General features: G+C 71.2%; 42 protein-coding genes and 3 pseudogenes (1 of these 45 running past the window's edge). 10 read left to right on the plus strand and 35 right to left on the minus strand.

Translation table 11 applies throughout. The features are described 5' to 3' along the window. The 8 genes and pseudogenes from H343_RS32855 to H343_RS0125520 all read right to left on the minus strand — a co-directional run. A pseudogene (locus H343_RS32855) lies at positions 1-179 on the minus strand (ATP-binding protein); the annotation flags it as partial. After that, positions 160-831, minus strand: coding sequence for a DUF742 domain-containing protein (locus H343_RS0125490; protein ID WP_028433431.1), 672 nt, complete (start codon positions 829-831; stop codon positions 160-162). The pseudogene H343_RS32855 and the gene H343_RS0125490, both read right to left, overlap by 20 nt. Positions 832-962: 131 nt before the next feature. Further along, the gene (locus tag H343_RS0125495; RefSeq protein WP_028433432.1) at positions 963-1,376 is read right to left on the minus strand and encodes a roadblock/LC7 domain-containing protein; all 414 of its coding nucleotides are present in this window, start codon (positions 1,374-1,376) and stop codon (positions 963-965) included. A 10-nt stretch (positions 1,377-1,386) separates the two neighbouring features. Then, on the minus strand, positions 1,387-4,503 hold the full coding sequence (locus H343_RS0125500; protein WP_028433433.1) for a nitrate- and nitrite sensing domain-containing protein: 3,117 nt from the start codon (positions 4,501-4,503) through the stop codon (positions 1,387-1,389). A gap of 372 nt (positions 4,504-4,875) precedes the next feature. Next, on the minus strand, positions 4,876-5,451 hold the full coding sequence (locus H343_RS0125505; RefSeq protein ID WP_028433434.1) for an ATP/GTP-binding protein: 576 nt from the start codon (positions 5,449-5,451) through the stop codon (positions 4,876-4,878). A gap of 19 nt (positions 5,452-5,470) precedes the next feature. Continuing rightward, the gene (locus tag H343_RS0125510) at positions 5,471-5,884 is read right to left on the minus strand and encodes a DUF742 domain-containing protein (RefSeq protein WP_028433435.1); all 414 of its coding nucleotides are present in this window, start codon (positions 5,882-5,884) and stop codon (positions 5,471-5,473) included. Positions 5,885-5,957: 73 nt separating this feature from the next. Then, positions 5,958-6,371, minus strand: a complete 414-nt coding sequence (locus H343_RS0125515) for a roadblock/LC7 domain-containing protein (protein WP_028433436.1) — start codon at positions 6,369-6,371, stop codon at positions 5,958-5,960. Positions 6,372-6,380: 9 nt separating this feature from the next. Beyond that, entirely contained in the window at positions 6,381-9,959 is a 3,579-nt protein-coding gene (locus H343_RS0125520) for a nitrate- and nitrite sensing domain-containing protein (RefSeq protein ID WP_028433437.1), read from the minus strand. Between the two features lie 546 nt (positions 9,960-10,505). Here H343_RS0125520 and H343_RS0125525 point away from each other — a divergent pair. Then, on the plus strand, positions 10,506-10,688 hold the full coding sequence (locus H343_RS0125525; RefSeq protein ID WP_028433438.1) for a hypothetical protein: 183 nt from the start codon (positions 10,506-10,508) through the stop codon (positions 10,686-10,688). A 186-nt stretch (positions 10,689-10,874) separates the two neighbouring features. Here H343_RS0125525 and H343_RS0125530 read toward each other — a convergent pair whose 3' ends face one another. The 3 genes from H343_RS0125530 to H343_RS0125540 form a co-directional block, all read right to left on the minus strand. Beyond that, positions 10,875-11,099 (minus strand): acyl-CoA carboxylase epsilon subunit, encoded by a 225-nt coding sequence (locus H343_RS0125530; protein WP_028433439.1) that lies wholly within the window; start codon positions 11,097-11,099, stop codon positions 10,875-10,877. Positions 11,100-11,121: 22 nt separating this feature from the next. Further along, positions 11,122-12,747, minus strand: a complete 1,626-nt coding sequence (locus H343_RS0125535) for an acyl-CoA carboxylase subunit beta (RefSeq protein ID WP_078506103.1) — start codon at positions 12,745-12,747, stop codon at positions 11,122-11,124. Positions 12,748-12,987: 240 nt separating this feature from the next. Beyond that, positions 12,988-15,393, minus strand: a complete 2,406-nt coding sequence (locus tag H343_RS0125540; protein WP_037905117.1) for a polysaccharide lyase 8 family protein — start codon at positions 15,391-15,393, stop codon at positions 12,988-12,990. Between the two features lie 424 nt (positions 15,394-15,817). Here H343_RS0125540 and H343_RS0125545 point away from each other — a divergent pair, with 424 nt between their 5' ends. Beyond that, positions 15,818-17,041 carry a cytochrome P450 gene (locus H343_RS0125545; RefSeq protein ID WP_028433442.1) on the plus strand — a complete coding sequence of 408 codons (1,224 nt, stop codon included), beginning with the start codon at positions 15,818-15,820 and terminating at the stop codon, positions 17,039-17,041. A gap of 136 nt (positions 17,042-17,177) precedes the next feature. On the opposite strand, the gene cimA is transcribed toward H343_RS0125545, so the two are convergent. From cimA to H343_RS0125585, 7 genes and pseudogenes are all read right to left on the minus strand, one after another. Continuing rightward, positions 17,178-18,779 carry a citramalate synthase gene (cimA, locus tag H343_RS0125550; protein WP_028433443.1) on the minus strand — a complete coding sequence of 534 codons (1,602 nt, stop codon included), beginning with the start codon at positions 18,777-18,779 and terminating at the stop codon, positions 17,178-17,180. A gap of 369 nt (positions 18,780-19,148) precedes the next feature. Continuing rightward, positions 19,149-20,252: a branched-chain amino acid aminotransferase gene (locus H343_RS0125555; protein ID WP_028433444.1), complete on the minus strand. Its 1,104-nt coding sequence runs from the start codon at positions 20,250-20,252 to the stop codon at positions 19,149-19,151. Between the two features lie 389 nt (positions 20,253-20,641). Continuing rightward, a pseudogene (locus H343_RS34575) lies at positions 20,642-21,501 on the minus strand (IS5 family transposase). Positions 21,502-21,523: 22 nt separating this feature from the next. After that, positions 21,524-22,561, minus strand: a complete 1,038-nt coding sequence (locus H343_RS0125570) for a 3-isopropylmalate dehydrogenase (protein WP_028433447.1) — start codon at positions 22,559-22,561, stop codon at positions 21,524-21,526. Positions 22,562-22,702: 141 nt separating this feature from the next. Next, positions 22,703-22,834 carry a hypothetical protein gene (locus H343_RS36150; RefSeq protein ID WP_486587044.1) on the minus strand — a complete coding sequence of 44 codons (132 nt, stop codon included), beginning with the start codon at positions 22,832-22,834 and terminating at the stop codon, positions 22,703-22,705. 390 nt (positions 22,835-23,224) lie between these two features. Beyond that, positions 23,225-24,856, minus strand: a complete 1,632-nt coding sequence (gene pruA, locus H343_RS0125580) for an L-glutamate gamma-semialdehyde dehydrogenase (RefSeq protein ID WP_028433448.1) — start codon at positions 24,854-24,856, stop codon at positions 23,225-23,227. Positions 24,857-24,890: 34 nt separating this feature from the next. After that, positions 24,891-25,817 (minus strand): proline dehydrogenase family protein, encoded by a 927-nt coding sequence (locus H343_RS0125585; RefSeq protein WP_028433449.1) that lies wholly within the window; start codon positions 25,815-25,817, stop codon positions 24,891-24,893. A 346-nt stretch (positions 25,818-26,163) separates the two neighbouring features. Here H343_RS0125585 and H343_RS0125590 point away from each other — a divergent pair, with 346 nt between their 5' ends. Then, a complete protein-coding gene (locus tag H343_RS0125590) occupies positions 26,164-27,552 on the plus strand; it encodes a helix-turn-helix domain-containing protein (RefSeq protein WP_028433450.1) in 1,389 nt (462 codons plus the stop codon). 154 nt (positions 27,553-27,706) lie between these two features. On the opposite strand, the gene H343_RS32860 is transcribed toward H343_RS0125590, so the two are convergent. Continuing rightward, complete coding sequence (locus H343_RS32860) at positions 27,707-28,990, minus strand: MFS transporter (protein WP_051266029.1); 1,284 nt, start codon at positions 28,988-28,990, stop codon at positions 27,707-27,709. Between the two features lie 409 nt (positions 28,991-29,399). Here H343_RS32860 and H343_RS0125600 point away from each other — a divergent pair, with 409 nt between their 5' ends. The 3 genes from H343_RS0125600 (at position 29,400) to H343_RS0125610 (ending at position 31,708) form a co-directional block, all read left to right on the plus strand. Then, on the plus strand, positions 29,400-30,305 hold the full coding sequence (locus tag H343_RS0125600) for a universal stress protein (protein WP_037905240.1): 906 nt from the start codon (positions 29,400-29,402) through the stop codon (positions 30,303-30,305). Between the two features lie 246 nt (positions 30,306-30,551). Further along, on the plus strand, positions 30,552-31,223 hold the full coding sequence (locus tag H343_RS0125605; RefSeq protein ID WP_028433452.1) for a CBS domain-containing protein: 672 nt from the start codon (positions 30,552-30,554) through the stop codon (positions 31,221-31,223). Between the two features lie 20 nt (positions 31,224-31,243). Continuing rightward, positions 31,244-31,708, plus strand: a complete 465-nt coding sequence (locus tag H343_RS0125610) for a cyclic nucleotide-binding domain-containing protein (RefSeq protein ID WP_028433453.1) — start codon at positions 31,244-31,246, stop codon at positions 31,706-31,708. 24 nt (positions 31,709-31,732) lie between these two features. Here the strand turns inward: H343_RS0125610 and H343_RS32865 are convergent. The 7 genes and pseudogenes from H343_RS32865 to H343_RS0125645 all read right to left on the minus strand — a co-directional run bounded on the left by H343_RS32865 (position 31,733) and on the right by H343_RS0125645 (position 42,964). Then, positions 31,733-32,240: pseudogene (locus H343_RS32865) on the minus strand (DinB family protein). A 116-nt stretch (positions 32,241-32,356) separates the two neighbouring features. Continuing rightward, positions 32,357-33,946 carry a phosphoglycerate dehydrogenase gene (gene serA / locus H343_RS0125620; RefSeq protein WP_028433454.1) on the minus strand — a complete coding sequence of 530 codons (1,590 nt, stop codon included), beginning with the start codon at positions 33,944-33,946 and terminating at the stop codon, positions 32,357-32,359. Between the two features lie 411 nt (positions 33,947-34,357). After that, complete coding sequence (gene ilvC, locus H343_RS0125625; protein WP_028433455.1) at positions 34,358-35,356, minus strand: ketol-acid reductoisomerase; 999 nt, start codon at positions 35,354-35,356, stop codon at positions 34,358-34,360. A 145-nt stretch (positions 35,357-35,501) separates the two neighbouring features. Further along, entirely contained in the window at positions 35,502-36,026 is a 525-nt protein-coding gene (gene ilvN / locus H343_RS0125630; RefSeq protein WP_028433456.1) for an acetolactate synthase small subunit, read from the minus strand. 30 nt (positions 36,027-36,056) lie between these two features. Next, complete coding sequence (gene ilvB, locus H343_RS0125635; RefSeq protein ID WP_028433457.1) at positions 36,057-37,976, minus strand: biosynthetic-type acetolactate synthase large subunit; 1,920 nt, start codon at positions 37,974-37,976, stop codon at positions 36,057-36,059. A gap of 239 nt (positions 37,977-38,215) precedes the next feature. After that, positions 38,216-41,443, minus strand: coding sequence for a putative bifunctional diguanylate cyclase/phosphodiesterase (locus tag H343_RS32870; protein ID WP_486587045.1), 3,228 nt, complete (start codon positions 41,441-41,443; stop codon positions 38,216-38,218). A 561-nt stretch (positions 41,444-42,004) separates the two neighbouring features. Next, the gene (locus tag H343_RS0125645) at positions 42,005-42,964 is read right to left on the minus strand and encodes a 2-hydroxyacid dehydrogenase (protein ID WP_028433458.1); all 960 of its coding nucleotides are present in this window, start codon (positions 42,962-42,964) and stop codon (positions 42,005-42,007) included. A 146-nt stretch (positions 42,965-43,110) separates the two neighbouring features. Between H343_RS0125645 and H343_RS0125650 the strand changes: the two genes are divergently transcribed. The 4 genes from H343_RS0125650 (at position 43,111) to H343_RS32880 (ending at position 45,835) form a co-directional block, all read left to right on the plus strand. After that, positions 43,111-44,106: an aldo/keto reductase gene (locus tag H343_RS0125650; RefSeq protein WP_028433459.1), complete on the plus strand. Its 996-nt coding sequence runs from the start codon at positions 43,111-43,113 to the stop codon at positions 44,104-44,106. 104 nt (positions 44,107-44,210) lie between these two features. Then, positions 44,211-45,380: a PQQ-dependent sugar dehydrogenase gene (locus H343_RS0125655; protein ID WP_028433460.1), complete on the plus strand. Its 1,170-nt coding sequence runs from the start codon at positions 44,211-44,213 to the stop codon at positions 45,378-45,380. 18 nt (positions 45,381-45,398) lie between these two features. Then, positions 45,399-45,596 carry a DUF6191 domain-containing protein gene (locus H343_RS32875; protein WP_037905123.1) on the plus strand — a complete coding sequence of 66 codons (198 nt, stop codon included), beginning with the start codon at positions 45,399-45,401 and terminating at the stop codon, positions 45,594-45,596. Then, on the plus strand, positions 45,596-45,835 hold the full coding sequence (locus tag H343_RS32880) for a DUF6191 domain-containing protein (protein WP_037905126.1): 240 nt from the start codon (positions 45,596-45,598) through the stop codon (positions 45,833-45,835). The genes H343_RS32875 and H343_RS32880 overlap by 1 nt, the downstream gene beginning before the upstream one ends. Before the next feature lie 17 nt (positions 45,836-45,852). Here H343_RS32880 and H343_RS32885 read toward each other — a convergent pair whose 3' ends face one another. The 9 genes from H343_RS32885 to H343_RS0125710 all read right to left on the minus strand — a co-directional run. Continuing rightward, positions 45,853-49,242, minus strand: coding sequence for a helix-turn-helix transcriptional regulator (locus H343_RS32885; protein ID WP_486587046.1), 3,390 nt, complete (start codon positions 49,240-49,242; stop codon positions 45,853-45,855). 113 nt (positions 49,243-49,355) lie between these two features. After that, a complete protein-coding gene (locus H343_RS0125675) occupies positions 49,356-49,526 on the minus strand; it encodes a hypothetical protein (RefSeq protein ID WP_158679618.1) in 171 nt (56 codons plus the stop codon). A gap of 351 nt (positions 49,527-49,877) precedes the next feature. Next, positions 49,878-50,465: a GHMP family kinase ATP-binding protein gene (locus H343_RS0125680; protein ID WP_028433462.1), complete on the minus strand. Its 588-nt coding sequence runs from the start codon at positions 50,463-50,465 to the stop codon at positions 49,878-49,880. Positions 50,466-50,471: 6 nt separating this feature from the next. Beyond that, a complete protein-coding gene (locus tag H343_RS32890) occupies positions 50,472-52,829 on the minus strand; it encodes an MMPL family transporter (RefSeq protein WP_078506105.1) in 2,358 nt (785 codons plus the stop codon). A 270-nt stretch (positions 52,830-53,099) separates the two neighbouring features. Beyond that, positions 53,100-54,608 (minus strand): Asp-tRNA(Asn)/Glu-tRNA(Gln) amidotransferase subunit GatB, encoded by a 1,509-nt coding sequence (gatB, locus tag H343_RS0125690; RefSeq protein WP_028433463.1) that lies wholly within the window; start codon positions 54,606-54,608, stop codon positions 53,100-53,102. 15 nt (positions 54,609-54,623) lie between these two features. After that, positions 54,624-54,860, minus strand: coding sequence for a hypothetical protein (locus H343_RS0125695; protein ID WP_028433464.1), 237 nt, complete (start codon positions 54,858-54,860; stop codon positions 54,624-54,626). Continuing rightward, positions 54,857-56,350, minus strand: a complete 1,494-nt coding sequence (gene gatA / locus H343_RS0125700) for an Asp-tRNA(Asn)/Glu-tRNA(Gln) amidotransferase subunit GatA (RefSeq protein WP_028433465.1) — start codon at positions 56,348-56,350, stop codon at positions 54,857-54,859. The genes H343_RS0125695 and gatA overlap by 4 nt, the downstream gene beginning before the upstream one ends. 5 nt (positions 56,351-56,355) lie before the next feature. Next, positions 56,356-56,652, minus strand: coding sequence for an Asp-tRNA(Asn)/Glu-tRNA(Gln) amidotransferase subunit GatC (gatC, locus tag H343_RS0125705; protein ID WP_028433466.1), 297 nt, complete (start codon positions 56,650-56,652; stop codon positions 56,356-56,358). A 417-nt stretch (positions 56,653-57,069) separates the two neighbouring features. Further along, positions 57,070-57,671: the final stretch of a putative bifunctional diguanylate cyclase/phosphodiesterase gene (locus H343_RS0125710; RefSeq protein WP_486587047.1), read on the minus strand. It continues 1,687 nt past the right edge of the window; 602 of the gene's 2,289 nt are visible here — the last part of the coding sequence; the start codon falls outside the window, past its right edge; its stop codon occupies positions 57,070-57,072.

Here is a 57,671-nt window from a genome sequence, read left to right on the forward strand (position 1 = left end):
GTCAGGTCGTCGATACCCGCCGACGCGGACGTCATCACAGCTTCCGTGCGCAGCGGATTGATCTCCGACACGGCACCCACGAAGGTCGTCTTGCCTACACCGAAACCACCGGCAACCACGATCTTCGCGGAGGTGGTGGAACGGGCAGCAGCGCCGCCGCTAGAGCTTCCGAAGTCCACTGAGCACCCTTTCGAGCAATGTCACGTCTGGCTGGCCGTCGTCGTTGGTGTCCGCGCCGCCGGGCTGATGTATGGCCACGAGCCCGGCTTCGGCCAGGTCGGCGACGAGGATACGGGCGACGCCGAGGGGAATGGTGAGAAGTGCAGAGATCTCAGCTACCGATTTGATCTCGTAACACAGCCGGCAGATCCGCTGGTGCTCGGGCAACTGGCCCTGAAGCTGCGACGGATCGGCCGAAGTGTGGACCAGCGCCTCGATGGCGAGCTGGTACCGGGGACGGGTCCGACCACCCGTCATGGCGTACGGGCGCACCAGCGGCTGCTGCTCGACGCGGCCGCCGTAGCCGCTGGTGTCGCCGCGGGGCGAGGGCTGGACGGTCTGGATGCGGGGCGGCGGCGACTGGTCGTAGCCGCGCCCGCCCTGCTGTCCGTGGTGCCGCTCGTGGTGTCCGTCGTCGAACTGCGAGGGCTGCTGGTGCCGTTGGGCGGGCCCTTGCGGAGGCGGCTGCTGCCGCGGAGGCCGCTGGGGCTCGTCCTCCGGCTGACGGGCGCCGACGTGCCTGCTGGGCGCTGAGGGGAAGTTGAACCGCTTCGGCCGAGCGTTCTCATGACCACTGCCGTACGACGACGGACCGCCTGGGGGCATTGTCATGTTTCCTCCTCCGACTCACGGACGTGCGGGCCACATCTTTCCGTCTACCTCAGCGCCGTCGACGAGCACCGCATCACCCGCACCTTATGGCGCGGAGCGGCAACGCGCACTGTCTGGCCCCCGGTTGGGGACTAGTTGAGCAGACTGCCTTGCAGTTCAGCACGGAGATCCGGGGTGAGGACCGTTCCCGCGCGATCGACGAGGAGTGCCATCTCGTAGCCGACGAGACCGATGTCGGCTTCGGGATGGGCGAGCACCGCCAGCGCGGAACCGTCGGAGACGGACATGATGAAGAGGAAACCCCTCTCCATCTCCACCACCGTCTGGTTCACGGGGCCGCCCTCGAAAATGCGGGAGGCACCGGCGGTGAGTGAGGTCAGCCCGGAGGCGACCGCCGCCAACTGGTCGGCGCGGTCCCGCGGGAAGCCCTCGGACATCGCGAGCAGAAGTCCGTCCGCGGAGACCACCACCGTGTGGGAAACACCTGGGGTGTTGTCCACGAAGTTGGTGATCAACCAGTTCAGGTTCTGCGCCGCCTGGCTCATCGGGCTCACACTAACGCTCCTGATCGTAGGTGCTGCCGGGGCCGTAGCCCTGTCGGTCATTCTGGGGGGCGTCACCCGCGTTGCGCCCTCTGCGGACGCCACGGTGCAGATTGCTCAGCCTGCCACGGACGTCCTCGGGCGCGCGGGAGACCGAGGCACCGCCCCGCGAGTTCGCTTCAGCGGTGCCCTCGACCAGGTTGGCCCTGGGCACCCGCCGGGGAAGGCCGGATTGGGTGGTTCCACCGGACTGCGGTTCACGCAGCCGGCCTGCCCGGCTCCAGCGCTCGTCGTTCGCCGAACGCCAGTCCTCGGAAGCCTCGGAAGATTCCGCTTGAGGCTGGTACTGCTGGTGTTGCGTCTCCGGTCCCGCCTCCGAAGAGGATCGCGCCCGCTCGCGGCGCGGGAGACCAGCGCCGGTCGTGGAGTGATGGTTACTCGGAGTGGGGACCGGACCTCCGAAGCCTACGCGGTTCCCGGTGTTCCCGTGAACGCCCTGTGCAGATTCCGCTTCTTCCTGCGGGCCACTGTACTGGCCGCCACCTGACGGATTTTGGGGCTGCTGGTGGGGAGCCTGCCGACCGTACGGAGGGAGCTGCCCGTAGGGCGTCTCCGGCTGCTCGTAAGGAGCCTGCCGGGGGCGCTGCTCCTGCCACGGAGAGGGCTGCTGCGGCAGCTGCCCCTGCTGCTGCGGCTGCTGGTACGGCGGCTGCTGCGGCGGCTGCTGGTGCTGGTGCTGCCCCTGCTGCTGCGACGGCCCCGGCTGCTGCTGCGGGCTCCTGCGCGGCAGTTCACCGCGCTGGTCCCGCTGCGGCTCCAGCGTCTCGCGGCGCCCGCCGTCCGTCAGCGGCCGGCCGGACGGATCGAGGGAGGAGACGTCGTCGGGGACCTCGTAGCGGGTGTCGTCGAAGCCGAGTTCGGCCGCGGAGCGGGGCGGGCCCGCCTGCCCGTACGAGATCTGCGGCGGGGCCGGCGGCTCGGGCTGCTCCGGCATGATCCGCGAGACGGTGAAGTCCTCGTACCCCTCCTCCTCGCCGCCACCGCCCCGCGTGATGGCCTCGGGAAGCATGACCAGGCACGTGGTGCCCGCCTGCTCGCCCGAGGGCCTCAGCTGTACGCGGATGCCGTGCCGGTCGGCGAGACGGCCGACCACGAACAGGCCCATGCGCCGGGCGAGAGCGGCGTCCACGGTCGGCGGCTGGGCCAGCTTGTGGTTGATGTCGGCGAAGTCCTCCGGGGTCAGGCCGATGCCCTTGTCGTGGATCTCGACCACCACACGCCCGTCGGGCAGCCGGGTGGCCGTGACGAACACCCTGCTCTGCGGCGAGGAGAAGGTCGTGGCGTTCTCCAGCAGCTCCGCCAGCAGGTGCACGAGGTCGTTGACGACCTGGCCGTGGATCTCGCTCTCCGGGACGCCCGAGAGCTCGATGCGCTCGTAGTGCTCCACCTCCGAGGAGGCGGCGCGCAGGACGTCGATCAGCGGCACCGGCTCGTTCCAGCTGCGCCCCGGCTCCTCACCCGCGAGGACGAGCAGATTCTCGCCGTTGCGGCGCATGCGGGTGGCCAGGTGGTCGAGCCGGAAGAGGTTCTCCAGCTGGTCGGGGTCCGCCTCGTTGTTCTCCAGGTCGGAGATCAGGCCGAGTTGGCGCTCGATGAGGCCCTGGTTGCGGCTGGAGAGGTTGGTGAAGATCGCATTGACGTTTCCGCGCAGCAGCGCCTGTTCGGCGGCGAGCCGAACGGCCTCGCGGTGAACCTGGTCGAAGGCACGCGCGACCTCGCCGATCTCGTCCGTGCTGTCGATCGGGATGGGCGCGACACGGGTGTCGACCCGGCCCGGATCCGTACGGGAGAGCTGGTCGACGAGCGACGGCAGCCGCTGCTCGGCCACGTCGAAGGCGGCGGTGCGCAGATTGCGCATGCTGCGGCTCATGGAGCGGGCCATCATCGCCGCGACGAAGAAGGCCAGCAGCAGCGCGACGACCACGATGGCACCGTTGATCACCGCGTCGCGCCTGGCGTCGGAGGAGATCTGCGCGGTCTCCTTGACCGCCTGGTCCGTGAGGTCCTTCTCCACGGCGCGGTAGGCGTCGAACTTTCCGGTGCTCACCGCGAACCAGCTCTCAGGCGTGATGCCCTTCGCCCTCAGCTCCTCCTTGTCCGCGCCGGAGACGATGGCGGGGATCGCCTTCTCCACCGACGGCGGAGGGACGTACCGCTCCCCCTCGGCCTCCGCCTCCGCCCTGGCCGCGGCCGCACGCTCCTTGCCCTTCGCCTCCGCCTTGGCGCTCTCGCGCTTCAGCAGGGCGACGTCCTCCGGGCGGCCACCGCCGACGTACTCCTCCATGGCGATGCGCTCCAGGTAGGCGTACGAGGTCAGCGCCGTGAACTGCCGCTGCTCGTCCTTCTTCCCCGGGCCAGGGGAGACCAGCAGGTGCATGCCGATGGAGCGCTGCAGGGACTCGGCTGCCTTGCCGAGCGAGATGGAGTAGACGGTACGGCCGTAGGAGGTGATGTTGCCGGTGCCGAAGCCCAGTTCGTTGGAGAACTCCATCAGCGGGTGCTGGATGGTGACGTAGCCCTCTTCGGTCTCCACGCCGCTGAGGCGCTCGGTGTAGGCCGAGGCGCGCAGTGCGGCGAGCTTGGGCTCCTCCTTGCGGAAGACGGCCAGGCGGCGCTTGAGTCCGGGCTTGTCCGGCATCGCGGTGACGGCCTGGTCGAACTCCTCCTTCGCCCTGTCCGTGACGCCCCGGGCGCGCTCGACCGCCGGGTCGTTGCGGCGGCCGGACAGCAGGGGCTCGGCGCTGCGGTCACGCTCGTCGATGAGGGCGTTGCCGTAGGTGGCGGCGGCGCGCACGAGTTCGGCGGTGCGCTGAGCGTCCTGGGCCTCCCGCCAGGTGCCGACCGAGTCCTGGACCCGGAAGCCGCCGAAGACCAGCCCGACGAGTACGGGGATGAGGAGGATGACGTACAGGCGCGTTCTCACGCGCCAGTTGCGAACGGCGAACCGGCTCCCCGGCTCTCTCTCCTCGCCGGGCAGGTCGGAGGTCGACGAAACCCGGGACGGCGGGGTGAAGTTGCCCCTCGCCTGTTCCCGGGCCTGTGCCGCAGCGCCCGTCTTGCTTCGCCTCACGCGACTCCTCACCTCTTGGCCCTCGGTGTCCGACATCGGACGTTCCGTGGTCGGCGACATGCCACTCGCTACTGCTGAGTTCAGCGCATTTCAGCACGTCAGGGCTGCGTCGTCCAAACACTTCGCAAAAGCCGGTGTGACTCCCCAACAGGCCCGGAAAATCGGGCACTGGGGAATGATGGCGGCAAAAGGCCCAAGTTTTGTAAGCAGAGTGGAGCCCTCCGCTTGCCAGCCGTGTTCACGCCGCCGCAATTCACTGTCGAAACGTTATGAACACGCCGGAGGCATGACGAACGGCACAGCCGGACGCTGGATGCAGCGTCCGGCTGTGCCGTCAACTGGACACGTGAGGCGCCGAGTTGGGCCCGATGCTCACTTCAGGCGTGCGAGCAGGGCGTGTTCGACCAGCGTGATCAGGGCGCTCTTCGCGTCCGCGCGGTGACGGGCGTCGGTGACGATGATGGGGGCGTCCGGGCCGATCTGCAGGGCCTCGCGGACCTCTTCCGGCGTATAGGGCTGGTGACCGTCGAAGCCGTTGAGCGCGATCACGAACGGCAGACCGGAGTTCTCGAAGTAGTCGACCGCCGGGAAACAGTCCGCCAGCCGGCGGGTGTCGACCAGCACCACCGCGCCGATCGCACCGCGCACCAGGTCGTCCCACATGAACCAGAACCGGTCCTGCCCCGGCGTACCGAACAGGTACAGGATCAGGTCCTCGTCCAGGGTGATGCGGCCGAAGTCCATCGCCACCGTGGTGGTGGTCTTGCCGCCCGTGTGGGTCAGGTCGTCGATACCCGCCGACGCGGACGTCATCACAGCTTCCGTGCGCAGCGGATTGATCTCCGACACGGCACCCACGAAGGTCGTCTTGCCCACACCGAAACCACCGGCAACCACGATCTTCGCGGAGGTGGTCGAACGGCCGGCGGCAGGAGCTCCGTAATCCATCATCTGGCCCGTCTGCGGGCTAGAGCTTGCGAAGTCCACTGAGCACCCTTTCGAGCAAGGTCACATCTGGAGCACCACCGGGTTCGGAGCCGCCGCCCGGCTGATGGATGGCCACCATTCCCGCCTCCGCCAGGTCGGCCACGAGAATCCGGGCCACCCCCAGCGGTATCGCCAGCAGAGCCGAGACCTCCGCGACCGACTTCACCTCGCGGCACAGATGGCAGATCCGCTGGTGCTCGGGAAGCAGACCCTGAAGCTGCGACGGATCGGCACTCGTGCTCACAAGTGCCTCGATCGCGAGCTGGTACCGAGGACGGGTCCGACCACCCGTCATGGCGTACGGGCGCACCAGCGGCTGGTCACCCTCACCGCCGTACGGTGCGTGCTGGTATGGGGCACCGTACGGGCCGGGCGATGCTGGCGGCGGGGTCATGGCTCCTCCGGACGAGGCATGAGGTCGAGATCGGCTGACGGACTGAGGTGGCTCATGTACGCGGAGCGGCGGATCAGTTGAGGATGCTCCCCTGCAGTTCGGCACGCACGTCAGGGGTCAGGACGGTTCCTGCGCGGTCCACGAGAAGCGCCATCTCGTATCCGACGAGACCGATGTCGGCCTCAGGATGAGCGAGCACGGCCAGGGACGAGCCGTCCGAGATGGACATGATGAAGAGGAAACCCCTCTCCATCTCCACCACCGTCTGATTGACGGGGCCGCCCTCGAAAATGCGAGAGGCTCCCGCGGTGAGTGAGGTCAGCCCGGAGGCGACCGCCGCCAACTGGTCGGCGCGGTCGCGCGGGAAGCCCTCGGACATGGCCAGAAGGAGGCCGTCCGCGGAGACCACCACCGTGTGGGAAACACCTGGGGTGTTGTCCACGAAGTTGGTGATCAACCAGTTCAGGTTCTGCGCCGCCTGGCTCATCGGACTCAACTAACGCTCCTGCTGGTAAGTGGGGCCGAAGCCGCGGCCGTTCGTCGTGCCGGCCTGTCGGCCCTGCTGGATGCCGCGGCGTAGGTTGGTCAGCCGGCCGCGTACGTCATCGGGCGCACGCGAGACCTGCGGACCGGACTGTGCGGTGGACTGCTGCTGGGCGGTACCCGCGACAAGGTTGGCGCGGGGCACACGGCGCGGCAGACCCGAGGTGGTGACTCCCCCCGCGGCGGGCTGGCGGACCTGTTCGGCCCGGCGCCAGCGCTCGTCGTTGGGAGAAGCGCCCCAGTGGGCACCGGGGTCGGCGCCGCGGTGGGCACTCCCGTGATAGGAGTCCGTGGAATTCGAGGACGCGCTCTCGGCGGGGCCGCGGGCGGTCTGACGCTGCGGCATCGGCGGCACGGCGGACGCCGGCCGGCCCTGGTGCGGGGGCGGCGTCTGCGAGGAGCCGGCCTGATCCGGAGACTCCTCGGACGGCTCCGCCCGTGGAGGGGCGGACGCCGAGGAGGCGGCACGGAACCAGTTCGACTCCATCGACTCGAAGATCGGAGTCGGCGCGTCGGACGCCGCGGGCGGGACAGTGGGTATGCCGAAGTCCGGGTCGTAGGAGGAGGGCTGCTCGGCCGGCGCGCCGCCGCCCGGCTGCTCGTACTCGCCGGTGTTCTGACGGCCGCTGGAAGCGCCCGTGTAGCCGGGGCGGGCGAACTCGCCCGTGTCCTGGGGCTCGAACTCGTCGTGGCCCCGTGGTCCGTCCTCGCCGGGGGCGGACGCCCAACTGGGGCGGTCCCACTCGTCGGGGCGGGCGAACTGGGACGTGTCGCCGGGGCCCGTCTGCGGGCGCGGGAACTCGCCGGTGTCCGACGGGGACTGCGGACGCTCGAACTGCCCGGTGTCCGAACCGGGCTGCGGGGCTGCGTACTCCCCCGTCGACCGGCTCTCCCAGGAGCTGCCCCAGTCGTCCGGCCTGTCGAACTCCGACGTCTCGGCCGGGCCGCCCCCGGGCCCGGTCTTGCCGGGACCCCCCTGGCTGCCGGGGAGTTGCCCGGCCGAGCCGGGCCGCTGGGGAAGCGGAGGAGCCTGACGGTTCAGCGGGGCGGGGGCGGCACCGCCGTTGCGGCCCTGGCTGCCGCCCTGACCGCTGCCGCCGCCCTGGCCGCTGTCGCCGAAGAAGTTGGTGGCGGGCGCCGCGCTCTCGCCCGAGGCCGAGCCGGCACCCACGGGGGCACCGCCGCCCGTGCCGGGCAGCGCCGGACGGGCCTCGCCGCCGGCGACCTGCCCCTGCGGTGAGGGAGCGCCGAGTTTCGAGGCCCCGGCGACACCCGCGCCGATGCCGGGCGCTCCGCCCGGTCCGCGCTGGAGAGCCGCGGCGAGGCCGCTGCCCTTCGGCGCGCCGGGACCGCCGTTGCCGGGTCCGCCCGACGCGGGCTTGACCGACTGGGGCACCTGGGCGCCCCCCTGCGCCACGTCCACGGGCAGCATGACGAGTGCGGTGGTCCCGCCCGAGTCGGAGGGCCGGAGCTGGATACGGATGCCGTGCCGCAGCGAGAGGCGGCCGACCACGAACAGGCCCATGCGGCGGGAGACCGAGACGTCGACGGTCGGCGGGCTCGCCAGCCGCTCGTTGATCGAGGAGAGGTCCTCCGGGGAGAGGCCGATGCCGGTGTCGTGGATCTCCACCAGTACGCGCCCGTCGGGCAGCGCGTGGCCGGTGACCTTGACCTTGGTCTGGGGCGAGGAGAAGGAGGTCGCGTTCTCCAGCAGCTCTGCCAGCAGGTGGACGAGGTCGTTGACGACGCGCCCGGCCACCTCGGTGGCCGGCACGGAGTTCAGCTCGATGCGCTCGTACTGCTCGACCTCGGAGGCCGCGGCGCGCAGAACGTCGACCAGCGGGACCGGCCTGGTCCAGCGTCGGCCCGGCTCCTCGCCCGCGAGGACGAGGAGGTTCTCACCGTTGCGGCGCATGCGGGTCGCGAGGTGGTCCAGCTTGAAGAGCGAGGAGAGCTGGTCCGGGTCGGCCTCGCGGGACTCCAGCTCGGAGATGAGGGAGAGCTGGCGCTGGATGAGGCCCTGGCTGCGCCGCGAGAGGTTGGTGAACATCGCGTTGACGTTGCCCCGGAGCAGGGCCTGTTCGCCCGCGAGACGTACGGCCTCGCGGTGGACGTCGTCGAACGCGGAGGCCACCCGGCCGATTTCGTCCCGGCTGTGCACGCCGACGGACTCGACCGAGGTGTCCACGTCCTGCGGCTCGGCCTCGGACATCTGCTTGACCAGCTCGGGGAGCCGCTTGCGGGCGACGTCCTGGGCGGTGTCCTGAAGCCGGCGCAGGGAGCGGACCATGGAGCGGGCGACGACGAACGCGCCGACCAGTGAGATGCCCAGGACGAGGAGGATCACTGCTCCGTTGAGGAAGGCCTCGCGCTGCGCGTCGGAGCGCAGTTCGCGTGCCTTGTCCTCCATCTCGGAGAGCAGCGCGGACTCGATCTTGCCCATCTCTTCGATCTTGGTCCGGTCCTGGTCGAACCAGTCCGGGTAGGAGCGGTTCTCGCTCTTGATGCCATCGGGGTTGTTCAGCACGCGGTCGCGGTACTTGTCCGCCAGCGCGATGTTGACGATGCCGCCGTCGAGGGGACTCGTCAGGTCGGCGGCCTTCTCCTTGCCGTAGATCTGGTTGAAGCCGCCCAGGGAGGCGCTCTCGCTGTCCGCGGCGGACTTGGCGTAGAGCCGGTCGCTCTCGGAGAGTTCCGGGCCGCCCTTGCGCGCGAGACCGGCGGAGATGATCGCCCGCTGGATCGAGGCGTACTCCTTGGCGGTGGAGAAGGCCGAGAGCGCGCGAGTGCTCTGGATCATCTCCGAGTTGTTCGTCGCCTGCGCCATGTCCTGCGAGAGGGAGAGCAGCGACTCGATGAGCTGGTTGTAGCTGTTGACCGTCTGCGAGACGGACGAGGGGTTGTCGTACGCGCGCTCGCGGATTTCCTGGAGGGTGGTCAGCTGACGCGTGATGTCCAGGACGGTGGACTGGACGCCCGCCATCACCTTGTCGCTGCCGTCGATGTCCGACGTGGCCCGCTTGAAGGCCTGGAAGGAGCGGTCGGTGTCCTCACGGGGGCCGACGACGGTGTCGTCCTTGGCGTCCCCGGTGTTGATCAACGGGCCCGCCGAGCGGTCGCGTTCCTCCTGGAGGGCGGCCGCGAGCTCCGTCGCCTGGTCCGTCATCTGCGTGAGCAGCTTCATGTCGTCGAGCTGGTCGACGTTGCTCAGGGAGTCCTGGATGCGCAGGGCGCCCAGCGTCGTCGCGGCGACCACGGGAAGCGCGAGCAGCGAGACCAGGCGGGTGCTGATGCGCCAGTTGCGCAGAGCGGCACGCGAGCCCGGCCCCGGCGGCGTTCTGAGCCGCTCCGGGGCGGCTTCGTCACCGTTGTCGCCGCTGCCCGGGCGGTTCGTCACCGCGCCGTCCTCGTCGTGCACGGCCGCCGTGGGGCCGCTCTGCTGGGCGCGCTGGGGCGAGGAGCCGCGGCCGGTCGTCCCGCGCGGCTCCGGTTCCCCCGCAGCGCTGCCATCCCTCTTGAAACGTCCCTGCACTAGCGTCGCAACCTCTGGACCAGGCGCCCCTCCGCTTGGGACGGCGGGACGGTAACGAGTCGTGGGGGTCCCAAGGCCCCCCGGGCGGTCGTGAGTGACCGGCGCGTTTCCCCTCACCGCCGCGCGGCGCTGCTCTGCGCCCCTGCGCGCCGGTTGTTTCCCGCGACGGTCCGTGGAATTCCAGCACAGTGCTGGATCTCCAACAAGGCCTGTGGAAAACCCGGGTCCGTATGTGACGCTGCGCGCATCACCCGTCACTTGTCGTGCGGAGCACTTCCCTTGATTCCGGACTTTTCCACTGTCCGTCAACTGCCCCTCGCGCCACGGGAACACCGCGCCGGACGTGCGTAACTTCGCTTCTGGCCCCGATGTCCGCTTCGGAATTCGTCAACTGCCGTCCCGTTGGCACCTTTTGCCCCTGCTCCGGTGAGGAACCTCACACGCTCCGCGTTGCCTGTGTCACGTAACGGAAGGAGCGGCGGACCTACGCTCGTATTTACACAACGCGCCGGAACGACAAATGGAAAGTGCGAGGTACGGTCGAGCGTGAAGACCACCCAGATCATGCGCAACACAGCCAACCCGCGCCGAACCACCCTGGCCCACCTCCAGGATGCGGACGAGTTGACCACGGAAGCCGTCGCGCAGGAGGCCGAGAACCTCGACGGGCTTCCCCCGCAGACCGCGAATCCTCAGCGCACGGTGCTGGTGGACGCGCCCGCCGGGTGACGCCCGGCTCCAAAGCGCGCAGACACAGGCGCAGGAACGCAGATACGGCTACGGCCCCCGTGAATCATCCGGGGGCCGTAGCCGTGTGCGTGCAGCCGTCGCGGCGGTGTCTGCGTGCGGCCGTCGCGGCGGTCGGTCCGTCAGGCGGTCGGTGCCGTCAGCCGTAGGCCGTCGCGCGGCGGGGCCTCAGCCCTGCCAGCTGTGCGGGGCGCGGAAGCCGCGTGCACGCTCCAGCCGCCGCCAGCCGGCCTTGCTGCGGCCCGCCTCACGCGCGGCGGGAATCTGCGCGTGACGCGCGGACGCCGCGGCGCGTGCGAGCAGCAGGGCCGTGACGGCGGCGAGTTCCTCTTCGTTGGCCTCGCCCTTCTCGACGCGGACGAGACGGTTCCCGGTGGTCTCGGTGTGCTTCATCGGAGTGTTCGTCCTTCTCTTCTCACTGTGGGGGGTTGCCGTGTTTGCGTGAGGGCAGGTCGGCGTGCTTCGTGCGGAGCATCTGCAGGGAGCGGATGAGGACCTCCCTGGTCTCACCCGGTTCGATCACGTCGTCGACCAGGCCGCGTTCCGCGGCGTAGTACGGATGCATGAGCTCGGCCTTGTACTCCTTGACCATCCGGGCCCGCATCGCGTCCGGGTCGTCCGCGCCGCTGATCTCCCGCCGGAAGATCACGTTCGCGGCGCCCTCGGCGCCCATCACCGCGATCTCGTTCGTCGGCCAGGCGAAGGTCAGGTCGGCGCCGATGGACTGGGAGTCCATGACGATGTACGCGCCGCCGTACGCCTTGCGCAGCACCACGGAGATCCGCGGCACCGTCGCGTTGCAGTAGGCGTACAGCAGTTTGGCGCCGTGCCGGATGATGCCGCCGTGCTCCTGGTCGACCCCGGGCAGGAAGCCCGGCACGTCCAGCAGCGTGACGATGGGGATGTTGAAGGCGTCGCACATCTGCACGAAGCGCGCGCCCTTCTCGGACGCCTCGATGTCCAGCACCCCGGCCAGGGACTGCGGCTGGTTGGCGATGACGCCGACGACCTGTCCGTCCATCCGCGCCAGGCACACGATCAGGTTCGTCGCCCAGCGCTCGTGGATCTCCAGCAGGTCGCCGTCGTCGACGAGTTCCTCGATCACCTTGCGCATGTCGTACGGGCGGTTGCCGTCGGCCGGGACCAGGTCCAGCAGCGCCTCGCCGCGCCGGTCGACCGGGTCGTGGCTCTCCTCGGCCGGCGGGTTCTCCCGGTTGTTGCTCGGCAGCATCGACAGCAGGTAGCGCACCTCTTCCAGGCACGACTGCTCGTCGTCGTAGGCGAAGTGCGCGACTCCGGAGGTCCCCGCGTGGACGTCCGCGCCTCCCAGCCCGTTCTGCGAGACCTGCGCGCCGGTCACCGCCTGCACCACGTCGGGGCCGGTGATGAACATCTGCGAGGTGTCGCGGACCATGAAGACGAAGTCCGTCAGCGCCGGGGAGTAGGCCGCACCGCCCGCGCACGGACCGAGCATCACCGAGATCTGCGGAATCACGCCCGAGGCGCGGGTGTTGCGCTGGAAGATCCCCCCGTACCCGGCGAGCGCCGAGACGCCTTCCTGGATACGCGCACCCGCGCCGTCGTTCAGCGAGATCAGCGGCGCGCCCGCGGAGATCGCCATGTCCATGATCTTGTGGATCTTCGTGGCGTGCGCCTCCCCGAGGGCGCCGCCGAAGATGCGGAAGTCGTGCGCGTAGACGAACACCGTCCGCCCGTGCACGAGCCCCCACCCCGTGACCACACCGTCGGTGTAGGGCTTCTTCTCCTCCAGCCCGAAGCCGGTCGCCCGGTGCCGCCGCAGCGGCTCCACCTCACGGAAAGTGCCTTCGTCCAGCAGCACTTCGATGCGCTCCCGGACGGTCAGCTTGCCCTTCGCGTGCTGTGCCTGGGTCGCTCGCTCGCTCGGACCCTGCAGGGCACGCTCCCGCAGGGCACGCAGTTCCGCCACACGTCCACGGGCGTCCTGCGCCGTGGGCTCGACGGCCTCGGGCGCGGCCACGGTCTCCGTGGTCTGTCGTGACGACTGGGGCTGATCGGTCATGTATAGACCCTACGAAACAGGGGGCCCATTCCTCGTCGTCAGATTCAGACAGTGTACGAGCATGATTCATGGTCGCGCTGGACAGAACGGCGCCCGTACACCGTGATTCAGCAGGGATGTCTCTCACTCGGCGCGCGTGGGGCTGTGGGAATCCCACAGCCCCACGCAGGTGATTTGTCAGTACCCCGTCAATCGACCCGGGCGGCCCCCTCCCCGGCGCACCTCTCCTTCAGCCCCGGCTCACCGCAGCAGCACCCTGCAGCTCAGCGTCGCCCCGCCCGTCCCGGGAGTCACCCGCAGCCGCAGCGCGCGACCCGTTCGGAGGACCTCGACACCCTCGTCGGCCGAGACCACCCTCCGTACGGGACGGTGCCATGTCACCTCGAACGCCTCCCCGGTGCGCGGCGGTTCCGAGACGTGCACCTCGGCGGTCCGCCCCCTGCGCCGTACCAGCACGCTGGAGGGCGCGCCCGCCGTGATCCGGCCCGCCCTGCCGGCCGACCAGAAGTTCGCGGCGCTCAGCCCGAGACCTCTGATCGTGACGGCCTGCTGCGCCCCGGTGTTGGCGTCGACCGTCAGCCACCCGCGGTCCGCCGCCCTCGCCGCGACGTCGTGCGCGCGGGCTCCCGGCATCAGCACGTAGACGTATCCGGCGTCCTGCGGGTCCGTGCCGTGGCTGGTCCACAGGGTGAGGTACCGGCGCGTGACGGGATCGGTGACGCTGCCCTGGTTGATCTCCGACCAGGCGCCCGTGCGGTCCTCGCACAGGACGTTCAGCGGGACGCCGTCCGGCCAGACCCAGCCCCCGTGCCCCTCCAGATGCGCCCAGCGGGCACGTTCGACGGAACGGATGGAGGCAGGACGGACGGACCGGCGCGCACCGTCGACGGTCAGGGAAGGTGTGCCGCCCTCACCAAGATTGCGGTTGTCGAAGACAGTCTCCGCCTCGGTACCGTCCTCGCTGCTGATCCCGGCGCCGAGGCAGACGACCGCGTCCGCTGCGCAGAACCACGACTTCCGGGCGGTCAGAGTGCTCTCCAGCCCCAGCACGTGCTGTCCGAGGGCCGCGTACTCACCGTCCGTGGCGCCGCCCGCCCACGGGGTGGCGGGCTTGGGCTCCCCCCACTCGCCGCCCGCGTTGTCGGGCAGCTCCTTGGTGGAGACGGTGGTGCCGGGCAGCCGGTACCAGTCGACGGTCGGCCAGAAGTCGTCCGTGTACTGGCCGAGTGTCGACGGGGCACCCCACCAGTAGAGCATTCCGGCGCCGGTGTGCCAGCCGCGCGGATTCTCGCCGTTGCCGGCCTCGTAGTACGCGATCCGGTCCGAGGCCATCGCGATGCCGGCACACCAGCCCGGCCGCCGGTGCACCGCGCGCGCCATGGCCGGAAAGAGACGGTGGCCGACGGGTTCCGGAGCGGTCTCCCCCGGCTCCTCGGCGACCGCGTGCAGGCGCGCCAGGTCCGCGACGCCGAACTGCGGGTCCGTCAGCACGGGCAGTTCGGTGTCCCGCTCGATCCAGCCGCGCACCAGGCCGTTCCAGCGTTCGCGTTCCGCCGCGCCCGCTCCCCCGCCCAGCAGGGCGACGGCGGCGATGAGTTGATGCCCGCGGGTGTGGTCGCTCTGCCGGATGCGCCGGGTGTCCTGCTTGAGGATGCCGCGTGAGATCGCGCGTCCGCTGACGCTGTCCATCATCAGCCCGTCGTGCAGCAGCGGGGCGTAGGCCCTCTCGACACTGTCGAGGACGATCCGGCGTGCCGGGTCGGTGACCTCCCAGGCGGAGCCGTCCAGCAGGGTGAACAGCCGCCCCAGTCCGTCCAGCAGCACGTAGCCGTACGTACCGGAGTAGGCGACCCAGGTGTGCTGGATGAAGGAGCCGTCCGCGTAGAGTCCGTCCCCCTCGGTGACGTAGGGGAAGACCGGGGAGAGCGACGCCGAGGCCAGCGCGATCTTCGCGGGAGCCTCTCCGAGGACGCCGCGGACGGCGTGGACGCGGCAGAAGTCGACACGGTTGGCGCCCGTGGAGACACCCGTGTACTCGTCGAAGACCGACTCCGGCAGGAAGTGGTCGACGGCCGCGAGGTATTCGGCCCGCTGCGCCGCCGCGACCTCGTCGTACAGCATCGTCAGGACGTCCAGCAGAAGGCGGGGGCTGCCGATCTGCCACTCCCACCAGTTGCCGTACGGCTCGGTGCCGGCGCGGTAGACGCGCTCGTGGACGTGCGCGAGGCCGGAGAGCACGGAATCCAGCAGACCGGCGTCGCCCGTACTGCCCGTGCCGGGCTGCGCGTAGGCCTCGGCCATGGTCGCGAGGCGCTGGTAGGACTGCGTGATCCCGGAGGGCGGATCGAAGGGATAGCCGGGGAAGAGCGAGTCGTCGGTGGGCCGCATCTGCGCCCGCAGATCCGCGGCCTGCTCACCGGTCTCGGTCAGCCGGGACGCGTACGGCTCGGCACCGGGGTCGAAGCCCGACCCCAGCGTCATATCCAGCCATCGCCGGCGCAGCGCGGCGAAGTCGTCGGCGGCGAGCGTGCGTTGCCGCAGGCCGGGGGTGAGGGCCGAGGCGGTGCCCGGGACCACGGCGGTGAGGGCGGTTGCGGCTGTTGCGGCGGAGGCGGCCAGAAATGCGCGTCTGGGCCAGATCGGCATGGGCGGCACGTGAGATACCCCTCTCGGAGTGGCGAAGACCTCTTGGGTCCCCCGGCGGTCCGGCGTTGCGGCCGGGAAGGTTCGCCGGGTGGCTCTCGGCGTCCGGTGCGTGGGGTCAGGGTCTCCCCGGGCCGCAGGCCCAGGGGACGCATCGCAAGGCGGAGGATCGTCCTCGTACTGGGTGTACTCGGGCGACTCCGACAACGCAGCGAGGTGCCGTGCCGGGCGTCGCGAGCCGGTGAACCTGCCCGGTGACAGCACTAGCAGCCCCGGAAGCACGCGGCAATGGCACGCGCCGCCATCGTGGACGGGCCTGCCGGCCGTCAACTCCCTTGCACGCACGGGCCGCACAGCGCAGCCTTCAGTGAACGCGGACGCACGCGGCGCCCGCGCTCCCGACCCACCACGACCGTCGAGGAGCCGCATGACCGAGGCAGCACCGCACCGCCTGGACCCCACCGGAGCCGGACAGCACGCCGTCAACGCGCTGCTGCGGGAGCGGGGTCCGGCCGCGCCCGTACTGCTGCCCGGAGACGTCGGAGCGGTCGCCGTCACCGGGCACGAGGAACTGAAGGACTTCCTGACCGATCCCCGGGTCGCCAAGAACGTCTGCCACTTCTCCGCGTTGCAGGACGGCATGCTCCCCGAGGGCTGGCCGCTCTCCGTGTTCGCGACCGTCGAGGGCATGACGACCGCGGACGGAGCCGACCACCGGCGGCTGCGCGGCCCCGTCGCGCGGGCGTTCACCGCACGCCGGGCCGAGAGCCTGCGCCCGCGTGTCGAGGAGCTGACCGCGGAGCTGCTGGACCGGCTGCCGGACGCCGTGGGCCCGGACGGCACGGTCGACCTGCGGCACCACTTCGCCTATCCGCTGCCGATGAGCGTCATCTGCGAACTCCTCGGCGTCGATCCCGACTTACGTGAACGGCTGCACCACCTGTCGGGCGTGCTCGTCAGCACGAGCGCCGAACCCGCGCAGGCAATGGCCGCCAGTCGCGAGACCGCCGAGATCCTCGCCCACGTCGTCAGCGTCCGCCGGGCCGACCCGGGGGACGACCTCACCAGTGCCCTCGTCGCCGCCCGCGAGGAGGACGGCGCCCGGCTGAGCGAACAGGAACTCATCGGCACCCTGCTGCTGATGATCGTGGCCGGTCACGAGACGACGCTTAATCTGATCACCAACGCCGTACGCGCCCTGTGCGCCCACCGCGACCAGCTGGAACTCGTCCGCTCCGGGCGGGCCGGCTGGGAGGACGTCGTGGAGGAGACGCTGCGCCACGACAGCCCCGTCAGCTTCTTTCCCTTCCGCTACCCCACCGAGGACCTGTCAGTCGGCGGCACCCTCATCCGGCGCGGGACACCGGTGCTCGCCGGATACACCGCCGCCGGCCGCGACCCGCGCACGTACGGTCCCGACGCGGACCGCTTCGACATCACCCGGCCGCAGGGGCGTCACCTCTCCTTCGGGCACGGTCCGCACTTCTGCCTCGGGGCGCCGCTGGCGAGGATGGAGGCGGCCGTCGCACTCGGCGCCCTCTTCGGCCGCCACCCGGATCTCGATGTCGCGGTGCCCGACGAGGAACTGCCGCCGCTGGGGAGCTTCGTGGGCAACAGCACGCAGATCCTGCCGGTACGGCTGGAGGGCTGACCGCAGGGATACGGACGGAGCGGCGGCACGGGCGGGGCCGGCACGGGCCGGGAGCGGGGCGAGCCAGGAGCAGGGCGGGGCAGGACCGCGCACGGACTCGCCGTGCCCCGGTCCCGCCCGCGCGACCCGCGACCTTCTACTCGTGCGGCTCCACGCCCGCGCGCAGCAGCCCGTAGGTGTACCCGTCGTCGAGGGCCTGCCAGGAGGCAGCGATGATGTTGCCCGCGACGCCGACCGTCGACCACTCCGCGCCGCCGTCGCTCATCGAGACCAGCACCCTCGTCGTGGAGTCGGTGCCGTGTCCGCCCTCCAGGATGCGGACCTTGTAGTCCACGAGGGAGAGCTTGGCGAGCTGCGGATGCAGCCGCTCCAGTCCGCTGCGCAGGGCACGGTCGAGGGCGTTGACCGGTCCGTTGCCCTCACCGGTGGCGATGATGCGCTCGCCCTTCGCCCAGAGTTTGACGGTCGCCTCGTTGGCCTGATCGCTGTCGGGCCGCTGCTCGACGATCGTCCGCCAGGACTCCAGACGGAAGAAGCGCCGGGAGCGGCCGTGCACCTCGTCGCGGAGCAGCAGTTCGAACGAGGCGTCGGCGGCCTCGTACGTGTAGCCCTTCAGCTCCTGCTCCTTGACCCGCTCGACGATGCGGCCGACCAGGTCGCGGTCGCCCTCCAGGTCGTAGCCGAGCTCCCTGCCCTTCAGCTCGACGGACGCGCGTCCTGCCATGTCGGAGACGAGCATGCGCATGGTGTTGCCCACGCGCTCCGGGTCGATGTGCTGGTACAGGTCGGGGTCGACCTTGATCGCGGAGGCGTGCAGCCCCGCCTTGTGGGCGAAGGCCGAGGTGCCCACGTAGGGCTGGTGGGTGGAGGGGACGAGGTTGACCACCTCCGCGACGGCGTGCGAGATGCGCGTCATCTCCTCCAGCGCCCCTTCCGGCAGCACCTGCTTGCCGTACTTGAGCTGGAGCGCGGCCGTGACCGGGAAGAGGTTGGCGTTGCCCACGCGCTCCCCGTAGCCGTTGGCGGTGCACTGGACGTGGGTGGCGCCCGCGTCCACCGCGGCGAGCGTGTTGGCGACGGCGCATCCGGTGTCGTCCTGGCTGTGGATGCCCACACGCGCGCCGGTGTCGGCGAGGACCGTACGGACGACGGCCTGCACCTGCGCGGGGAGCATGCCGCCGTTGGTGTCGCAGAGCACGACGACATCGGCACCCGCCTCGTGCGCTGCGCTGACGACCTGTTTCGCGTAGCGGGCGTTGGCGAGGTAGCCGTCGAAGAAGTGCTCGCAGTCCACGAAGACGCGGCGGCCCTGTTCACGCAGGTACGTCACGGTGTCGCGGACCATCTCCAGGTTTTCCTCGAGCGTCGTGCGCAGCGCCAGCTCGACGTGGCGGTCGTGCGACTTGGCCACCAGCGTGACCACGGGGGCGCCCGACTCCACCAGGGCTTTGACCTGGGAGTCGTCGGCCGCGCTCACTCCCGCCTTGCGGGTGGCGCCGAACGCGACGAGCTGAGCGTGCCGGAAGTCGATCTCCTCCCGCGCCCTCGCGAAGAACTCGGTGTCGCGCGGATTGGCGCCCGGCCAGCCGCCCTCGATGAAGCCGACACCGAACTCGTCGAGGTGACGGGCGATGGTCAGCTTGTCCGCGACGGTGAGGTTGATGCCCTCACGCTGTGCTCCGTCGCGCAGCGTGGTGTCGAAGATGTGGAAACTGTCGTCCCGGGCGTCGGTGGTCATGGTGCTGTGGCTCCTGTTGGAATGAAGCGGGGAGATCCGGAATGCCTGGCTCCGCCTGTCCCTCGATTCTGCGGGTTCCCCTCGCGCCCTCGTCCCGGCCGGGGTGGTGCCGAAAACGAAAAAACCCCTCGCGGGTGCGAGAGGTCTGCGCGCGGGTCTGGGACACGGTGGCCGCTGCCGCAGAGGGTCTGCCTGCGGCAGTCGGTCACTGAGGACCGGCGCGCCTGCTGCCGATAATCATGGCGAACGAGGACACGGAGGGAGTCTTGCACAGACCCCGCCCCGGAACGTAAGGCGTCTCACCATGCGGAAAGGGACGGACGGGGCGGTCCGCCCCGTCCGTCCCTTTCCACCGGTCGCACCCGCCCGTCAGGCCAGCGGACTCATCCAGCCGTGCCGGTCCTCGGCCTGCCCGGTCTGCACCGCGAGCAGGGCCTCCCGCAGCCGCATGGTGATCCCGCCGGGCTGTCCGTCGGCGACCTTCCACGCTCCGCGCGCGGACTTCGCCTCGCCGACGGGGGTGATCACGGCGGCCGTCCCGCAGGCGAAGACCTCGGTGATCGAACCGTCCGCGTTGCCCTCACGCCAGTCGTCGACGGTCAGCCGGGTCTCCTCCGTGGCGTATCCGAGATCCGCGGCGAGTGTGAGCAGCGAGTCACGGGTGATGCCGGGAAGCAGCGTGCCCGTCAGCGCGGGTGTGACGATCTTGGCGTCACCGCCGCTGCCGTGGACGAAGTAGAGGTTCATGCCGCCCATCTCCTCGATGAAGCGGCGCTCGACGGCGTCCAGCCACACGACCTGGTCGCAGCCCTGCCCCGCGGCCTCGGCCTGCGCGACCAGGGACGCCGCGTAGTTGCCGGCGCACTTGGCCTCGCCGGTGCCGCCGGGCGCGGCCCGCACGTACTCCTCGGAGAGCCACACGGACACGGGCCGCACACCGCCGGGGAAGTACGAGCCGGCGGGTGAGGCGATCAGCACGAAGAGGTACTCGTTGGAGGGACGGACACCGAGCCCGACCTCCGTGGCGAACATGAACGGCCGCAGGTACAGCGACTCCTCACCGGTCCCCGGCACCCACGCCTTGTCCTGGCGCACCAGCAGCCGGCACGCCTCAAGGAAGGTCTCCACGGGAAGCTCCGGCATCGCCAGCCGCCGTGCGCTGCGCTGGAACCGGCGGGCGTTGGCATCGGGCCGGAAGGCGGCCACGGATCCGTCCGGCTGCTTGTACGCCTTCAGCCCTTCGAAGATCGACTGTGCGTAGTGCAGCGTCATGTTCGCGGGGTCGAGCTGCAGCGGCGCGTACGGCTGGAGCTGCGCGTCGTGCCAGCCGCGGCCCTCGGTCCACTTGACGGTGATCATGTGGTCCGTGAAATAGCGGCCGAAGCCCGGATTGGCCAGCACCGCCTCGCGCTCCGCTTCGGAGAGCGGCTGGGAGGAGGGCTTGAGATCGAAGTCGATTCGAGGCGTCGTCATGGGCGCGTCCTTCACTGTGTGTCGTGGCGGACCGCGCTCCCGTTCGCCCTCCGCCGTGGTGTCAGGACGTCCGGGCCTTTCCTCGTGCGCCGGCCCCGCGCTTCGATTATCGCGCGTGGAGTCCGCGGGAGTGAGTCCGGGTGAGCGGCCCCTGCATGGATGGTGGCACCCGGACCCCCGCGTAGCCCAGCGGCCGGGCGCCGCGGGTCCGGCAGCCGGTCCGGACGGGCCCGGGACAGGCGGCCCGGAAACGACTTCCCCGAACCGGACCGAAACGGAGCGGACCGGACCGCGACACCGGCCCGGCTGGTGGGCGGAGTGCGGGAGGGACGCTTCCGGACTGGACGGTTCCGGGCTGGACAGTTCCGGGCTAGGTCGTTTCGTTTGGATCATCGGGCGGACCAGATGAAGATGCCTGCGATGTGGAGTCCGGCGAGGTAGATGGTTGCGGTCTTTTCGTAGCGGGTGGCGAGGCCTCGCCACTGCTTGAGGCGGTTGATGCACCGTTCGACGGTGTTGCGTTGTTTGTAGGCCTCGCGGTCGAAGGCGGGTGGTCTTCCGCCTCGGTTGCCTCGCCGCAGTCGGTGGCCCTGCTGGTCGGCGGGGACAGGGATAGCTGTGCGGATGCCTCGCCGTCGCAGGTGTTCGCGGATGGCACGTGAGGAGTAGGCCTTGTCGGCCAGGACGAGGTCCGGTCTGGTGCGGGGCCGTCCGCGACGGCGCGGAACGCGCAGGCGGGCCATCACCTCGGGGAAGGCGGGCGCGTCGCCGGCCTGCCCGGCCGTGAGGACGAACGCCATCGGTCGGCAGCAGGCATCAGCGGCGAGGTGGATCTTCGTGCTCAGTCCGCCGCGGGACCTTCCGATGGCGTGGTCTGCGGGTTCGCCGGCCGGGGCCCCTTTTTGCGGGCCCCGGCGGCATGCTGGTGCGCGCGGACGATGGTGGAGTCGACCGAGACGGCCCAGACCAGGTCCTCGTCTGCGTCGGCCTGGGCTATCAGCGCGGTGAAGACGCGCTCCCACGTGCCGTCGGCAGCCCACATGCGCAGCCGGTTGTAGACGCCTCGCCAGTTGCCGTATCTCTCCGGCAGGTGCACCCACTGCGATCCGGTCTGGAACTTCCAGGCGATCGCGTCGATCACCTCGCGGTGGTCCCGCCAGCGGCCACCACGCTTCGGCGTCCGGTCCGGAAGCAACGGCTCAATCCGCGCCCACTGCGCGTCAGTTAACGGCACACCCAGACCAACGATCAGATGATCCGAACGAAACGGCCTAGGCGGCTACTCGCGCCGCCAGGGCGTCGCCCGTCTCGTCCGTCGTGCGGGAGTCGGGGCGCTCGGCCAGGTCGGCCGTGACCGCGTCCTCGACACGGCCGGCCTCGGCCTCCAGGCCGAGGTGGCGCAGCAGCAGTGCGACGGAGAGCACCGTCGCTGTGGGGTCGGCCTTGCCGGTGCCCGCGATGTCGGGTGCGGAGCCGTGGACCGGCTCGAACATGGAGGGGAAGGCGCCGGTCGGGTTGATGTTCCCGGAGGCGGCGAGACCGATGCCGCCGGTGACGGCGGCGGCCAGGTCGGTGAGGATGTCGCCGAAGAGGTTGTCGGTGACGATCACGTCGAAGCGCTCGGGGTCGCTGACGAGGAAGATCGTCGCGGCGTCGACGTGCAGATAGTCAGTGGTGACCTCGGGGTACTCCTGGCCGACCCTGTCGAAGGTGTTCTTCCACAGGTGGCCGGCGTGCACGAGGACGTTGTTCTTGTGCACCAGCGTGAGCTTCTTGCGCGGGCGCGCCTTCGCCCGCTCGTAGGCGTCGCGCACGACCCGCTCGACGCCGTACGCGGTGTTCACGCTGACCTCGTTGGCGACCTCGGCCGGGGTGCCGGTGCGGATGCTGCCGCCGTTGCCGACGTACGGGCCCTCGGTGCCCTCACGGACGACGACGAAGTCGATGTCGGGACGTCCGGCGAGCGGGGTCGCGGTGTTCGGGAAGAGCCTGGAGGGCCGGAGGTTGACGAAGTGGTCGAAGGCGAACCGCAGTTTGAGCAGCAGGCCCCGCTCCAGCACCCCGGAGGGCACACCCGGATCGCCGATGGCGCCGAGCAGGATCGCGTCGTGCTGCCCCAGCTGCTTCAGGTCCGTGTCCGTGAGCGTCTCGCCCGTCGCGTGCCAGCGCTTGGCGCCCAGGTCGTACTGCCTGGTCTCCAGCTTCACATCCGGCGGAAGTACCGCGGTGAGGACCTTCAGGCCCTGCGCCACGACTTCCTGGCCGATTCCGTCACCGGGGATCACTGCGAGGCTGATGGAGCGAGACATGGCAGCGACCATACCTGCCGTCCCAGGGCTTGACACGTGACGTCCATATCGCGGACGGCGTCGCAGGGCCGCCCCGTCACGGCCTCGGCCGGGCACGCCCAACTGGCGTGCCCGGCCGTGCGGTCGGCTCCCGGAAGGCCCTCAGTGGCCCGTGGCGCCGCCGTTGTCGCGGCGGTCGAGGGCGCGCTGGAGGGCGGCGGCGGCGTTCTTGCGGTCGGCCTCACGGTTCCTGCGCGTGACGTGGCGGACGCGGCGGCGGGTGGTCTCATCCATGATCAGCAACTCCTTCTGCACACAAGGCTTCAAGAAGGGCGGGGTCGAAGACGCCGGAAAGGGCGGGGGCGGTCGGCGCGGCAGGGGTCACCTGCGTGCTGCACCGGGCCTCATCCGCCGTTCGCTGGATGAGCGAGACGTTCGGCTCCATACAAAGATAGAGGCGAACGGCCGTGATGTCTCGCCAATTAATTGGCCTTCCTACTATCTGAGACGAACACCACTCGCTACGGGGCCCGCGGGCGGCTCACGCACGCACCGCGGCCCGGCGTCCTTCGTGGTGAAGGATGCCGGGCCGCGGGTGAGAGCCGGTGAGCCGCTGAGCCGGTCGGCGCGGGAGACGCGGCGACGGGCTGCGGGCTGCGGGCTGCGGGCTGCGGGCTGCGGGTGTCAGCCCATGTGCGGGTAGCGGTAGTCGGTCGGCGCCACCTGGGTCTCCTTGATCGCGCGCGGCGACATCCACCGCAGCAGGTTGAACTTCGAACCCGCCTTGTCGTTGGTGCCCGATGCGCGGGCACCGCCGAAGGGCTGCTGGCCCACGATGGAGCCGGTGGGCCGGTCGTTGAGGTAGAAGTTGCCCGCGGCGAAGCGGAGTTTCTCGCTCGCGGAGGCCAGTACGGCCCGGTCCTTGGCGAGGACCGCGCCGGTCAGGGCGTACCCCGAGACGGACTCCATCTGCTCCAGCATCGTCTCCCAGTCGCCGTCCTCGTAGACGTGCACGGCGAGGACGGGGCCGAAGTACTCGGTGGCGAACACCTCGTTGTCCGGGTCGCTGCAGGTGATCACCGTCGGCTTCACGAACCAGCCTTCCGAGTCGTCGTACTCACCGCCCACGACGATCTCGCAGCTCGGGTCCTGCCGTGCGCGGTCGATGGCGGCCTTGTTCTTCGCGAAGGCCCGGTCGTCGATGACGGCGCCGATGAAGTTCGACAGGTCGCTGACGTCGCCCATCGCCAATCCCTCGGTCTCGGCGACGAGTTCGTCCTTGAGACCGCTCTCCCACAGCGAGCGGGGGACGTAGGCGCGGGAGGCCGCCGAGCACTTCTGGCCCTGGTACTCGAAGGCACCGCGGACCATCGCGGTCTTCAGCACCGCCGCGTCGGCGGTGGGGTGCGCGACGATGAAGTCCTTGCCGCCGGTCTCGCCGACCAGCCGCGGGTAGGACCTGTAGTTCGCGATGTTCTCGCCGACCGTCCTCCACAGGTACTGGAAGGTCCTGGTCGATCCGGTGAAGTGCACGCCGGCCAGGTCCGGGTGCGGCAGGGCGACCTCGGAGACCTCCTTGCCGTCACCGGTGACGAGGTTGATCACACCCTTGGGCATGCCCGCCTCCTCCAGCAGCTCCATCAGCAGCACGGCGGAGTGGGTCTGCGTCGGCGAGGGCTTCCACACCACGACGTTGCCCATCAGGGCGGGCGCGGTGGGCAGATTCCCCGCGATGGCGGTGAAGTTGAAGGGCGTGATCGCGTAGACGAAGCCCTCCAGCGGACGGTGGTCGAGCCGGTTCCACACGCCCTTGGGCTGCATCGGCGGCTGCTCCGCGAGGAGTTCACGCGCGAAGTGCACGTTGAAGCGCCAGAAGTCGATCAGTTCGCAGGGCGCGTCGATCTCCGCCTGCTGGATCGTCTTGGACTGGCCGAGCATGGTGGAGGCGGCGATCGTCTCGCGCCAGGGGCCGGAGAGCAGTTCGGCGGCCTTGAGGATCACGGCGGCGCGGTCGTCGAAGGACATCGCACGCCAGGCCGGGGCGGCGGCGAGAGCGGCGTCGATCGCCTCCTGGGCGTCCTGCCGGGTGGCCTCGGCGTAAGTGCCGATGACCTTGCGGTGGTTGTGCGGCTGGACGACGTCGCGGCGCGCGCCGCCGCCCATCCGCTTCTGCCCGTCGACCGTCATGGGCAGATCGACGGGGTTGTCGGCGAGCTCCTTGAGCTTGCGCTCCAGCCGGGCACGCTCGGGGCTGCCGGGGGCGTAGGTGTGCACCGGCTCGTTGTACGGGGCGGGGACCTGGGTCACAGCGTCCATGGCTGCCGTCTCTCCTTCACTTCTCAGGGGTGTTTCAGCCGCGGGTGGCGAGGGAGCGGAGGAAGAAGCCGAGGTTGGCCGGGCGCTCCGCGAGACGCCGCATGAAGTATGCGTACCAGTCCGTTCCGTAGGGGACGTACACGCGCATGCGGTGACCCTCGCCGGCCAGCCTCTGCTGCTCGGCCTCCCGGATGCCGTAGAGCATCTGGAACTCGAACTCGTCGTGCTTGCGCCCGAGACGCCGCGCCAGCTCCTGGGCGACGGCCACCATCCGCGGGTCGTGCGATCCGATCATGGGGTACCCCTCGCCCGACATCAGGGTCTTCAGGCAGCGGACGTACGCGCGGTCCACCTCGGCCTTGCTGCGGTGGGCGACCGTCCCGGGTTCGTTGTAGGCCCCTTTCACCAACCGTACGCGCGAGCCCTCACCGGACAGGGCCCGGCAGTCGTCCTCGGTGCGGAAGAGGCAGGACTGCAGAACCGCTCCGGTCTGCGGGTGGGTCCTCCGCAGCTCGGCGAGGATGGCGAGAGTGGAGTCGACGGTGGTGTGGTCCTCCATGTCGAGGGTGACGGTCGTGCCCGCCTCGGCGGCGGCCTGGACGACCGGGACGACGCCTGCCAGAGCGATGTCGTGCCCCCCGGGCAGCGCCTGCCCGAACGCCGACAGCTTCACCGACATCTCGGCCCGCCCGCCGAGGCCCTCCTCCGCCAGGGCCCCGGCGAGAGAGAGGTAGGCGTCACGGTTGCGCAGAGCCTCCGTACGGTCCGTGGTGTCCTCGCCCAGGTGGTCGAGGGTCACGTCGAGACCGCGGCCCGTGAGCGAACGTACGGCCGCGAGGCACGGGGCGAGCTGTTCACCCGCCACGAAGCGGTTCACCACGGGGCGGGTGACCGGCGCGTTCGAGACGAGGCGGCGGATGCCGTCGCTGCGCGCGGCGGCGAGGAGCACTGGTCCCAGCACGGGCACCTCCACTGGCGTTCGTTCTTCGCGCTCCAGGCGTCCCGTGACCGGCCGCTCCCCCGGCCGCCCTGTGGGAAACGGTGGGAGTACGGCGGTGACACGGCGTCGGAAGCCACCCTGAATCTAAGGATCGCGCCACCTCGCGGCCATCGACAGCTGTCACGCATCCGTGTCCCGGATCTCAGACATCTGTACGAGAATGGGAGCGCCGGGCGGGCACGGCAACTGCCGGCCCGGCACAGGACGGAAGATCGGCCGCAGGACGGCGGACACCGGCACGGGCCGGCTGCGGAGAGCGGCCGGAGAGACGGAAACGAACGCAGCAGGCGGAAGCGGCGGGAAGAGCATGCGCGAGGACTACCAGGCACTCGTCGACGAGGTCTCCGCCCTGCTGGGCACACCCGCGACGCTGGAGGGCCGGGACTTCGCGCTGATCGCCTTCGGCGCCCACGAGTCCGGCAGCGACGGCGCCTCACCCGCCCTGGACCCGGTCCGCACCCGTTCGATCCTGGGACGCGGCTCGACGGCCGAGGTCCGCACATGGTTCGAGAGCTTCGGCATCACCCGGGCGACCGGGCCGGTGCGCATCGACCCGGAACCGTCCGCGGGCGTCGAACACGGACGCATCTGCCTGCCCGCACGGCACGCGGGCGTCGCCTACGGCTACATCTGGCTGATCGACGACGGCGTCCTCGACCTCGACGACCCCCGTCTGGCCTCAGCGATGGCCGTGGCCTCCCGCATCGGGGTCCTGCTGGCGGCCGAGGCCCGCACGGAGGCACGCAGCGGCGAACTCCTGCGCCGCCTCCTCGACGCTGACGAGCGCGCCGGAACGGCAGCAGAACGGACCGAGGCGCTGCGCGATGCGCTCGGTACGGCGGCGGACGGACCACTGGCCCTCGTGGCGGTGCTGCCCTGGCAGGTGGACGGAAACGGCACCGGGGGAGGCGCGGACGCCGCCGTGCAGCCGCACGTGGCCGCCCGGTGCGTACTGCCGGCGGAGGGAGCACCCGGCAGCAACGCACTTCGGCCGTCCATCGGTACGGAGGACGGCGGGCGGGCAGGGAGCGCCGGACGTACAGGGGACGGGCGGACGGCGGACGGCGGGCGGCGCGGCGGCCGACCCGGCGGCAGCCCACACCAGGACGGCGGGCCGGAGGAGGAGGGACAGCCGCCCGCCCTCGCCCTCGCCGCACTGGTGCGGCTGCGCGGCACGGACTCCCTCGCCCCCGCCCGTACAGCTGCCGGCAACCTGCTGCGCACGCCGTCCGCGCCGTCCGCGCCGTCCGCGCCGTCCGCGCCGTCCACCGCCGGGATCAGCGCCCCGCGGCGCGGCCTGAGCGGAGCGCTGCCCGCCTGGCGGGAGGCGCTCGCCGCAGCGCGGTCCGCCGCCGCCGAGAGCGGGCTGGGGCCCGTGGCGGAGTGGGACGCGATCGGTCCGTACCGGCTGCTGACCGCGCTGCACACCGGCCCGGGGCACGACCCGGTGCTGCGGGAGCTGCTGCGCCCCGCCCATGCCGAACTGGCCCGCACCGCCGAGGTGTTCCTTGACCACGCGGGCCAGGCGGGCCGTACGGCGGCGGCCCTGGGCATCCACCGTCAGACGCTCTACTACCGGCTCTCCCGGGTCGAAGCCCTCACCGGCCTCGACCTGGACGACGGCGGTTCACGGCTGCTGCTGCACATGGCACTGAAGTCGGCCCGGCTGAAGGGCGACGCAGGGGCCGCGATCTGATGCGCAATGTCGGTGGGCGATGCGCACCGGCACAGGCCGATTCCACGATTCGAGCGCGAATCATCAAGTTCAGCAGCGGCCGGTTCACCGTCACTCGTGATCCTCCTCCAGAGGACTCATGCCCTCAAGAGGTGTCAGCGCGAATGGACGGCGCTCACGCTTGGTGAGGCTTCTCCAGCTGTCGGCGAAGCCGGTGGTCCTCGTCTGGGAGGTCCGGCCCGGCAACCAGTGGCAGGTCACGTGTCTTGGCTGCAGGGCTGAACACCAGGAGCAGCCAGGTGAGGGCCAGGGGAATCGTCATCGCCCACATGGTCGGGCGAATTCCGATGGCTGAGCCCAGTACGCCGCCCAGAGCCGAACCGATCGCGATCGTGCCCTGGTTGGTGGCCATCGCGGCGGAGGAGACGCGTCCAAGAAGGTGCGGCGGACAGTAGCTCTGGCGGAACGTGCCCACGACGACGTTGCACACGGCGACGCCTGCGCCGAGGACGAACGCTCCTGCACCGAACAGCAGCAGGCCCGCACCGGACGTGGTGAGAGGGAGAAGGAGTGCAAAGGGACAGGCCAAACCCTGTGTTGCCACCATGGCGCGTGCTGTGCCCCAGCGACGGCACAGACGTGTTGCGCTCAGGGCACCGAGAATTCCGCCGAGGCTGGCGCACATGACCAACAGGCCGACGGTGCCGGCGCTGACTCCGATCGTCCGGACGAGGAAAATGACCTGGACGGCCTGGTAGCCCATCAGCAGGAGATTGAGGGTGGCGCCATAGATCACGATGGGCCGCAGATAGGGGTCGTGGCCGAGGAAGCGCAAGCCGACGGCGATCTCCCGGATCAAGCTGGTTGCCTCCGGCCGGCTTCCCCGCCTCTGCTCCCGGGTCCGGATGCCGAGCAGACACGCAGCGGAGATCAGGAAGGTCAGCGCGTCCACCAGCAGTCCCACCGTCGCACCGACGGCTTGGGCTACGAACCCAGCCGTGCTCCTGCCCAACACGCGCGTCCCGGCTTCGCTTACCTGCAGCTTCGCGTTTCCGTCCGCGAGGTCCTGCCTGCTGAGGACTGCCGGCACATACGCGTGGCAGGCCGTGTTGAAGAAGACGGCGGAAGTACCACAGACGAGTGCCGCGACGAAGAGATGTCCGATCGTCAATCGGCCGAGCCACCCTGCGACCGGCACACTCGCATACATCGCTGCGGACACAAGGTTGCTGACGATCATGATGCGCCGCCTGCGCAGGCGATCGACCCAGGCGCCGGCGGGTAGACCCACGATCAGCCACGGAAGCCACACCGCCGCGGCGAGGAGACCGACCTCCAGTGCGTCGGCCCGTAGCGTGAGCACCGCCACGAGAGGCAGCGCCACGGTGGTGATGCCGCTCCCCACACCACTGGCGGTCTCCCCGATCCACAGCAGACGGAAATCCCGCTGCACCAGCACGCCCCAACGGCTTCTCCTCGCAGGCACTGCCGTCCCCTCCCCAGGTCGCGGCAACGCTACCCAGACCCGAAAGCAGGCCGCAGTGCCTCCTTCGGCCAGATCACGGAGAACAGCTCGAAACCTGGCCAGGCACCCAGGGAGTCGTCGCGATCACTCACGGGGTCGCAGAGTCAACCGGAGACGGGTGAAGGACCACGGCTGACGGAGGCGGGCGGCGACGGTGAAGGCCGAGGCCGCCGTCCGAGGCCCGCCGTCGGGAAGCCGCTCGGCCGTGGCAGGCCGCACAAATGGGGGCGAAGGCAGCAGAACGGGCACACACCCCGAACCGGAACCAACGGCACACAACCACACGACTACCATCACCGATGTGCGCGCTGTGCGTTCGACCGACTACAGCGAGGAGGCGGCGATGGGCAAGAACAACGCGGTGGTCGTGGGAGTGGACGGTTCGCCCTCCGGCCGCAGGGCGGTGGAACTCGCCGCCGGTGAGGCGCGGCTCCGGGGCACCGACCTGCACGTCGTACACGCCCTCACCTGGCCGCCCGCGCCCATCGGCCCGGGAGCCCCGGCGTACGTACCGGGGGAGGAAGCGCTCGTACCTGAGGAGTCTCTGCGCCGTGCCGCCGACGCGTACCTCGCCGAGGCGGTCGCACTGGCCAGGTCCGTCGCACCCCGCACAGAGGTGACCACCGACATCGCCACCGGAGAGGCACTCACGACGCTCGTCGGCCTGTCGCACTCCGCGCCCCTCGTCGTGGTCGGGAGCAGAGGGCGCAGCAGCTTCGCGGATCTGCTCGTCGGCTCCGTGGCGACGCAGCTCGCGGCGCACGCGCACTGTCCCGTGCTGGTGGCCCGCGGCGCACCGGACCTCCCGGGCGGCATCGTGCTGGGTGTGGACGGCTCCCCCGAGAGCCGCCCCGCGACGGCTTTCGCCTTCGCCGAGGCGTCGCTGCGCGGGGTGCCGCTCGTCGCCGTGCACGTCTGGTCGGAGTGGTCCGTTCCGCCCTCGCCTCCGCAGGACAGCTCCGCGCCGTACGCCCGGAGACCCGGCATGCTCCGCGAGGACGAGGAGAGGGTGCTCGCCGAGGCGCTGTCCGGATGCGGCGAGACCTGGCCGGACGTGAACGTGGAGCGGCGTTCCGTGCACGGACGGACACGGGAGGCGCTGATCGAGGCGGGCGAGGACGCACAGCTGCTCGTCGTGGGGACGCGGGGACGGGGCGGGTTCTCGGGAATGCTCCTCGGCTCGGTCAGCCAGGCGGCGCTGCACCACGCCCACTGCCCCGTCGTGGTCGTGCCGCGGAAACAGCCCTGAGCCGGCGGTCCCCGAAGCTCCGGATTCCGCCGCCCGCCTGTACGCCTGCCCCTACGCCCGTACGCCCGTACGCCCGTCCGGCACGTCCCCGGACGGCCCTCCCCGGCGCGGCCGGGGACGAGCGGCCCCGCAGAGAGGCCCGTACGGCACCGGGCGCTTCCCCTTCCGGCCCTGTCGGGCCCGTCGCGGCACGGCGGACAGTGAGGCGTGAAGGCGAGCCCGGGCACCGGAAGGGAGCGGGGCCGGATGCAGCACCGGACCATTCACGACCTGATGACCAGGGGCGTCGTGCACGTGCACCGCGACACCCCGTTCAAGGAGATCGCGGAGCTTCTCGCCGAGCACGACATCACCGCCCTCCCGGTCGTCGACGACGACAGGCACCCGGTCGGTGTGGTCTCCGAGGCAGACCTGCTGGAGAGGCAGGCGGGACAGCCCGACCCCTACGGTCTGCTGCCCGACCGGGACGGCGAGCAGGGCAGGCGCCCGCCGGACGAGGCCGCCACCGCGCATGACCTGATGACGAGTCCGCCCGTGCTGGCACGGCCGGAGTGGAACATGGTGGGAGCGGCCCGCGTGATGAAGGACCGCCACGTCAAGCGGCTGCCGGTGGTGGACGAAGCCGACCGCCTGGTCGGGATCGTCAGCCGGTCGGACCTGCTGCGTGTCTTCCTGCGGCAGGACGCGGCGATCCGCGACGAGATCGTCCGCGACGTCCTGGAGGGCACCGTCGGTCTGGCTCCCGGTCAGGTGACGGCCGAAGTCGCCGACGGCTGCGTCACGTTGAGCGGTGACGTCGGCACCGGCAGTCTCGTACCCGTCGTGGAGCGGCTGTGCCAGGGGGTGGACGGCGTCGTGAAGGTACGCAGCCACCTGGCGGGCCGTACCGAGGAGACGCGGAGCACGGCGCTGCCGTGACCGTGCCGGAAGGACCGCCGATGACCACGCCGACACGTCCCAGGCTGCTGGCCGACCTCCCCGCCGCGGGAAGTGACCGGCTGATGGAGCTGTCCGGGGAGGCCCACTTCTCCAGGGACACCCGCATCTTCGAGGAGGGCCGCCGCGCGGACCGGTTCTGGATCATCCGCAGCGGCTCGGTCACCCTCGATCTGCGCGTGCCCGGACGGCACGCCGCGCAGGTGGACACCCTCGGCGCCGACGACCTGCTGGGCTGGTCGTGGCTGTTCCCTCCCTACAGCTGGCATCTCGGGGCCACAGCGCAGACGCCGGTGAGGGCCTGGGAGTTCGAGGCGAAGGCCGTGCGGGCGCTGTGCGAGGAGGAACCGGTGTTCGGTCAGGCGCTGACCCGCTGCGTGGCGGAGATCATCGCGCGGCGGCTGCAGAAGGCGCGCCGGCGGCTGCTGGACCTCTACGGGCCGCAGGGCAGCGGCTTCGGACTGTGAGGCACCTGCCGGGCGGCGCGGGGGTCAGACACCGACGGTGCCGTCGATGCCCTCCCGGAGGAGGTCGGCGTGCCCGTTGTGGCGTGCGTACTCGTGGGTGAGGTGCAGCATCACCGTCCGGAGCGAGACGTCCTCGCCCCACCTGGCCTGGTGGCCGGTGACGTCCAGCGACTCCGCCTCCCGCTCGACACGGCGGGCGTGCGCGACCTCCGCCTGCCAGGCGCCGAACGCCTCCTCCCGGGTGGCCGAACCCGCGTCGTAAGCGATCTGGAAGTCGCCCTCCGGGGACCAGACGCACGGCACGTCCTCGCCGTTGATCACCTTGCGGAACCAGGCGCGCTCCACCTCGGCCATGTGACGTACCAGGCCGAGCAGGGAGAGCGTGGAGGGCGGCATGGACCGGCGGCGCAGGTCGTCGTCGCCGAGCCCTTCGCACTTCACGGCCAGCGTGGCGCGGTGGAAGTCGAGCCAGGAGCGCAGCATCTCCCTCTCCCCCCGCGATCCGGGGCGGGGCGGGGCGTTCGACGGTCATTGCGGCTCGTTCCTCTCGCTCGGTCCCCGCGGGCGGGCGGGCCGGAAAGGGCTGTGTCCGGACCGCGCCGTTCGGCGGTCCGGACACAGCCGGTGCTCTCAGGGGTGGTGCCTCGCTCAGTCCGCGAGGTCGACGCTGCGGGCGGAGGTGGCGCCGATCTCGCCCTTGATCTCGGTGAGGACGGGCGCCGGGATGCTGTCGTCGACGGTCAGCGCCACCAGGGCGTCGCCGCCGGCGGTGGCCCGGCCCACCTGCATGCCCGCGATGTTGATGCCGGCCTCGCCGAGGATGCGGCCTACGGTGCCGACGACGCCGGGACGGTCGGCGTAGCGGAAGAAGGCCATGTGCTCGGCCAGCGCCAGGTCGATGTCGTGCTCACCGACGGCGACGATCTTCTGCTGGTGCTTGGGCCCGGCCAGCGTCCCGGAGACCGAGACCTCCTCGCCGCTGCTGAGGGTGCCGCGGACGGTGACCACGTTGCGGTGCTCCGCGGACTCGCTGGAGGTGGTGAGCCTGACCTCCACGCCGCGCTCCTGCGCGAGCAGCGGAGCGTTGACGTAGCTCACCGTCTCGTCCACGACGTCCTCGAACACGCCCTTGAGCGCGGAGAGTTCGAGCACCTTCACATCGTGCTGGGTGATCTCGCCGTACACCTCGACGTCGAGGCGGACGGCGACCTCGCCGGCCAGCGCGGTGAAGATCCGGCCCAGTCCCTCGGCCAGCGGCAGCGCCGGACGTACGTCCTCGGCGATGACGCCTCCCTGCACGTTGACCGCGTCCGGCACCAGCTCGCCCGCCAGCGCCAGCCGCACCGACCTGGCGACCGCGATACCCGCCTTCTCCTGCGCCTCACCGGTGGAGGCGCCGAGGTGCGGGGTGCACACGACCTGGTCGAACTCGAAGAGCGGTGAGTCGGTGCACGGTTCGCTGGCGTACACGTCCAGACCGGCGCCGGCGACCCGGCCCTCCTTGAGGGCGGAGGCGAGCGCGGCCTCGTCGACGATGCCGCCGCGGGCGGCGTTGATGACGCGCACGCCCGGCTTGACCTTGTGCAGCGCGTCGTCGCCGATGAGGCCGAGAGTCTCGGGGGTCTTGGGAAGGTGGACGGTGATGAAGTCCGAGGTCTCCAGCAGTTCGTCCAGGGAGAGCAGCTTCACGCCCATCTGGGCGGCACGGGCGGGCTGCACGTACGGGTCGTAGGCGACGACCTTCATCCCGAACGCGGACATCCGCTGGGCCACGAGCACGCCGATGCGGCCGAGGCCGACGACGCCGAGGGTCTTCTCGCTCAGCTCCACACCGGTGTACTTGCTGCGCTTCCACTCGCCGTTCTTCAGGGCGGTGTTGGCCTGCGGGATGTTGCGGGCGCTGGCGATCAGAAGGCCGCAGGCGAGCTCGGCGGCGGTGACGATGTTGGAGGTGGGAGCGTTGACCACCATGACGCCCGCCTTGGTGGCGGCGGGGACGTCGACGTTGTCGAGCCCGACACCGGCGCGCGCGACCACCTTGAGGTTGCGGGCGGCGGCGACGGCCTCGGCGTCGACCTTGGTGGCCGAGCGTACGAGTATGGCGTCGACATCGGCGATGGCGGTGAGAAGTTCGCCGCGGTCGGCCCCGTTGCAGCTGCGGATCTCGAAGTCCGGTCCGAGGGCGTCGACGGTGGCGGGCGAGAGCTCTTCGGCGATCAGTACTACGGGCTTGCTCACGTGGTCTCCAGTCTGGCGGTTCATCCTCGCCGCGGGCGGGCGGCGAGGAGCAACGGCCGCGTCCCGACGGCCGTAGACGGTGGAGGGGGTCATCCCCGCAGGCGCAGGGCAGACGCACGACGCTGTGAGCCTGTGACGCGCTTGGCTTCCGTGCAGTGTAGCGACGCGGAGGGGGTCGGGGCTGCCCCTCCCTGCTATCAATCCGCCACGCACAGCCACACACCCGCCCTCTGCGGACGGCCTCGTCCGGTCCCGGTGCCGGGCGGGCCGGCACCTGCCCGGCCGCCCCGCGGCGCCCGTGGGAGCGGGCAGGGGCGGCGCGGACGGACGCGCGCGGGGTGCGCGCGGCGCGGCGGGCACGAGCGGCACAGCACTCGCCCGCCGCGCCTCACAAGGGCACCCGTGCGGGGCTCACGCCTCCTCGTCGACCCAGCTCATCAGCTTGCGGAGCTTGCGCCCCGTGGTCTCCACGAGGTGGTCCTGGTCGGCCTTCTTGTACTCGTTGTACTTGGGCAGGCCCGCGTTGTACTCGGCCATCCAGTTGTTGGCGAAGGTGCCGTCCTGGATGTCGTCGAGCAGCTTCCTCATCTCGGCCTTGGTCTGGTCGTTGACGATGCGCGGGCCGCTGACGTAGTCGCCCCACTCGGCGGTCTCGGAGACCGACCAGCGCATCTTCTCCAGGCCGCCCTCGTACATCAGGTCCACGATGAGCTTCAGCTCGTGCAGGCACTCGAAGTAGGCGATCTCGGGCTGGTAGCCCGCCTCGACGAGTGTCTCGAAGCCCGCCTTGACCAGTGCGGAGGTGCCGCCGCACAGCACGGCCTGCTCGCCGAAGAGGTCGGTCTCGGTCTCCTCGGTGAAGGTCGTCCTGATGACGCCCGCGCGGGTGCCGCCGATGCCCTTGGCGTAGGAGAGCGTCAGCTCGAACGCCCGGCCGCTGGCGTCCTGTTCGACGGCGGCGATGCACGGGACACCGCGGCCCTCCTCGAACTGGCGGCGCACGAGGTGACCCGGGCCCTTGGGCGCCACCATGCACACGTCGACGTCGGCGGGCGGCTTGATGAAGCCGTAGCGGATGTTGAGACCGTGCCCGAAGAAGAGGGCGTCGTCCTTCTTCAGGTTGGGGGCCACGGACTCCTGGTAGACCTTGGCCTGGATCGGGTCCGGCACCAGCACCATGATCACGTCGGCTTCCTGCGCCGCCTCGGCGGGAGTGGTCACCCTGAGGCCCTGCTCCTCCGCCTTGACGCGGGACTTGGAGCCCTCGTGCAGGCCCACCCGCACATCGACACCGGAGTCGCGCAGGGACAGCGCGTGGGCGTGGCCCTGGCTGCCGAAGCCGAGGACCGCGACCTTGCGGCCCTGGATGATGGACAGGTCGGCGTCGTCGTCGTAGAACAGCTCGGCCACTTGGGAAATCTCCTCGTTCGGGGTCCGGGGGTGCTCCCCCGGGTGGTTCAGAAGGGGGTGCCCCGCCCAACCTATGCCGGTCGGGCAGGGCCGATGGTGAGGGGTCGCCGGCCCGGGGCCTGCCAGGCGCCTGTCAGGCGGTCTGTCAGGCCGACCGGTCGAGCGCGCGCAGGCTCCGGTCGGTGATGGAGCGGGCGCCGCGTCCCACGGCGATGGTCCCTGACTGCACCAGCTCCTTGATGCCGTACGGCTCCAGCATCTTGAGCATGGCGTCGAGCTTGTCGCTGCTTCCGGTGGCCTCGATGGTGACGGCCTCCGGCGAGACATCCACGGTCTTGGCGCGGAAGAGGGACACGATCTCGACAATCTGGGAGCGGGTCTCGTTGTCGGCACGGACCTTCACCAGAACGAGTTCACGCTGGACGGCCGAGGCCGGGTCCAGCTCAACGATCTTGAGAACGTTGACCAGTTTGTTGAGCTGCTTGGTGACCTGCTCCAGCGGCAGGTCCTCCACGTTCACCACGATCGTGATGCGGGAGATCTCGGGGTGCTCGGTCACACCGACGGCCAGCGAGTCGATGTTGAAGCCGCGTCGCGAGAACAGTGACGCGATCCGGGCCAGGATGCCGGGTGTGTTCTCCACCAGGACGGAGAGCGTGTGCTTGGACATCAGTCGTTCCTTCTCCCGGGCCTGACGGCCTCATTCGTCGCTGTCACCGAAGTCGGGGCGGACGCCGCGCGCCGCCATGACCTCGTCGTTGGAGGTGCCTGCCGCGACCATCGGCCAGACCATCGCGTCCTCGTGGACGATGAAGTCGATCACCACCGGACGGTCGTTGACCGCGTTGGCCTTCTCGATCACCGAGTCCAGCTCGTCCGGGTCCTCGCACCGGATGCCGACGCAGCCCATCGCCTCGGCCAGCTTCACGAAGTCGGGGACGCGGGTGCCCCTGCGGGGCTTCTCGACGTCGTCGCCGGGGCCGGAGTGCAGCTTGGTGTTGGAGTAGCGCTCGTTGTAGAAGAGCGTCTGCCACTGACGGACCATGCCCAGAGCACCGTTGTTGATGACGGCGACCTTGATCGGCACGCCGTTGAGCGCGGCGGTCGCGAGTTCCTGATTGGTCATCTGGAAGCAGCCGTCGCCGTCGATGGCCCACACGGTCGCCTCCGGCCGTCCGACCTTGGCGCCCAGAGCGGCGGGGACGGCGTAGCCCATGGTGCCCAGGCCGCCGGAGTTGAGCCAGGTCGCGGGGCGTTCATAGCCGATGAAGTGGGCGGCCCACATCTGGTGCTGACCGACCCCGGCCGCGTAGACGGTGTCGTCGGGTGCCAGCTGCCCGATGCGCTGGATGACCTGCTGCGGGGAGAGGGAGCCGTCCTCGGGCAGGTCGTATCCCAGCGGGTAGGTCTCCCGCCAGCGGTTCAACTGCGCCCACCAGTCCGGGTATCCGGCGCGGGCCGCCTCGCGGGCACCCGCCGGCGCTCCCGCGCCCTGCGAACCCGCGGCGTCCGGACCGGCCTGGGCCGACGCCTCCCCCAGCTCGGCCTGGACGGCGACCACCAGATCGGCGATCACCTCACGCGCGTCCCCGACGATCGGAACGTCGGCGGCGCGGTTCTTGCCGATCTCGGCCGGGTCGATGTCGGCGTGGACGATCTTCGCCAGGGGCGCGAACGAGTCGAGCTTGCCCGTGACGCGGTCGTCGAAGCGGGCACCGAGCGCGACGATCAGGTCGGCCTTCTGCAGCGAGGTGACCGCTGCGACGGTGCCGTGCATCCCGGGCATTCCCAGGTGCTGAGGGTGGCTGTCGGGGAAGGAACCGATACCCATCAGGGTGGTGGTCACCGGCGACTTGGTCAGCTCCGCGAGCACCTTCAGCTCCGCGGTGGCCCCCGCCTTCATCACGCCACCGCCGACGTAGAGCACCGGGCGACGCGCCTCGGTGATCAGTTTCGCGGCCTCTCGGATCTGCTTGGCGTGCGGTTTGGTCACCGGGCGGTAGCCGGGCAGGTCCGGGACGGGCGGCCAGGTGAAGGTCGTACGGCCCTGCAGCGCGTCCTTGGCGATGTCGACCACGACCGGGCCGGGCCGCCCCGTCGAGGCGATGTGGAAGGCCTCCGCGATCGTCCGCGGGATCTCGTCCGGGTCCGTGACGAGGAAGTTGTGCTTCGTGACGGGCATGGAGATGCCGCAGATGTCGGCCTCCTGGAAGGCGTCCGTCCCGATCGCGCCGGAGGCGACCTGGCCGGTGATCGCGACCAGCGGCACCGAGTCCATGTGCGCGTCGGCGAGCGGCGTGACGAGGTTGGTCGCGCCGGGCCCGGAAGTCGCCATGCAGACACCGACCTTGCCGGTGGCCTGCGCGTAACCCGTGGCCGCGTGGCCGGCGCCCTGCTCGTGCCGCACCAGCACGTGGCGGACGCGTGAGGAGTCCATCATCGGGTCGTAGGCCGGGAGGATCGCACCGCCGGGAATGCCGAATACCGTGTCGGTACCCGACTCCTCGAGAGAACGGATGAGGGACTGCGCGCCCGTCATCTCGACTGGCGCGGCCTGCTGCTGTCCGGCGGTACGGGCCCGCGGCTGCGGTTTCGGGGCCCCGGTGGCCTGCTCGGTCATCGGTGATCTCTTCTCGGAGAATGAGGGTTGACGCTCGATTTGTGCGGTTGGTGCCGAGTGCGGAGCTTGTGCTCCGGTTCCTGTGCAACAAAAAACCCCCCGTGCCGTGAGGCAAGCGAGGGGAAGCGCGTCGCTGAGGTCGCCAGGTCTGTAGTGAGGACCCGGTCAGTCGACGCGCTTGTCAAGTACGAGAATTCGGGTGCGCATGGCACAGACCCTCCCCCGGCGCTCTTTCCGTGTCAAGTGGGTGGGACGGGCGTCTCGACATCCGGACAGGGGACCGAGGGCGCCTTTGCGAGCTGCGACGAGGACGGCACGGACGCCTCCGGCCCTTCCCGTACCTCCCCGGAGACCAGCCACGGCGGCATCGTCTCCCGCCGCTCCTGCATCCGGACGGGTAACGCTCCGGCGACCACGACCGACCGCCCCCCGCCCCGGCGCTTGCCGTCGCCCCCTCGGCCGCCCGCGCCGGGGCCCGAAGCTCCGGCTGGGCGCGCGGCACCGCTGAGGCCGCCGCCCCCTCCGCCGCCGGTACCCCCCGTGACACCGCCCGTCGCGCTCCCCGTACGCCCGTGGCTCCTGCCGGCGGTCCTGGGAAGCTCGGGCACGGGATAGACGCCGCGGGAGAGGGCGTGCCGCAGGCGGTGTTCGTCCAGCGGCCCGGAGAACGCCGCTCCCTGGCCGTGGGTGCAGCCCATCTCCCGCAGCCTGACGGCCTGCTCCGGGAGATCGACCCCCTCGGCCACCGACGTCAGGCCCAGGTCACCTGCCAGGCGCAGCAACCCTGCTGTGATCTTGCGTTGCAGCGGGGACTCCGCCACGCCTTCGATGAGGCCGCGGTCGAGCCTGACGATGTCCACGGGAAGCCGCCGCAGCGCGGACACGGCGAGGGGCCCGCTGCCGAAGCCGTCCAGGGCGATGCTCACACCGAGGCGGCGCAGGGCGCGCAGTCTCCGCTCCAGCTCGTCCAGCGCGACGCGGGCGTCGGTGTCCGCCAGCTCCATTATCAGCGTCCCCGACTCCAGCTCGTACCGGGCGAGCAGGCCCTCCACGGCGCTCAGGCTCAGGGAAGAGTCCGTGAGGCGGCTCACGGGCATCCGTACCGAGACGGGTGCCGGGAACCCGGCCGTGTGGCGGGCAGCGGCCTGCTGCACCGCCTCCTCCAGCAGCCAGCGGCTCACCTCCGCGGTTCTCTCGGCCCGCAGCTCGCCCCCCTCACGCGGATGACCCCCGGGGCCGCTCCCATGGCCGACGGGGCCTCCGGCCGGGCCGCCGAAGTCACCCCCGGTACGCAGGAACTCGGCGGGCGTGAAGAGGATGCCCTGAGCCGAACGCCATCGCGGCTGGGCCGTGACAGCGGCCACCTTCCCGCTGGCGAGTTCGACGACGGGCTGGTGCAGCAGCGCGAACTCGCCGTCGTCCAGAGCGGTGCGCAGCCGGGTCGTCAGCGCGGCACGACGGCCGGCCCCCGAACGCATCTCGCTGTGCATCTGCGGCGCGTACAGCTCGACCCGGGCCTTGCCCGCCTGCTTCGCCCTGTACATCGCCATGTCCGCGTTGCGCATCAGCGTGGTGGGGGAGATTCCCGGCTCGGCGAAGGCGATGCCGATGGACGCGGCCACCCGCACCTCCGTCCCCTCCACCTCGTAGGACTCGGAGAGGGTCATGCGCAGACGGTCCGCGATCTCCTGGATGCGCGTCTCCCGTTCGCCGTCCGCGTGGGTGCTGGGGTTGCCGTCGCCGAGGATGAGGACGGCGAACTCGTCACCGCCCAGCCGGGCCGCCGTGTCCCCCGCCCTGACCGATTCCTGGAGGCGGCGGGCAGCGGCGACGAGCAGTTCGTCACCGCCCTGGTGGCCGACGCTGTCGTTGACCGCCTTGAAGCCGTCGAGGTCGATGAAGAGCACGGCATGTTCGCTGTCGCCGCCCCGCCGGCCGACCAGGGCCTTGCGCACCCGCTCGGTGAACAGGGCGCGGTTGGGCAGGTCCGTCAGCGGGTCGTGCGAGGCGCTGTGCTGCAACTGGGCCTGGAGCCTGACCCGTTCGGTCACGTCCCGGCTGTTGAAGATGAGCCCGCTGCGGTAGCGGTTGACCGTCGACTCGACGTTCAGCCAGTGGCCCTCGCCGTGCCGGAAGCGGCACTCGATCCGTGTCGAGGGCTCCTCCTGGGGTGACGCGGCGAGGAAGCGGCGCAGCTCGTGCAGGACGCGGGCGAGGTCCTCGGGGTGGATGAGAGAGGCCAGTTCGGAGCCGATGAGCGCGTCGCCGTCGCGCCCGTAGACACCGGACGCCGCGGGCGAGACGTACCGCAGCACTCCCGTGGGGGAGGCGATCATGATGACGTCGCTGGAGCCCTGGACCAGGGAGCGGAAGTGGTTCTCCTTCTGCGCGAGTTCCTGGGTCAGGCTGATGTTGTCGAGCAGCATGATGCCCTGGCGCACGACGAGGGCCAGCACGACCGTGCAGGCGGTCAGGAGCACCACACGGTCGATCTCGCGGCCGGCGACCGCGTTGTAGAGGATGCCCAGGGTGCACACTGCGGCGGCCAGGTAGGGGGAGAGCGCAGCGAGCGAACCCGCGATAGGACGGCTGGGCCGGTCGGGCACGGTCTCCGGCTCCGTCTGCGCCGCCGTCTCCCACGGCCGGCCCTTCGGCCGCCGTCCGGCTCCGGCGGTACGCGTGGGAGAGGCGGCCCGCTCGCGGGCGGTCTCACGGCGCGGCTCGCTCTCCCCGCCGCCGACCCACGGCGCGTACGCCAGCAGCAGCGCCCCGGCGAACCAGCCGGCATCGAGCAACTGCCCGGAGACATAGTGCTGCTGGAGCAGCGGCGACGTGAACAGCGCGTCGCACAGCACGGTCAGGGCCAGCGCGCCGATGGCCGTGTTGACCGCCGAGCGATGTGCCTCCGTGCGCCGGAAGTGCAGCACGAGCACCATGCTGACCAGCACGATGTCCAGCAGCGGGTAGGCGAGACGCAGCGCGGCGCCTGCCACCGAACCGCCCTGCCAGTACCCGGTGTGGGCGAGCGCGAGCGACCAGGAGATCGTGAGCAGCGAACCGCCGATCAGCCAGGAGTCAAGGCCCAGGCAGACCCAGCCGGCCCGGGTGACGGGCCGCTTGGCCAGCACCAGCAGGCCGATGATGGCGGGCGGGGCGAAGAGCAGGAAGCAGTAGTCGGCCACGGAGGGGCTCGGCACGGGCTGCCGCAGTACGACCTCGTACCACCCCCACACCGCGTTGCCGGCGGCCGCCATCAGCGAGGAGATGCCGAACAGTATCCAGGCGGGCCCGAGTTGGGTGCCCCGGTGGACATGTGAGTAGCGGAGGCAGGAGGCGGCGGCGAGCAGCCCGGCGGCGCTCAGCCCGAAATCGCCCATGAACAGCGACACTTGCTTCGAGCCCCAGCCGAAGGCGGCCCCCACCGCGTAGCCGCCGCAGAGCAGCACCAGCATCAGCTGGGGCAACATGCTCGTGCGTGGGCCGTCGGACGAGTCCGAGCGCTCCCCCTGACGCGGGACGGCAACGCCCGCCGCACGGCCCGCCACTGGGACGTCGCGCTGTGCCGAACCGGACGCGGGGCACTGCGGCGTCGACGGCTGTGCACACGTCGCGGCCTTCACGAACCGGCCCTGCCGCGGGGCCACTCCGCCGGCCCTCACCGTGTCCCCCCGGTGAACGGAGCGGGCCCGCAGCGCCGCGTCCCCACGGTGCGGCTGCCGCACCAGGGAAGGCCCGCGCTCCGGTCCCCGGCCGTCCACCCCGGGACCGGCCGCCGGCAACTCGTCTGTGATGTCCGGCGCGTCGTCCGCCGGGAGTTCCTCCATCGGCCCCACATTCGCCCGCCGCCCCCTCGTGTCCGGGTTCGCCCCCGTCTTGGACGATACACCAAACAGTCACAGAGGGACATACCCTCAACACAGAACGTGACGACCTGGGATGTTGCGCGCACAGCGAGCGTTCGTACGCATCCGGAGAGTGTTCCTGCGCCCTTCGGGCGACCCTTCCGGTCACCCTCCGCAGGCCCTTCGTCACTCCGCCACGGCCACCGTGTGGGCGAGCGGTTCGCCGGCCGCCCAGCGGTCGAGCTGAGCACGCAACAGCCGCTTGGCGCGCGGCAGGAACGCCGAAGTCGGCCCGCCCACGTGCGGGGTGATGAGCGTGCCGGGCGCGTGCCACAGGGGGTGTCCGGCGGGCAGCGGTTCCGGGTCGGTGACGTCGAGCGCCGCACGCAGCCGGCCCGACTCCAGTTCCGCCAGCAGCGACTTGGTCTCCACGACTCCCCCGCGCGCGACGTTGACGAGCAGCGCCCCGTCCTTCATCCGGGAGAGGAAACCGGCGCCGGCCAGGCCGCGGGTCTCCTCCGTGAGCGGGGTGCAAAGGATCACCACGTCGGCTCGGGGCAGCAGTTCGGGAAGGCGGTCCAGCGCGTGCACCGGCCCGCGCGGGGCGGTGCGTTCGCTGCGGGCGACCCGCAGCACCTCCTCGACCTCGAAGGGGACGAGGCGCTCCTCCACGGCCGCACCGATCGCTCCGTGTCCGACGATGAGGACCGTCTTGTCGGCGAGCGCCTCGTGGACGCCGGGACTCCACTCCTCGGCGTCCTGCGCCCGTACGAACGAGGGCAGTTGCCGCAGCGCCGCCAGCGTGAGCGCGAGGGCCAGCTCCGCGGTCGAGGCGTCGTGCACACCGCGGGCGTTGCACAGCAGGGTGCCGGCGGGGAGGTCCTGGACGGCCGTTGCGACATGGTCTATGCCCGCCGTCAGCGTCTGCACCACCCGCAGCCGGGGCATCTCCGCCAACGGCCGTACGGCGACGGCCTGTCCCTTCATGTACGGGACGACGTAGAAGCAGCAGTCGGCGGGGTCGGCGGGGAACTCCTCGTCGCCGTCCCAGAAGTGGTAGGTGAAGGCGTCGGGAAGGTTGTCGATCTGGGCGGGCGGGATGGGCAGCCAGACGTCTGTGGCGGCCCGCGCGTCGGAGGAGTCCATGGTCAGAGGCTAATGCCGGGAGGGTTCCATGGCCGAGGAGGAGGGGAGCCCGGCGCGCGGTCGGGCCCGGGCGGGCGGGGAGGCTGGTCGGACGCTCCCGGGGGCACGCGTTACTTTGGGGGCCGGCAGAGGGGAGTCCGGACCAAGTGGAGCGCAGGACAATCGGTGCGGCGGCGCTCGAAGTGGGCGCGGTGGGCCTCGGGTGCATGCCCATGAGCTGGGCCTACTCCACCTCCGAGCAGGACGGTGAGGAGTCCCTGCGGACGGTCCACACCGCGCTGGACCGCGGGATGACGCTGCTCGACACGGCCGACATGTACGGGCCCTTCACCAACGAGCTGCTGCTGGGGCGCGTTCTCAAGGAGCGGCGCCACGACGCCTTCGTCTCGACCAAGTGCGGGCTGCTGGTGGGCGAGCAGCATCTGGTGGCCAACGGACGCCCCGGCTATGTGAGACGGGCCTGCGACGCCTCTCTGCGGCGGCTGCAGACCGACGTCATCGACCTCTACCAGCTGCACCGCGCCGACCCCGAGGTCCCCGTCGAGGAGACCTGGGGCGCCATGGCGGAGCTGGTCGCGGCGGGCAAGGTGCGCGCGCTGGGCTTCTGCGCGGTCGGCGCCCGCGCGGACCGCCGCAACGGAACGGGCATACACGAAGGGACGATCCGGCAGCTGCAGAGGGTGCAGCAGATCTTCCCGGTCAGCGGTGTGCAGGCAGAACTGTCCCTGTGGTCGCGGGAGGCGCTGCGGACGCTGCTGCCTTGGTGCGCGGCACGCGGTGTGGGCTTCCTGGCCGCGATGCCGCTCGGCAACGGCTATCTGAGCGGGACGCTCACCACCGGCGGCGGGTTCGAACGCGACGACGTACGGGCCCGGCACCCGCGCTTCACCGCCGAGATGATGGCCGCCAATCAGCCGGTCGTGGCGGGCCTGCGGCGGGTCGCCGCACGGCACGGCGGGGCGAGTGCCGCCCAGATCGCGCTGGCCTGGCTCCTGGCGCAGGGCCGGCACGTCATTCCCGTGCCCGGTACGAAGAAGGAGCGCTGGGTGCTGGAGAACGCCGCGTCGCCCGATGTGGTGCTCACACCCGCCGACATGGCGGAACTGGGCGCCCTGCCGCCCGCACGGGGCTCCTGGGAGTGAATACCCGCGGGAACCCGGCACTCCCCCACGGCGCAGTCACGGATGTGGTGTGCTGAACGAACTGATCACATTGTGACGGGAGAACACACCGACTCCGGGAGGCACTGATCGTGCGAAGCCGTAATCTGCCGTCCGTGCGGGGCGCCTGTGCCGCCCTCGCCGTCCTGGCGCTGCTGGCCGCGGGCTGCTCCGACGACTCCGGCACACCGTCGCAGGAGTCCTCCCGCTCCGCCACTCCCGGCGAGGAGACGAGCCCGGAGGACACGGCGTCCGCCGCCCCGGCGAAAGGGTCGGTGAAGGTCGAGCGCACAGTGGCGACCGGGCTGCGCTCCCCGTGGGGTCTGGTCGCGCTTCCCGGCGGTGACCTGCTGGTCTCCAGCCGCGACGCCGGAAAGATCTACCGTGTGGACGGGCGCAGCGGAAAGAAGACCGAACTCGGTCCGGTGCCCGGCGTCTCCGCCAGCGGCGAGGGAGGGCTTCTGGGAATCGCGGTGCCGCCGGACGACGCCGGGACGGTCTACGCGTATCTGACGACCGCGTCCGACAACCGCATCGTGCGCATGCTCTACGACCCGGACAAGCCGCAGGGTGACCAGCTCGGAGCCCCGGACACGGTCTTCAAGGGCATCCCGAAGGGCGAGATCCACAACGGCGGACGTATCGCCTTCGGCCCCGACAAGATGCTCTACGCGGGCACGGGCGAGTCCGGCGAGGGCGGGCTCTCGCAGGACAAGGACTCCCCGGGCGGCAAGATCCTGCGGATGACTCCGGACGGCGAGCCGCCCGGCGCGGGCAACCCCGAGTCCGACTCCGTGGTCTGGTCCTGGGGTCACCGGAACGTACAGGGCCTGGACTGGGACGACGACGAGCGGCTGTGGGCGAGCGAGTTCGGGCAGAACACCTGGGACGAGCTGAACCTCATCCGTCCGGGCAAGAACTACGGCTGGCCCGAGGCCGAGGGCAGGTCCGGTGACTCCGGGTTCGTCCGGCCGGTGGAGCAGTGGCGGACGGCGGACGCGTCCCCCAGCGGCGTCGCCGTCGTCAAGGGCTCCGTGTGGATGGCCGGTCTGCGCGGCGAACGGCTGTGGCGGATTCCGCTGAAGGGGTCGCAGCCCGCTGCCGATCCGCAGTCCTTCCTGGAGGGGAAGTACGGGCGGCTGCGCACGGTGCTCTCCGACGGCGGTGACGGCATGTGGCTGGTGACGAGCGAGACCGACGGCAGGGGGACCGCGGAGAAGGGCGATGACCGTATCCTGAAGCTGAAGGTGAGCTGAGCCTCCGAGCGGAGAAGCATGTTCAACCTGATCGAGGAGCTCTTCGCCCCGGGCCGTCGGCACACCGACGACGAGCGCAGGCGGCAGGAGCACACGCGTGTCGAGGACGGCAGCAACGACCCCGGCCGCGGCCCGGTCGACCTCACCTCAGGACACGTCGTGGTCCGTCCGCCGCAGCCGCGTCGGACGGAGCCGGACGCGGACGGGAGCCAGTGATGGACATAGCGGGCAACATCTTCCTCCCCGGTCAGCAGCATCTCGAACAGGAGAAGCAGCGGCTGGAGCACACATACGTCCACGAAGGGACGCACCAGCCGGGCTGCGGCCCCGTGGACCTGGGCTCCGGGAGGATCGTCATCGCGCTGCAGGACCAGCACGCCGTGCTGCCCGCGCGCCCGAAGGTGGAGGAGGAGAGCGAGCCGGCCGAGCCCGGCGGGGACGGCCCCCACGACTGAGCCGGGCGCGAGGGGCGTCAGCCCGCCTCCCGGGACGTGCCCGCTCCGGCGGGGCCGGGCCCGGACCCGGATGCCGGGCCTGTACCGCCCCCGGGCACGGTACCGCTGCCCGTCTCCGGGCCCGTGCCGGGGAGCAGCCGGAGCCGGTGCGCCATGGCGCCCGCCTCACCACGCCCCGCCACTCCCAGCTTCGCCAGGATGTTGGAGACGTGGACGCTCGCCGTCTTGGGTGAGATGAAGAGCCGCTCGGCGATCTGCCGGTTGCTGCGGCCCGCGGCCACCAGGCCGAGCACGTCCCGCTCGCGCCGGGTGAGCCCGAAGGCGTCCGCCGGGGCCGCGGCGCCCCTGCCTTCCCCGCCATTCCTGCTGCCCACGCCGTTCCTGCTGCTCACGCCGTCCTCCCCGTGCCGGCCGCCCGCCGCCCGCGTGGCGGCCGGACGAGCCGTGGCCTCCGCCCCCGCCGTCCGCCGTACGGACGGGAGGGGCGCGCCCTCGTACGGGCCCTCAGAGGCGAAGACGGGGGCGGAGGCAGAAACGGAGGCGGGGGCAGGAACCGAAGGCAGCGTCAACCGCGCCCGGACGGCAAGCTGTTCGATCTCCAGGCGCAGCGGCTCGGCGCCCAGTCGGGACGCGACCGTGAGCGCCTCGGTGAGCAGTCGCCCCGCCCGTTCACGGGCGGGGCGACTCACGCCGCGTTCCCCTCCCTGAGCGGGAGCCCGGACGGCGGAAGCGGAAGCCCGGACATGGGCGGTCAGCAGCGCCTCCGCCCAGCGCTGCCGGGCCTGGGCAAGCTGGTAGGGACGCTCCAGCGCCCCGAAGGCCGCGGACGCCTCCTCCCACGCCGCCGGCTCCACCCGCCCCTCCGCGCGCGCCAGCTCCGCCCTGACCAGCAGGGAGTGGGCACGCCAGACCGGTGCGGGGTGCGGGAGGCGCCGTACGGCCGCCCGCAGGTCCTCCAGCAGAGCGGCACGGCCCTCCTCGGCGGCGGGCAGACCCCGCAGCGACGACTCGTGCACGGCCGCCGCGTGCAGCAGCGGCCACAGATGGCGGTGGGTGCCCGGCGGCCAGTCCTCGTTGAGCACCCGTCTCAGCTCCGCACGCGCGCCCGTGAAATCACCGCTCCCCGCCGCCAGCGCCAGCGCGAAGTGCCGCAACGGCACGGCCGTCTGCGGGGAGGCCGAGACCACGTGCCGGCCCATCACCTCGCGTGCCGCCTCCGACGCACTGCGCAGAGCGCGCAAATCGCCCCTGCCGAGCTGAAGGTGCGCCTTCACCAGGGCCGCCGCACCCCTGGTCTCCGCCGAGCGCGCCGTGGCCCACGCCTCGTCCACGGTCCGTGCGGCCTCCGCCCACTCCCCCATGGCGTGGAGCGACTCGGCCTGGTTGGTCAGCGCGCTGGAGCAGATCTCGGGGCGTCCGTGCGCGGCGGCCTCCCGCGCCGCGCGGGCAGCCGCCTCGACGGCTTCACCGGAGCGGCCCATGGACTCCAGCTCTGCCGCGATGTTGATGTCGGCACGGCCCACGACGCCGAACGCGCCCAGTTCCAGGGCCTGTTCGCGTGCCCTGCGCATCTCGGCCAGACCACCGTCGAGGTCCCCGGCCTCCGCCGTGAGCGTGCCGAGTGTGGTCCGGGCCTGGAGCTCGACCGTGGTGGCGCCCACGACCCGCGCCAGCTCGACCGCCCGTACGGCCGTGCGCATGGCTTCGACGCCGGGGTGGTGCATCATGCCCCAGGCCGCCGCACTCGCCAGTACGTCCGCGTGCACGGCGGACGGCGGCAGGCCCCGCACCAGCTCCTGGGCGCGGCCGATCTCGTCCCAGCCGTCGCCGCGGCCCAGCGCCTCCACGATCTTGGACCGCTTGACACGGAACCACGCGGCGCGGAGGGGGTCCTGGGTCTCCTCCAGCAGGTCCAGGGCGCGCCGGGTCAGGGCCAGGGCGCGCTCGGCGTCCCCGCCGGTACGGGCGGCGACGACGGCTTCGGCCAGCAGATCCATGAAGGAGAGCGACTCCGCCGCCGGGGGCTCCGTGCACCCCGGGTAGACCTCCGCCTCGTCCAGGGGGCGCAGGCGCTCCCGTACCTCCTGCGGCACCTCGTGCCACAACTCGATGGCGCGTTCCAGCAGTTGATGCTGCTCGGCGAAGGCGTGCCGGCGGCGCGCCTCGACGGCCGCTGCCAGGACCACGGGCAGCGCCCTGGCCGCGTCGCGGCCGTGGTACCAGTAGTGCGCCAGCCGGGTCGTGCGCTGCTCGGCCCGTACGAGGCCGGGGTCGGCCTCCAGACACTCGGCGTACCGGCGGTGGAGGCGGGCGCCCTCGCCCGGCAGCAGATCCTCACTGACGGCCTCGCGCAGCAGAGCGTGCCGGAAGCGGTAGCCGTCGCCGTCGTCCGTCGGCAGCAGCACGTTGGCGCCGACGGCCGCGCGGAGCGTGTCGAGCAGCTCCTCCTCGGGGAGGCCGGACACGGCGGCCAGCAGGGCGTGTTCGACGGCCGATCCGCCCTGTGCGGCGACCCGCAGCACGCGCTGCGCGCGTTCGGGCAGTGCTTCGACCCGCACGAGGAGCAGGTCCCGAAGGGAGTCGCTGATGCCGCACGTGGCGCAGTTGGCTGTCAGCTCCTCGACGAAGAAGGGGTTGCCCTCGGAGCGTTCGAAGATGATCCGTGCCTGTTCGGGGTCGGGCTCGGGCACGCCCTGGATCGCGGCTATCTGAGCGTGCACCTCCGTCCTGGTCAGGCGGGGGAGCGCGACGCGGCGGACCGTGCGCAGCCTGTCGACCTCGGCGAGGAACGGGCGCAGCGGGTGGCGGCGGTGGATGTCGTCGGCGCGGTAGGTCGCCGTGATCAGGAGCCGGGAGGTACGCACCGAACGGTAGAGGTAGCCCAGCAGCTCACGGGTGGAGCGGTCGGCCCAGTGCAGGTCCTCCAGGGCGAGGACGACCGTACGGTCCGCGGCGAGCCGCTCCAGCAGCTGCGCGGTGAGTTCGAAGAGCCGGGCACGGCCGTCCTCCTCGTCGAGGACACCGGGGCGCGCCGCGTGGGTGCTCGCGGGGCCGGGGGCCAGGTCGGGCAGCAGCCGTGCCAGTTCCGCCTCACGGCCGGCGACCGCCGGGACCAGTCCCGCACCGCCGAGCGAGCGGTGCAGGCCCCGCAGCGCGGTGGCGAAGGGGGCGAACGGCAGTCCGTCGGCGCCCAGTTCGAGACAGCCGCCGACGGCGGTGACGGCGCCCGCGGCACGGGCGGCGCCGAGGAACTCCTCCAGCAGCCGGGTCTTGCCGACTCCCGCCTCACCTCCCAGCAGCAACGACTGCGGCTCGCCCGCGTCGGCGCGGGCGAGCGCATCGGTGAGCAGTCCCATCTCGTGTCCACGGCCGATGAGGACGGGACTGACGGCGGAGTTGTCGGACACGTCGCCAAGCATGACACCGGCGACCGACACGACGGCAGGTGTTTTTTCCCGCGGTGTCCCCTGCGGGGCGCGCGGCCCCTCCCTCTCCGCGCGGCCGGTCCCGGGTCCGTCCGTCACGCGGCGCTGGACCATTCCTGCGGCGGCTTGCCCGGGCGCTTCTCCGCCTCCTCACGCCTCCTGCCGCGGCGGCGGCCTCCCGTGGACTGGCGGGCCCTGCGTTCGGCAGCCGCCTGGTGACGCAGTTCGGCGATGCGCAGCAGTGCGGCCTCATGGCTGTAGATCATCTCGGACTCCCGGAGGTGAAGGTGAAGGGATTTCTCATCCGCCACCACCTTCGTCCTCCGGGAGGGTCCGCCACATCGGGCGACTGCCCCGTCTTACGGACCTGAGGGGCCTCAGCCTTCCGGCGGAAGTACTCAGCCGCGCGCCGGAGGGCCCTCAGATCCCCGGGCGGGCCCGGCAGGACCGAAGGGCACGCCCCGTGAGGACGGAGGGCGTGCCCTTCGGCGGTCTTCCGCGCCGGGGTCCGGGTCCAGCGCCGGGCCCCGGGCGTACGGGCGTACGCGGCACGGGCGTGTACGGACGGGCGCACGGCGTCGCCGGCCGTTCACGCCCGTCGGTGACGAAGGTCAGGCTCAGGAGGCCGGGCCGGGAACCTCGGGCGGGCTCGCGAAGAGGTCGAAGTACATGCCGCCCGCAACGAGGAGGCCGATCAGCCCGAGCACGAGTCCTCCCAGCGCCACCGACTTCACCCAGGAACCGGTGTCCGCGCGCTTGGCGACGACGGCGAGCAGTACGCCGCCCACGATGACGGCCAGCAGGGCGAACAGTCCGTTGAAAAGGGCGGTCGCGTGCCAGGGGGCGCCGTAGAGGGCGCTGATCTGGTCGCCGCCGCCCCCGCCGGCCGGGGGCTGGGCGCTGCTCTCGATCTGCCCGATGAGCTGCTTGCGCTCGCGCAGCATCTCGCTGAGCGAGGTGCCGGTCAGGGAGCTGAGCCCCAGCGCGGCGCTGACGACGGCCGCGGCTCCGGCACCGAAGCCGCGGCGCGTCTGCGGGGTCCGCTCGGCGGCGACGACGTCCAGGTCGTCGTCGCCCGGGCCGGCGCCGGAGCCGGTCACCACGGGCTCGTTGACCGCGGCGCTCTCCTCGTGTTCCGTCTCCGGAGCGGCACCGGTGTCCTCGGTCTTGTCAGTCTTGTCGGTCTTCGTTATATCGGTAGCCATGGGGCGTCACCGTAGGTGCCCTTTCTGAGAGTCCGATGAGAGTTCCGGACGGGGTGGAGGGACCGCTGCGAGGGCACCGGCGCCGACGGGTTCGGACAGTGGGGCGGGCAGTTCCTCGGGGACGGGCTCGGGCTCGATGCTCACACGTGGCAGCCGCTTCTCAAGCCATCGGGGAAGCCACCAGTTGGCCCCGCCCAGCAAGTGCATCAGAGCCGGGACCAGCAGCGTACGCAGGACGAAGGCGTCCAGGGCGACGGCCGCGGCGAGGCCGATGCCGAACATCGCGATGATCCTGTCGCCGGTGAGCACGAAGGCGCCGAAGACCGCGATCATGATGACTGCCGCGGAGTTGATCACTCGTCCCGTCTCGGCGAGTCCGACGCGGACGGCTCTGCTGTTGTCGCCCGTCAGCCGCCATTCCTCGTACATCCGGCTCACCAGGAAGACCTGATAGTCCATCGACAGGCCGAAGAGGACCGAGACCATGATCACTGGCAGGAACGGCTCGATCGGACCCGGCCCGCCCAGCCCGAGCAGGCCGCTGCCCCACCCCCACTGGAAGACCGCGACGACGATCCCGCTGGCCGCGGCGACCGCGAGGATGTTCATCAGCGCGGCCTTCAGCGGGATCCCGATGCTGCGGAAGGCGAGGAGCAGCAGCGCGCATCCCAGCGAGACGACGATGCCGACGAAGAGCGGGAGCTTGCCGAGGATCACGTCGGCGAAGTCGTCGTGGGCGGCGGTCACTCCGCCGACCCCCACCTCCAGCGAACCGGAGCCGGTGGCCTCGGGCAGCACGTCCGTGCGCAGCTCTTCCACGAGCTGCGAGGTCTCCTGCGCCTGCGGGGCGCTGTCGGGAACGACGGTGATCACGCCCGTACTGCCCTCGGCGTTGACCTCGCCGGGCGAGACCTTGGCGATGCCCTCCACATCACGCAGCTTCTCCGGCAGTTCCTGGAAGGCGACCTCGTCGGCGGCGCCGTCGATCTCGGCGACGAGGGTGAGGGGCCCGTTGGTTCCCGGCCCGAAACCCTCGCCCAGCATGTCGTACGCCTGCCGGGTCGTGGACGTCGCGGGGTCGTTGCCCTGATCGGAGGTGCCCAGTTGCAGCCCGGACATCGGCACCGCCAGCACGACCATCACCAGCGCGGCGAAGGAGCCCAGCAGTCTGGGGTGCCGCGCCACGAAGTTCGACCAGCGTGCCGCAGCTCCGGCACGTGCGGGCGCCCTGCCCTCTTCACGGCGGGACGCCTCCTCGGCGTCCAGCAGGTCGGCGGGCACGTCGGGGCCCCGCTCGGCCAGGCGTTTGCGTTCACGTCTGCTCAGGGCCCGCATTCCGATCATGCCGAGCAGCGCGGGCACGAGCGTCACCGAGGCCAGCACGGTCAGCACCACGGTCAGCGACGCGGCGATGGCGACGCCGTTGAGGAAACTCAGCCGCAGCACCAGCATGCCCAGCAGGGCGATGCACACCGTGACCCCCGCGAAGACGACCGCGCGCCCGGCCGAGGCGAGAGCACGCTGGGCGGCCTCCTCGACGGGCAGGCCCTCCTTCAGTCCGCGCCGGTGCCGGGTGACGATGAAGAGGGCGTAGTCGATTCCGACGCCGAGCCCGATGAGGGTTCCCAGCATCGGTGCGAAGTCCGCGACGTTCATCAGGTGGCTGAGCAGCCCGATGCCGAGCGTGGCCGTGCCGACGCTGACCAGAGCGGTCACCAGCGGCAGCAGCATGGCGGCGAACGAACCGAACGCGAGCAGCAGTACGACTGCCGCGACGGCTATCCCGACGGCCTCGCTGAGGTGCCCCTCGGTCTCCTCCGTCGTGGCGATGCCCGGCCCGCCGAGCTCCACCTGCATGCCTTCCACGTCGTCGCCGGCGCTCTGCGCCGTGTCGACGACGGTCTGGACGTCCTTCTTCTCCAGCTCCTCGACGGGGGTGTCGAAGGTGACCGTGGCGTAGGCGGTACGGCCGTCCCCGCTGACGCGCTCCTCGTTCTGCCGCTGCTCCGCCTCGCTGCCCCCGGCGTAGGGGCTGCTGACCGATCCCACTCCCGGCAGGGCGGCGATGTCGCCGAGGGCCCGGTCCATCCGCTCGCGGACCTCGCTGTCGCGGACGCTGTCGGCGCCCGCTCCGGCGTCGGCACCCGTCTTCCACACGATCGTGTCGGTGTCGCCCGCGCGCTCCGGGAAGCTCTCGCTGAGCAGTGTGTTGGCGTGCCCGGCCTCGGTGCCGGGGACGTCGTACTGATTGGAGTAGGCCGAGCCGGCGACGACCGCCGCGCCCCCCACGCCCGCCAGGACGGCACACCAGAGCAACACGACGGCCAGGCTGCGGCGCAGGCACCAGCGGGCGAGAGCCGTCATAAGGGTTTCGACCTCTTCCCGGGGAGAGGGGGCGGTGGGCGGTCTCCTCCGCGCCGGGCGCCACGACGGTGCCGGGCGGGGCGGAAGTGGCGACCGTGATGCCGCCGTGATGTGACCGTCCTGGCAGCGTGACACCGGACGAAGATCGAACGCGAGCTTTGTGTTGATGGCCACATCGGGCCCGCGGAATATGAAGTGCCAGGTCACTGCATACGGAAAAGAGCCGGGGACGGTCCGTGACAGACCGCCCCCGGCTCCTTCGCGTGGGGCTCAGCCCTCGACGCCCAGCTTCTCCAGGATCAGCTCGCGCACGCGCGCCGCGTCGGCCTGGCCGCGGGTGGCCTTCATGACGGCACCCACCAGCGCGCCCGCCGCCTGCACCTTGCCGCCGCGGATCTTCTCGGCGATGGCGGCGTTGCCGGCGATCGCCTCGTCCACGGCCGCGCCCAGAGCACCGTCGTCGGAGACGACCTTCAGGCCGCGCTTGTCCACGACCTCGTCCGGCGACCCCTCGCCGTCGAGTACGCCTTCGATGGTCTGGCGGGCCAGCTTGTCGTTGAGCGAGCCCTCCTGGACCAGCTCGCAGACACGGGCCACGTCGGCCGGGCCGATGGGCAGTTCCGACAGGTCGGTGCCGGACTCGTTGGCGCGGCGTGCCAGCTCGCCCATCCACCACTTGCGGGCCTGGTCGGCGGGGGCGCCCTCCTCGACCGTGGCGAGGATGAGACCGAGGGCACCCGCGTTGAGCACGGACTGCATCTCGTGCTGGGTGATGCCCCACTCCTCGCGCAGCCGGTTGCGGCGCACGCGCGGCAGCTCCGGCAGCCCGGCGCGAAGCTCCTCGACCCACTCACGCGAAGGGGCGACCGGCACCAGGTCGGGCTCGGGGAAGTACCGGTAGTCCTCCGCCTCCTCCTTCACCCGGCCGGAGGTGGTGGAGCCGTCGTCCTCGTGGAAGTGCCGGGTCTCCTGGACGATCTTCCCGCCGGCGTCGAGCACGGCCGCGTGCCGCTGGATCTCGAACCGGGCGGCGCGCTCGACGCTGCGCAGCGAGTTGACGTTCTTCGTCTCGCTGCGGGTGCCGAAGGCGCTCTCGCCCCTGGGACGCAGCGACAGGTTGACGTCGCAGCGCATCTGGCCCATCTCCATCCGGGCCTCCGAGACGTCCAACGCCTTGATCAGTTCGCGCAGTTCGGCGACGTAGGCCTTGGCCACCTCGGGCGCGCGCTCCCCCGCGCCCTCGATCGGCTTGGTGACGATCTCGATCAGCGGGATGCCCGCCCGGTTGTAGTCCAGCAGCGAGTGGGAGGCGCCGTGGATACGGCCGGTGGCACCGCCGATGTGCGTCGACTTGCCGGTGTCCTCCTCCATGTGCGCGCGTTCGATCGCGACGCGGAAGACCTCGCCGTCCTCGAGCTGTACGTCGAGATAGCCGTCGAAGGCGACGGGCTCGTCGTACTGGGACGTCTGGAAGTTCTTCGGCATGTCCGGGTAGAAGTAGTTCTTCCGGGCGAAGCGGCACCATTCCGCGATCCGGCAGTTGAGCGCGAGGCCGATGCGCACTGCGGACTCGACTCCGCTCGAGTTGACCACCGGCAGCGCGCCGGGAAGCCCGAGACAGGTCGGGCAGGTCTGGCTGTTGGCGCCCGAACCGAGCGTCGTGGAACAGCCGCAGAACATCTTCGTACGGGTGCCGAGCTCGACATGGACCTCCAGGCCCATGACGGGGTCGTAGGACGCCAACGCGTCCTCGTACGGCACCAGTTCAGTGACGGTCACGGAAAAGCCAGCCCCTCAGTCGTCAAAGAGGATGTCGTCGATGTCTGCCCGCCGCAGCTCCCGCACCAGCAGCGCGACGCCCGTGACGATGCCCGCCGCGGAGACGGCCACGTCGATCAGCTGCAGCGTGTCGCCCTCGCGGCGCGCCTCGCGGCCCCGCTTGACGGTGCCGACCACCCCGAAGAGGGAGGACGCGATGGACACGTACATGCCGACCCTGGACTTCTTGGCCTTGCTCAGCTTTCCACTCACAGCGACGGTGCCTCCTCAAGCAGCGGGTGCCCCCAACGTGCCTGGTGAGCGGCCTCCACGGCCGCACCGACACGATAGAGACGGTCATCGGCCATGGCCGGGGCGATGATCTGCAGCCCCACCGGGAGGCCGTCCTCCTCGGCCAGGCCGCACGGAACGGACATGGCGGCGTTGCCGGCCAGGTTGGCCGGGATGGTGCACAGGTCCGCAAGGTACATGGCCATCGGGTCGTCGGCGCGCTCACCGATCGGGAAGGCCGTGGTCGGAGTGGTGGGCGAGACCAGCACGTCCACCTCTCCGAAGGCGCGCTCGAAGTCACGGGTGATGAGCGTGCGCACCTTCTGCGCGGAGCCGTAGTAGGCGTCGTAGTAGCCGGAGCTGAGCGCGTACGTGCCGAGCATGACGCGGCGCTTGACCTCGTCGCCGAAGCCCGCCTCGCGGGTGAGGGCGGTGACCTCCTCGGCGGAGTGCGAGCCGTCGTCACCGACCCGCAGCCCGTAGCGCATGGCGTCGAAGCGGGCGAGGTTGGAGGAGCACTCGGACGGCGCGATCAGATAGTAGGCGGCGAGCGCCTTGGTGAAGGACGGGCACGAGACCTCGACGACCTCGGCGCCCAGCTCGCGCAGCAACTCCACGCTCTCCTCGACGCGCCGCAGCACGCCCGCCTGGTAGCCCTCACCGCTGAACTCCTTGACGACGCCGACCCGCAGGCCCTTCACGTCCCCGTTGCGCGCGGCGGCGACCACGTCCGGGACGGGCCGGTCGATCGAGGTCGAGTCCAGCTCGTCGTGACCCCCGATCACCGAGTGCAGCAGCGCCGCGTCCAGGACGTTGCGGGCGCAGGGCCCCGCCTGGTCGAGCGAGGAGGAGAAGGCGACCATGCCGTACCGGGACACCCCGCCGTAGGTCGGCTTGACGCCCACGGTTCCGGTGACGGCGGCGGGCTGGCGGATGGAGCCGCCGGTGTCGGTGCCGATGGCCAGCGCCGCCTCATGGGCGGAGACGGCCGCGGAGGAGCCACCTCCCGAACCGCCGGGGACGCGGGTGAGGTCCCACGGGTTGCCGGTCGGGCCGAACGCGCTGTTCTCGGTCGAGGACCCCATGGCGAACTCGTCCATGTTGGTCTTGCCGAGGATGACGACGTCCGCCTCCCTCAGCTTCCGGGTCACGGTCGCGTCGTACGGCGGGATCCAGCCCTCCAGAATCTTCGAACCGGCGGTCGTGGGCACGCCCTCGGTGGTGAAGATGTCCTTCAGCGCCAGGGGTACACCGGCCAGCGGTCCGAGCCGCTCGCCGCGCGCGCGCTTCTCGTCGACCTCGCCGGCCTTGGCGAGGGCGCCTTCGCGGTCGACGTGCAGGAAGGCGTGCACCTTCTCGTCCACGGCGTCGATACGGGCGAGATGCGCCTGCGTGACCTCGACGGCGGTGACCTCACCGCTCGCGATCATCTCCGCCGTACGGGCGGCGGTCAGTCTGGTCAGATCGGCCATCTCGCTCAGTCCTCCCCGAGGATCTGCGGCACCTTGAAACGCTGCTGCTCCTGGGCGGGGGCGCCGGAGAGCGCCTGCTCGGGGGTCAGGCTCGGACGTACGACGTCCGGGCGCATGACGTTGGTGAGCGGCAGCGGGTGTGAGGTCGGCGGTACGTCCTCGTCGGCGACATCGGAGACGGCGGCGACCGCGCCGATGATGTCGTCGAGCTGTCCGGCGAAGTGATCGAGCTCTTCGTCCTTCAGCTCCAGGCGCGCCAGCCGGGCGAGGTGGGCGACCTCCTCGCGCGAGATGCCAGGCATGCAGCGGTCCTCTGGGTCAGTGTCGGAACTTCCGGCTCAATCCTATGGCTCCCGCGGACCGTCACGTGCCGCCGGGCGGACTGCCGGGAGGAAAGGCCGCCCCCGTGCCCGGGGGCGGCCGCGGAGAACCTCCCCCGAGGAGCGCACGCCCCGCAGGTCAGGGGCGGTAGGCCCGGCTCGGGGCGGTCCGCCCCACGCACTGGTGCGGCGCCCTCCCCTTCCGGGCGGAAGCGGCGGGGCAGGGGTGACGGGGACGAGAGGTGACGGGACAAGGGGCGGCGGGGACAAGGGGTTGCGGGGACAAGGGGTTGCGGGAGCGGGCGGCGAAGCATCCCGGGGCGGTGCCGGGCGCCGCCGCGCGCCGGAACGCCCGCACGGCAGGACCTGCACCGCGCGCGCCCGCTGCCCCTGCCGGCTCTACTGGACCGGCTGCCAGCCGGAGGGACGGTTCGCCTGGTGGGCGGACTGGGTCGGGCCCGAAGGGCCGGACGATCTGGGAGTCCCCCCGGCGGAAGGGGAGTTGGGCCGGGAGTGCCCCGGCTGCCTCGGCGTCGACCCGCACTCCGGCTGCGGGCGCGTACGAGCACGCTCCAGGGAGTGCGGGACACCGTCGCGCGCCCGCAGCCATGCCGTCGTCTCGTCCGGCGGCATGGCCGCGGCCACGAGCCAGCCCTGGACGGCGTCACAGCCCAGGTCCCGCAGCCGCTCCCACGTCTCGTCGTCCTCGACGCCCTCGGCCACCACCAGCAGGCCCAGCGAGTGCGCCAGATCGACCGTGCAGCGCACGATCTCGGCGTCCTCGGCGTCCACCGCGAGCCGTGCCACGAACGAGCGGTCGATCTTCAGCTCGCTCACCGGCAGCCGCCGCAGGTGCACCAGCGAGGAGTAGCCGGTGCCGAAGTCGTCCAGCGACATCTTCACGCCGTGGCCCGCGAGGGCCGCCAGCGTGTCGGCCGCGCGCTGGGGGTCCTCCAGGAGGACGTGCTCGGTGATCTCCAACTGGAGCGCGCCGGCCGGGA

The organism is Streptomyces sp. TAA204 (assembly GCF_000424965.1).

What these genes read in the sequence shown, in the direction of transcription:
- H343_RS0125490 (WP_028433431.1), bottom strand. Translation starts at nt 831, where the DNA reads ATGACAATGCCCCCAGGCGGTCCGTCGTCGTACGGCAGTGGTCATGAG.
- H343_RS0125495 (WP_028433432.1), bottom strand. Translation starts at nt 1,376, where the DNA reads ATGAGCCAGGCGGCGCAGAACCTGAACTGGTTGATCACCAACTTCGTG.
- H343_RS0125505 (WP_028433434.1), bottom strand. Translation starts at nt 5,451, where the DNA reads ATGGATTACGGAGCTCCTGCCGCCGGCCGTTCGACCACCTCCGCGAAG.
- H343_RS0125510 (WP_028433435.1), bottom strand. Translation starts at nt 5,884, where the DNA reads ATGACCCCGCCGCCAGCATCGCCCGGCCCGTACGGTGCCCCATACCAG.
- H343_RS0125515 (WP_028433436.1), bottom strand. Translation starts at nt 6,371, where the DNA reads ATGAGCCAGGCGGCGCAGAACCTGAACTGGTTGATCACCAACTTCGTG.
- H343_RS0125530 (WP_028433439.1), bottom strand. Translation starts at nt 11,099, where the DNA reads ATGAAGCACACCGAGACCACCGGGAACCGTCTCGTCCGCGTCGAGAAG.
- H343_RS0125535 (WP_078506103.1), bottom strand. Translation starts at nt 12,747, where the DNA reads ATGACCGATCAGCCCCAGTCGTCACGACAGACCACGGAGACCGTGGCC.
- H343_RS0125540 (WP_037905117.1), bottom strand. Translation starts at nt 15,393, where the DNA reads ATGCCGATCTGGCCCAGACGCGCATTTCTGGCCGCCTCCGCCGCAACA.
- H343_RS0125545 (WP_028433442.1), top strand. Translation starts at nt 15,818, where the DNA reads ATGACCGAGGCAGCACCGCACCGCCTGGACCCCACCGGAGCCGGACAG.
- cimA (WP_028433443.1), bottom strand. Translation starts at nt 18,779, where the DNA reads ATGACCACCGACGCCCGGGACGACAGTTTCCACATCTTCGACACCACG.
- H343_RS0125555 (WP_028433444.1), bottom strand. Translation starts at nt 20,252, where the DNA reads ATGACGACGCCTCGAATCGACTTCGATCTCAAGCCCTCCTCCCAGCCG.
- H343_RS0125570 (WP_028433447.1), bottom strand. Translation starts at nt 22,561, where the DNA reads ATGTCTCGCTCCATCAGCCTCGCAGTGATCCCCGGTGACGGAATCGGC.
- H343_RS36150 (WP_486587044.1), bottom strand. Translation starts at nt 22,834, where the DNA reads ATGGATGAGACCACCCGCCGCCGCGTCCGCCACGTCACGCGCAGGAAC.
- pruA (WP_028433448.1), bottom strand. Translation starts at nt 24,856, where the DNA reads ATGGACGCTGTGACCCAGGTCCCCGCCCCGTACAACGAGCCGGTGCAC.
- H343_RS0125590 (WP_028433450.1), top strand. Translation starts at nt 26,164, where the DNA reads ATGCGCGAGGACTACCAGGCACTCGTCGACGAGGTCTCCGCCCTGCTG.
- H343_RS0125600 (WP_037905240.1), top strand. Translation starts at nt 29,400, where the DNA reads ATGGGCAAGAACAACGCGGTGGTCGTGGGAGTGGACGGTTCGCCCTCC.
- H343_RS0125605 (WP_028433452.1), top strand. Translation starts at nt 30,552, where the DNA reads ATGCAGCACCGGACCATTCACGACCTGATGACCAGGGGCGTCGTGCAC.
- H343_RS0125610 (WP_028433453.1), top strand. Translation starts at nt 31,244, where the DNA reads ATGACCACGCCGACACGTCCCAGGCTGCTGGCCGACCTCCCCGCCGCG.
- ilvN (WP_028433456.1), bottom strand. Translation starts at nt 36,026, where the DNA reads ATGTCCAAGCACACGCTCTCCGTCCTGGTGGAGAACACACCCGGCATC.
- ilvB (WP_028433457.1), bottom strand. Translation starts at nt 37,976, where the DNA reads ATGACCGAGCAGGCCACCGGGGCCCCGAAACCGCAGCCGCGGGCCCGT.
- H343_RS32870 (WP_486587045.1), bottom strand. Translation starts at nt 41,443, where the DNA reads ATGTTGCCCCAGCTGATGCTGGTGCTGCTCTGCGGCGGCTACGCGGTG.
- H343_RS0125645 (WP_028433458.1), bottom strand. Translation starts at nt 42,964, where the DNA reads ATGGACTCCTCCGACGCGCGGGCCGCCACAGACGTCTGGCTGCCCATC.
- H343_RS32875 (WP_037905123.1), top strand. Translation starts at nt 45,399, where the DNA reads ATGTTCAACCTGATCGAGGAGCTCTTCGCCCCGGGCCGTCGGCACACC.
- H343_RS32880 (WP_037905126.1), top strand. Translation starts at nt 45,596, where the DNA reads ATGGACATAGCGGGCAACATCTTCCTCCCCGGTCAGCAGCATCTCGAA.
- H343_RS0125675 (WP_158679618.1), bottom strand. Translation starts at nt 49,526, where the DNA reads ATGATCTACAGCCATGAGGCCGCACTGCTGCGCATCGCCGAACTGCGT.
- H343_RS0125680 (WP_028433462.1), bottom strand. Translation starts at nt 50,465, where the DNA reads ATGGCTACCGATATAACGAAGACCGACAAGACTGACAAGACCGAGGAC.
- H343_RS32890 (WP_078506105.1), bottom strand. Translation starts at nt 52,829, where the DNA reads ATGACGGCTCTCGCCCGCTGGTGCCTGCGCCGCAGCCTGGCCGTCGTG.
- gatA (WP_028433465.1), bottom strand. Translation starts at nt 56,350, where the DNA reads ATGGCCGATCTGACCAGACTGACCGCCGCCCGTACGGCGGAGATGATC.
- gatC (WP_028433466.1), bottom strand. Translation starts at nt 56,652, where the DNA reads ATGCCTGGCATCTCGCGCGAGGAGGTCGCCCACCTCGCCCGGCTGGCG.